This window comes from Pseudomonas sp. GW821-FHT05D12 (genome assembly GCF_059419825.1).
In genome coordinates, this window is sequence record NZ_JBWKSN010000004.1 from 458,267 (window position 1) to 511,739 (window position 53,473).

At 63.0% G+C, this 53,473-nt stretch carries 42 protein-coding genes and 1 pseudogene (1 of these 43 only partly in view); 25 read left to right on the top strand and 18 right to left on the bottom strand.

Annotation, left to right across the window (positions count from 1 at the left end; translation table 11 throughout):
- From AC07SI_RS10090 to AC07SI_RS10100, 3 genes and pseudogenes are all read left to right on the top strand, one after another.
- A pseudogene (locus AC07SI_RS10090) lies at nucleotides 1–532 on the top strand (AraC family transcriptional regulator); it begins 253 nt to the left of the window's first position.
- A 70-nt stretch (nucleotides 533–602) separates the two neighbouring features.
- Nucleotides 603–776, top strand: a complete 174-nt coding sequence (locus tag AC07SI_RS10095; RefSeq protein ID WP_074851542.1) for a DUF1427 family protein — start codon at nucleotides 603–605, stop codon at nucleotides 774–776.
- Between the two features lie 27 nt (nucleotides 777–803).
- Nucleotides 804–1,763 carry a quinone oxidoreductase family protein gene (locus AC07SI_RS10100; RefSeq protein WP_495005653.1) on the top strand — a complete coding sequence of 320 codons (960 nt, stop codon included), beginning with the start codon at nucleotides 804–806 and terminating at the stop codon, nucleotides 1,761–1,763.
- A gap of 161 nt (nucleotides 1,764–1,924) precedes the next feature.
- On the opposite strand, the gene AC07SI_RS10105 is transcribed toward AC07SI_RS10100, so the two are convergent.
- From AC07SI_RS10105 to AC07SI_RS10115, 3 genes are all read right to left on the bottom strand, one after another.
- Complete coding sequence (locus AC07SI_RS10105) at nucleotides 1,925–2,953, bottom strand: purine-nucleoside phosphorylase (RefSeq protein ID WP_065906005.1); 1,029 nt, start codon at nucleotides 2,951–2,953, stop codon at nucleotides 1,925–1,927.
- 14 nt (nucleotides 2,954–2,967) lie between these two features.
- Nucleotides 2,968–3,915 (bottom strand): nucleoside-specific channel-forming protein Tsx, encoded by a 948-nt coding sequence (locus tag AC07SI_RS10110; RefSeq protein WP_065906007.1) that lies wholly within the window; start codon nucleotides 3,913–3,915, stop codon nucleotides 2,968–2,970.
- Nucleotides 3,916–4,070: 155 nt separating this feature from the next.
- Nucleotides 4,071–5,009 carry an AraC family transcriptional regulator gene (locus AC07SI_RS10115; protein WP_495005654.1) on the bottom strand — a complete coding sequence of 313 codons (939 nt, stop codon included), beginning with the start codon at nucleotides 5,007–5,009 and terminating at the stop codon, nucleotides 4,071–4,073.
- 210 nt (nucleotides 5,010–5,219) lie between these two features.
- Here AC07SI_RS10115 and AC07SI_RS10120 point away from each other — a divergent pair, with 210 nt between their 5' ends.
- Nucleotides 5,220–6,530, top strand: coding sequence for an ABC transporter substrate-binding protein (locus AC07SI_RS10120; protein WP_495005655.1), 1,311 nt, complete (start codon nucleotides 5,220–5,222; stop codon nucleotides 6,528–6,530).
- 18 nt (nucleotides 6,531–6,548) lie between these two features.
- On the top strand, nucleotides 6,549–7,322 hold the full coding sequence (locus AC07SI_RS10125; RefSeq protein ID WP_065906013.1) for an L-iditol 2-dehydrogenase: 774 nt from the start codon (nucleotides 6,549–6,551) through the stop codon (nucleotides 7,320–7,322).
- Nucleotides 7,323–7,364: 42 nt separating this feature from the next.
- Here the strand turns inward: AC07SI_RS10125 and AC07SI_RS10130 are convergent, their stop codons facing one another.
- On the bottom strand, nucleotides 7,365–8,057 hold the full coding sequence (locus AC07SI_RS10130) for an NUDIX hydrolase (protein ID WP_495005656.1): 693 nt from the start codon (nucleotides 8,055–8,057) through the stop codon (nucleotides 7,365–7,367).
- Between the two features lie 146 nt (nucleotides 8,058–8,203).
- Here AC07SI_RS10130 and AC07SI_RS10135 point away from each other — a divergent pair, with 146 nt between their 5' ends.
- The 3 genes from AC07SI_RS10135 to nadE all read left to right on the top strand — a co-directional run bounded on the left by AC07SI_RS10135 (nucleotide 8,204) and on the right by nadE (nucleotide 10,992).
- Nucleotides 8,204–8,851 carry a nicotinamidase gene (locus tag AC07SI_RS10135; protein ID WP_495005657.1) on the top strand — a complete coding sequence of 216 codons (648 nt, stop codon included), beginning with the start codon at nucleotides 8,204–8,206 and terminating at the stop codon, nucleotides 8,849–8,851.
- Nucleotides 8,852–8,862: 11 nt separating this feature from the next.
- Nucleotides 8,863–10,101 carry a nicotinate phosphoribosyltransferase gene (gene pncB / locus AC07SI_RS10140; protein ID WP_495005658.1) on the top strand — a complete coding sequence of 413 codons (1,239 nt, stop codon included), beginning with the start codon at nucleotides 8,863–8,865 and terminating at the stop codon, nucleotides 10,099–10,101.
- 75 nt (nucleotides 10,102–10,176) lie between these two features.
- Nucleotides 10,177–10,992, top strand: coding sequence for an NAD(+) synthase (nadE, locus tag AC07SI_RS10145; RefSeq protein ID WP_495005659.1), 816 nt, complete (start codon nucleotides 10,177–10,179; stop codon nucleotides 10,990–10,992).
- 85 nt (nucleotides 10,993–11,077) lie between these two features.
- On the opposite strand, the gene AC07SI_RS10150 is transcribed toward nadE, so the two are convergent.
- On the bottom strand, nucleotides 11,078–11,554 hold the full coding sequence (locus AC07SI_RS10150; RefSeq protein WP_495005660.1) for an Hcp family type VI secretion system effector: 477 nt from the start codon (nucleotides 11,552–11,554) through the stop codon (nucleotides 11,078–11,080).
- A gap of 197 nt (nucleotides 11,555–11,751) precedes the next feature.
- On the opposite strand from AC07SI_RS10150, the gene ssp4 reads away from it, so the two are divergent.
- A complete protein-coding gene (gene ssp4 / locus AC07SI_RS10155; protein ID WP_495005661.1) occupies nucleotides 11,752–12,675 on the top strand; it encodes an Ssp4 family T6SS effector in 924 nt (307 codons plus the stop codon).
- Nucleotides 12,672–13,145, top strand: coding sequence for a hypothetical protein (locus AC07SI_RS10160; RefSeq protein WP_495005662.1), 474 nt, complete (start codon nucleotides 12,672–12,674; stop codon nucleotides 13,143–13,145). The genes ssp4 and AC07SI_RS10160 overlap by 4 nt, the downstream gene beginning before the upstream one ends.
- Nucleotides 13,146–13,190: 45 nt before the next feature.
- Here AC07SI_RS10160 and AC07SI_RS10165 read toward each other — a convergent pair whose 3' ends face one another.
- Genes AC07SI_RS10165 through AC07SI_RS10195 form a run of 7 tightly spaced genes read right to left on the bottom strand, consistent with a single transcriptional unit; the run spans nucleotide 13,191 to nucleotide 19,630 of the window.
- On the bottom strand, nucleotides 13,191–14,222 hold the full coding sequence (locus AC07SI_RS10165; RefSeq protein ID WP_495005663.1) for an ABC transporter substrate-binding protein: 1,032 nt from the start codon (nucleotides 14,220–14,222) through the stop codon (nucleotides 13,191–13,193).
- Between the two features lie 14 nt (nucleotides 14,223–14,236).
- A complete protein-coding gene (locus AC07SI_RS10170) occupies nucleotides 14,237–15,334 on the bottom strand; it encodes an NAD(P)/FAD-dependent oxidoreductase (protein ID WP_495005664.1) in 1,098 nt (365 codons plus the stop codon).
- Entirely contained in the window at nucleotides 15,331–16,674 is a 1,344-nt protein-coding gene (locus tag AC07SI_RS10175) for an FAD/NAD(P)-dependent oxidoreductase (protein ID WP_495005665.1), read from the bottom strand. Before AC07SI_RS10175 ends, AC07SI_RS10170 begins: the two co-directional genes overlap by 4 nt.
- Nucleotides 16,671–16,961: a (2Fe-2S)-binding protein gene (locus AC07SI_RS10180; RefSeq protein WP_120448253.1), complete on the bottom strand. Its 291-nt coding sequence runs from the start codon at nucleotides 16,959–16,961 to the stop codon at nucleotides 16,671–16,673. The genes AC07SI_RS10175 and AC07SI_RS10180 overlap by 4 nt, the downstream gene beginning before the upstream one ends.
- A complete protein-coding gene (locus tag AC07SI_RS10185; RefSeq protein WP_065906030.1) occupies nucleotides 16,961–17,755 on the bottom strand; it encodes an ABC transporter permease in 795 nt (264 codons plus the stop codon). Before AC07SI_RS10185 ends, AC07SI_RS10180 begins: the two co-directional genes overlap by 1 nt.
- Nucleotides 17,756–17,759: 4 nt before the next feature.
- On the bottom strand, nucleotides 17,760–18,605 hold the full coding sequence (locus AC07SI_RS10190) for an ABC transporter permease (RefSeq protein WP_065906033.1): 846 nt from the start codon (nucleotides 18,603–18,605) through the stop codon (nucleotides 17,760–17,762).
- Nucleotides 18,602–19,630: an ABC transporter ATP-binding protein gene (locus AC07SI_RS10195; protein WP_065906035.1), complete on the bottom strand. Its 1,029-nt coding sequence runs from the start codon at nucleotides 19,628–19,630 to the stop codon at nucleotides 18,602–18,604. Before AC07SI_RS10195 ends, AC07SI_RS10190 begins: the two co-directional genes overlap by 4 nt.
- A 243-nt stretch (nucleotides 19,631–19,873) precedes the next feature.
- On the opposite strand from AC07SI_RS10195, the gene AC07SI_RS10200 reads away from it, so the two are divergent.
- Entirely contained in the window at nucleotides 19,874–20,704 is an 831-nt protein-coding gene (locus AC07SI_RS10200; RefSeq protein WP_106804313.1) for an IclR family transcriptional regulator, read from the top strand.
- Nucleotides 20,705–20,823: 119 nt separating this feature from the next.
- Here the strand turns inward: AC07SI_RS10200 and AC07SI_RS10205 are convergent, their stop codons facing one another.
- Nucleotides 20,824–21,489, bottom strand: coding sequence for a response regulator (locus AC07SI_RS10205; protein WP_495005666.1), 666 nt, complete (start codon nucleotides 21,487–21,489; stop codon nucleotides 20,824–20,826).
- Nucleotides 21,464–24,847: an ATP-binding protein gene (locus AC07SI_RS10210; protein ID WP_213550877.1), complete on the bottom strand. Its 3,384-nt coding sequence runs from the start codon at nucleotides 24,845–24,847 to the stop codon at nucleotides 21,464–21,466. Before AC07SI_RS10210 ends, AC07SI_RS10205 begins: the two co-directional genes overlap by 26 nt.
- Before the next feature lie 300 nt (nucleotides 24,848–25,147).
- Here AC07SI_RS10210 and urtA point away from each other — a divergent pair, with 300 nt between their 5' ends.
- The 6 genes from urtA to AC07SI_RS10240 all read left to right on the top strand — a co-directional run bounded on the left by urtA (nucleotide 25,148) and on the right by AC07SI_RS10240 (nucleotide 31,497).
- Nucleotides 25,148–26,356 carry an urea ABC transporter substrate-binding protein gene (urtA, locus tag AC07SI_RS10215; RefSeq protein WP_065906042.1) on the top strand — a complete coding sequence of 403 codons (1,209 nt, stop codon included), beginning with the start codon at nucleotides 25,148–25,150 and terminating at the stop codon, nucleotides 26,354–26,356.
- A 170-nt stretch (nucleotides 26,357–26,526) separates the two neighbouring features.
- Entirely contained in the window at nucleotides 26,527–27,444 is a 918-nt protein-coding gene (gene urtB / locus AC07SI_RS10220) for an urea ABC transporter permease subunit UrtB (RefSeq protein WP_495005667.1), read from the top strand.
- A gap of 10 nt (nucleotides 27,445–27,454) precedes the next feature.
- The gene (gene urtC, locus AC07SI_RS10225) at nucleotides 27,455–28,618 is read left to right on the top strand and encodes an urea ABC transporter permease subunit UrtC (protein ID WP_065906047.1); all 1,164 of its coding nucleotides are present in this window, start codon (nucleotides 27,455–27,457) and stop codon (nucleotides 28,616–28,618) included.
- Nucleotides 28,615–29,373: an urea ABC transporter ATP-binding protein UrtD gene (gene urtD / locus AC07SI_RS10230; RefSeq protein ID WP_025855702.1), complete on the top strand. Its 759-nt coding sequence runs from the start codon at nucleotides 28,615–28,617 to the stop codon at nucleotides 29,371–29,373. Before urtC ends, urtD begins: the two co-directional genes overlap by 4 nt.
- Before the next feature lie 10 nt (nucleotides 29,374–29,383).
- Nucleotides 29,384–30,073 carry an urea ABC transporter ATP-binding subunit UrtE gene (gene urtE, locus AC07SI_RS10235; protein ID WP_046383753.1) on the top strand — a complete coding sequence of 230 codons (690 nt, stop codon included), beginning with the start codon at nucleotides 29,384–29,386 and terminating at the stop codon, nucleotides 30,071–30,073.
- 341 nt (nucleotides 30,074–30,414) lie between these two features.
- Nucleotides 30,415–31,497: a hypothetical protein gene (locus tag AC07SI_RS10240; protein ID WP_495005668.1), complete on the top strand. Its 1,083-nt coding sequence runs from the start codon at nucleotides 30,415–30,417 to the stop codon at nucleotides 31,495–31,497.
- Nucleotides 31,498–31,559: 62 nt separating this feature from the next.
- Here the strand turns inward: AC07SI_RS10240 and AC07SI_RS10245 are convergent, their stop codons facing one another.
- The 3 genes from AC07SI_RS10245 to AC07SI_RS10255 all read right to left on the bottom strand — a co-directional run bounded on the left by AC07SI_RS10245 (nucleotide 31,560) and on the right by AC07SI_RS10255 (nucleotide 35,709).
- Complete coding sequence (locus AC07SI_RS10245) at nucleotides 31,560–32,951, bottom strand: class II fumarate hydratase (RefSeq protein WP_495005669.1); 1,392 nt, start codon at nucleotides 32,949–32,951, stop codon at nucleotides 31,560–31,562.
- A 12-nt stretch (nucleotides 32,952–32,963) separates the two neighbouring features.
- Nucleotides 32,964–34,268, bottom strand: a complete 1,305-nt coding sequence (locus tag AC07SI_RS10250) for a cation:dicarboxylate symporter family transporter (protein ID WP_495005670.1) — start codon at nucleotides 34,266–34,268, stop codon at nucleotides 32,964–32,966.
- Between the two features lie 85 nt (nucleotides 34,269–34,353).
- Entirely contained in the window at nucleotides 34,354–35,709 is a 1,356-nt protein-coding gene (locus tag AC07SI_RS10255; protein WP_065906055.1) for a class-II fumarase/aspartase family protein, read from the bottom strand.
- Between the two features lie 113 nt (nucleotides 35,710–35,822).
- Here AC07SI_RS10255 and AC07SI_RS10260 point away from each other — a divergent pair, with 113 nt between their 5' ends.
- The 6 genes from AC07SI_RS10260 (at nucleotide 35,823) to AC07SI_RS10285 (ending at nucleotide 41,664) form a co-directional block, all read left to right on the top strand.
- Nucleotides 35,823–36,554, top strand: a complete 732-nt coding sequence (locus AC07SI_RS10260) for a GntR family transcriptional regulator (protein ID WP_177343952.1) — start codon at nucleotides 35,823–35,825, stop codon at nucleotides 36,552–36,554.
- 87 nt (nucleotides 36,555–36,641) lie between these two features.
- Nucleotides 36,642–37,871 carry a formamidase gene (gene fmdA / locus AC07SI_RS10265; protein ID WP_106804309.1) on the top strand — a complete coding sequence of 410 codons (1,230 nt, stop codon included), beginning with the start codon at nucleotides 36,642–36,644 and terminating at the stop codon, nucleotides 37,869–37,871.
- Nucleotides 37,872–37,873: 2 nt separating this feature from the next.
- Nucleotides 37,874–38,221, top strand: a complete 348-nt coding sequence (locus AC07SI_RS10270) for an FmdB family zinc ribbon protein (RefSeq protein ID WP_065906060.1) — start codon at nucleotides 37,874–37,876, stop codon at nucleotides 38,219–38,221.
- Between the two features lie 10 nt (nucleotides 38,222–38,231).
- Complete coding sequence (locus tag AC07SI_RS10275) at nucleotides 38,232–39,275, top strand: aliphatic amidase (RefSeq protein WP_120448258.1); 1,044 nt, start codon at nucleotides 38,232–38,234, stop codon at nucleotides 39,273–39,275.
- 3 nt (nucleotides 39,276–39,278) lie between these two features.
- Entirely contained in the window at nucleotides 39,279–40,238 is a 960-nt protein-coding gene (locus AC07SI_RS10280) for an AAA family ATPase (RefSeq protein ID WP_495005671.1), read from the top strand.
- A gap of 70 nt (nucleotides 40,239–40,308) precedes the next feature.
- Nucleotides 40,309–41,664: an MATE family efflux transporter gene (locus AC07SI_RS10285; protein ID WP_106804306.1), complete on the top strand. Its 1,356-nt coding sequence runs from the start codon at nucleotides 40,309–40,311 to the stop codon at nucleotides 41,662–41,664.
- 6 nt (nucleotides 41,665–41,670) lie between these two features.
- Here the strand turns inward: AC07SI_RS10285 and AC07SI_RS10290 are convergent, their stop codons facing one another.
- Nucleotides 41,671–42,246: a TetR/AcrR family transcriptional regulator gene (locus tag AC07SI_RS10290; RefSeq protein WP_282397526.1), complete on the bottom strand. Its 576-nt coding sequence runs from the start codon at nucleotides 42,244–42,246 to the stop codon at nucleotides 41,671–41,673.
- Between the two features lie 142 nt (nucleotides 42,247–42,388).
- Here AC07SI_RS10290 and AC07SI_RS10295 point away from each other — a divergent pair, with 142 nt between their 5' ends.
- Entirely contained in the window at nucleotides 42,389–43,561 is a 1,173-nt protein-coding gene (locus AC07SI_RS10295; protein WP_495005672.1) for an MFS transporter, read from the top strand.
- 247 nt (nucleotides 43,562–43,808) lie between these two features.
- A partial coding sequence (locus tag AC07SI_RS10300) for an amino acid adenylation domain-containing protein (RefSeq protein WP_495005673.1) occupies nucleotides 43,809–53,473 on the top strand: 9,665 nt, incomplete at its 3' end.

Sequence of the window (53,473 nt, forward strand, 5' to 3'; positions counted from 1 at the left end):
TCTACCTGCGCCCATCATTGGCGGCGACGCTGGACAGCCAGGTGCAGGTGATTGAGGTCGGCGGGCTGCTGCGTGAGCTGATCGTCGCGCTGGTGGAGCAGGGCGACAGCGCTGACGCGGCGTATTACGACGCGGTGGTCGGCCTGGCCCTGCTGGAACTGCAACGGGCGCGTCGCTCGCAGATCCGCATCGCCATGCCGGTCGAGGCCGACCGGCGCCTGATCAACGCGTGCCAATCGGTGATGGCCGAGCCGTCCCTGGAAATCCCCTTCGAGCAGCATGCGGACACGGCCGGTGCCAGCGTGCGCACCTTGGCGCGGCTGTTCCAGCACAACCTGGGCATGGGCTTTGCCGAATGGCGCCGCCAGGTGCAACTGGCCACGGCGGTGGCGGAGTTGATCCAGGGCCAGTCTGTCAGTGCGATCGCACGTTCGCTTGGGTACTCGCCGAGCAGTTTCAGCGACATGTTTCGCCGCGAACTCGGTGTGGCGCCTTCGCAATACGTCGGCTGAGGGGTTGGCCGAAATCCTGAAGCACTTGGCCGATGCTTCAGAAATGGGCTCTCTACACTGAGCCCATCAACCCCCTGAGGCGCAGCCCCCATGAACTACCTGATCTCCCTCGCCATCGGCCTGTTTGTCGGCGTGATTTACGGCGCGCTGGATTTCCGCTCGCCCGCGCCGCCGGCCATCGCCCTGGTGGGCCTGATGGGCATGCTGCTCGGCGAGCAGTTGTGGCCCATGGGGCGGCAGCTGGTCAGCGGTTGGTTGTCCTGATTTTCTTTCTCTCCTAAGGATTGCGTCATGAAAGCACTGCAGTTTTCCGCTACCGGCGACCTTAACGCCCTGGGTTTCGTCGATGTCGCTACCCCGGTGCCGGCGGCCGGTGAAGTTCTGGTCCAGATCAAGGCCGCGGGCCTGAACCCCAGCGATGTAAAAAACGTGCTCGGCCGCTTCCCCTACACCACCTTGCCGCGCATTCCGGGCCGCGATTTTGCCGGTGTGGTGGTGCAGGGGCCGCCGGCGCTGGTCGGTCAGGCCGTGTGGGGCACCGGACGCGACCTGGGCTTTTTCGCCGATGGTTCCCACGCCGAGTACCTCACCGTGTCCGCCAAGGGCGTGGCGCATAAACCCAGCCACTTGAGTTTCGCCCAGGCCGCAAGCCTTGGCGTGCCGTACACCACCGCCTGGGATGCCCTGGAACGCAGCGGTGTCGGCAAAGGCACGCGGCTGCTGGTGATCGGCGCCAATGGTGCGGTCGGCAGCGCGGCGCTGGCCTTGGCGAAAATTCGCGGGGCCCAGGTGCTGGCGGCGGTGCGCAAGGTCGAGCAGGTCGAGGTGTTGCAGGCGCAGGGTGTCGACGCGATTGCCCTGGGCACGCCGGACGAGCTGGGCGCGCAGGTGAACGCGGTGTTCAAGGGCGGTGCCGATGTGATCTTCGACACCACCGGTTTCTGGTTGCCGGCGGCCGTGGCCGGCCTGGCGCCATTCGGTCGCATCGCGATCATCGCCGCGCCGGTGGACGGCCACGTGCAATTGCCGGCCCTGGCCCTGTATCGCAAGGGTGGCTCGGTAGTGGGGATCAATTCGTTGCTCTACAACTGCGAGCAATGCGCGGTGATGCTCGAGCAGTTCGGACGCTTCTTCGATGAAGGCCTGCTGCCGCTGCCCACCGGCCTGCGCGAAGTGGTATTGGCCGACGGTGTGCAGTGCTATCAAGACGTAAACCAGGGCTGCGCCGACAAGATCATCCTCCTGCCCTGACACGCTCAAAAAAGGGGGGAGCGAGTGCAGGCTTGAGTCCCGTGTCTGGCGCAGTTCCACTGTGGGAGCGGGCTTGCCCGCGAAGGCGGAGTATCAGTAGCGGCTAAGCTGGCTGACCCACCGCCATCGCAGGCAAGCCAGCCCCCCCAAGTCAACGCTCGTCAGGCTTCGGGGACGCCTTTTTCCCACGCCGACCAGTTCTTCAGGATCGCTTGCACCAGCGGGTTGCCCGTGCGGTACAGGTTCTCCAGCGCCGGTACAAAACCGCCTTGATCGGCGTACTTCAGCAGGTTGTCCACTTCGCTGTAGCCCGGATAAGGGCGGTCGAAATCGGAACCGGCACGCACCACCGCCAGGCGCTGGATATCCACCAACCCTTCGCGACTGGCGCGCAGCAGGGCCTCGTAGGTGGAGTTGTCCTCCTGCTGGGTGGTGCAGTACTCGCCTTTATTGTCCGTGAGCAGCTGGGTCCAGACTTCGGCGCGCTCGCTCAGGCGTGTGCCGGAGAACCAGGTGTTGCCCGCCAGGGTGTCGCAGCGGGTGACCTGCGGCGGCTGGTTGGCTGGCGCGGCGGGGTAGTGTTTGCGCCAGGCGCTGGATTCCTTGCTTTCCGTGAGCTCGACTTTTTGCGACAGCGCAAACGCCTTGGCTTGCAGCTTCGGGTTCAGCTCAAACACTTCGGTCTTGTAGTCCAACGGTGGTTTCTCGTTGGGCCCCTTGGTGTTGATGCCGATATAGCCGGTTGGCCACTCCTTGGGCGCATCCCGCGAGTCCAGCTCCCACTGGGTGCCGAATTCCACCAGGTAATGCGCCCACGCCGCGGTGCCGAGGGTGCCGTGCTTGGGGCTGATGCCGGCAATCCCGGCGATCAGGAAATAGCTCTGGCGCAGGTCGAACTTGGGCGACAGGGCCAGTGCCAGGGTGGACGCGGCGGCGTTGGTCTGGCCCATGCCGGTGACCAGCAGGCAGACGTCCTCGGTGTTGCAGCGGATCACCGGGTATTCGGCCGACAGGCCCGGCACGCGCACTTCCTGCTTGAGTGCCAGGCGGTCGATCCAGGTTTGCGCCTCGGGGGCGAACATGGTGATCAGCATCACCTTGGGCTTGATCGGCGCCGGTGTATCAGCCAGCACCACGTGGGGCAGCAGCGCCAGGCCGATGGCCAGTGACAGACGGGTAAACGCTTTCATCGAATGCTCCTTGATCAGAATTGATAGCCCACGCCGGCGTAGTAACCCCAGCCGTCGGAGCGGGCGCGGAAGTTGCCCTCGCCAAAGTTCAGCTCGCTGCCATCCTCCCAGTTGCCGCCGTTATGAAAGTAACGACCGACCAGGGTGAAGCGCAGGTGTGTGAACGAGTACAGCAGCACGTTGGTTGCCACCAGGGAGTTGGCGGTGCGCGCCGGGTTGTCCTTGTGCAGGTCCGAGCCGAAATCGTAGTTGGTGAAGCCGATGTAGGTCAGCGAGGCACCGTTGTCGAAACTGCTGATGGGCACGATGTACTTCATCTGCGCGCGGTAGCCATCCCAGGAATATTCATTGCTGGCGCCGTAGTTTTCCCACTGGTAACGCCCGTAGAAGTTCGCCGACAGGTTGACCCGCGAGTGGGTGTCGATATCGGTGCCGAGGCCGCTGTACAGGGTGTTGGCGCGGTTGTCCTTGTTGCTGCCGTGGTCGTAGATCCAGTCGAACGCCACGTACCATTCCTTGAACGGGCCGATGGCCAGGCTGCGCCCCGCCAGGTAGTCGATGGAAATACGCGGCTCATGCTCCATGAACACCGGCGAGCCATGGTCCCACACGCCTTTGTCATTACTGTTACCGATGGTGAGGATCTTCGGCACGTCGATGTAGCCGTACAGCTCGAAAGGCCCCTTGCGGCCGAAGTACTCGTATTCCAGGTACACGTCGTCCTGCGGCTTGGGGCCGAAGCTGATGTCTTTGCTGCCGATCAAGGTCAGGTCCTGGTTGAACCAGTCCGACCAATACACGCCTTTTTTAGCCGGGCTGGCTTCGGGGCTGAGGGTTTCGCCCTGTGCCGAGTCATCCACGGGTTTTTGCTGCGCCAAAATGGGTGCACTGAGTACTCCCGTAACGGCAGCCAGTAGCAAGGAAACACCGAAGCAAGCACGAGGCCTTGAGGTGGGGTGCATTGAAAATCCCTATTCGTACGCGGTTGGAACCCGATTCTGCGGGTAGTGGTGAACTTGGCTGGCAAGTTCGTTCCGCAAACGTTTGCACGTGGCGTACCAACTTTGTTCAAGGGATTGAGCTGGATGGAAAAAAGCGCGATTAATCGACCTTTTGGTCAAAATTGGCTGGGTGTCATTTTCTCGATGCGATTGAACAGGTGCATCGCGGTTTCGCGCCGATACTCACTCGGTGTCTGGTTCATCTCGATGCGAAAATGCCGGTTGAAGTTGGACAGGTTGGCGTAGCCCACTTCAAAGCAGATATCTGCCACCGACATCTCACTCTGCAGCAGCAACCGACAGGCGCGTTGCACGCGGAATTTACGCATCAGGTCGATAAAGCCATGGCCGGTGTTGCGTTTGAAGAAGCGCGAGAAGCCCGGTTCGCTCATCTCCAGTTGTTGCGCGATGACCGACAGGCGCACGTCGCCGGTCAGCTCCGTCATCAAGTAGTCGAAGGCCTTGTTGATGCGTTCGGCGCTGCGTGCGTCCAGGGTCGGCGCGTAGCAGGGGCTGGCCAGCGCCTTTACCTGTGGGGGCGGGGCGTTTTTCAGAGTGTCGAGCAGTTGCAGGAACAGGATCAACCGCTGCAGGCCGTGGGCACTGCCGATGGCTTCCATCAGGCGGGCCGCCTGCAGCGCCGTGGCACCGGTGAACTCCAGGCCGCGCCGGGCTTGCTCGAACAGCGGCTGCAAGTCGCCGAGTTCGGGGAGGGTCTTGCGCAAGGCGAGGAGGGCGGCGCCGTCAAATTGCAGCACCACGTCGCGGCCGCTCAGGAATTCGCCGGGAGCCAGCTCGCCGATCCAGTCGTGCGGCAGGTCCGGGCCGATCAGCGCGACATGCCCGGCACCGAACGCGCCGATATAGTCGCCCGCCACCAGCTTGCCGCTGCCCTGGCGGATCAGGTGGATTTCAAATTCGGGGTGGTGATTCCAACGCGCCAGGTCATAGGGGTAGTCATGTTCGAACCAGCGAAAGCAGTGGTCCGGCTCAGGCAGGATCACTTCAAGCTCGGCAGGGCGGTGTTCGAACAGTTGGGCGCGGCTGATGGGCATGGTGATGCCTCTTTTACTTGTCGGATCGCCTCAAAATACGCGGGTTGGCAAGCCGTGCGCTACCCCTGGTTTCGCCCGGCACTGGTATTTTTTTGATCCTGGAATGGCGGTTAAAAAAGTATCAGTCGGGCATTCGCCCTGCGTTTGTGGGGGACTGGCCAAGCTGCTGTAATCGGCGCTCAACAACAAAAACAACAGGTGGAAACCGCCATGTTCAAGCTCCCGCACGCGTTGTTCCTGCTTTCCGGCCTGGCAGTGGCAATGCCCAGTCAGGCCGCCGACACCGTCACCATCGCCACCGTCAACAACAGCGACATGATCCGCATGCAGCGCCTGTCCAAGGTGTTCGAGCAGCAGCATCCGGACATCCAGCTGAACTGGGTAGTACTGGAAGAAAACGTGCTGCGCCAGCGCCTTACCACCGATATCGCCACCCAGGGCGGGCAGTTTGACGTGCTCACCATTGGCACCTATGAGACCCCGCTGTGGGGCGCCAAGCACTGGCTGGAGCCGCTGACCCAGTTGCCGGCCGATTACGATGCCGACGACATCTTCCCGTCGGTGCGCCAGGGCCTGTCGGTCAACGACACCCTGTATGCGTTGCCGTTCTACGGCGAAAGCACCGTGACCTACTACCGCACCGACCTGTTCAAGCAGGCTGGCCTGAGCATGCCCGTGCACCCGACCTGGACACAGCTCGGCGAGTTCGCCGCCAAGCTCACAGCCAAGGACAAAGGCCAATACGGCATGTGCCTGCGCGGCAAGGCCGGCTGGGGTGAAAACATCGCACTGCTGAGCACCATGGCCAATGCCTTTGGCGCGCGCTGGTTCGATGAGCAGTGGAAGCCACAGCTGACCAGCCCCGAGTGGAGCGCCGCCGCCAACTTCTACGTCAACACCCTCAAGCAATACGGCCCACCGGGCGTGTCCAGCAACGGCTTCAACGAAACCCTGGCGCTTTTCAACAGCGGCAAATGCGCGATCTGGGTCGATGCCAGCGTCGCCGGCTCCTTCACCACCGACAAGAGCCAGAGCAAGGTCGCCGACAGCGTCGGCTTCGCGGCTGCCCCCACCGAAGTCACCGACAAAGGCTCCTCGTGGCTCTACGCCTGGTCGCTGGCGATCCCGGCCACCTCCCAGCACAAGGACGCCGCCAAGGCGTTTATCGCCTGGGCGACGTCGAAGGCGTACATCCAGCTGGTCGCGGATAAAGAAGGCATCACCAACGTACCGCCGGGCACCCGTCAATCCACCTACAACGCGGCGTACCTCAAGGCTGCACCGTTCGCCCAGGTGACCCTGGAGATGATGAAGCACGCCGACCCCGCGCACCCCTCGGCCAAACCCGTGCCGTACGTGGGCATCCAGTACGTGACCATCCCCGAGTTCCAGGCCATCGGCACCTCCGTCGGCAAGCTGTTCTCGGCGGCGCTCACCGGCGGCATGTCGGTTGACCAGGCGTTGCAGCAGGCGCAGTCCACCACCGAGCGCGAGATGAAACGCGCCGGCTACCCGAAATAGTTTTGACAGGACACCTCAATGAAACGACTCGAAGGTAAGAGCGCGCTGATCACCGGATCGGCGCGCGGGATCGGCCGCGCGTTTGCCCAGGCCTACATTGCCGAAGGCGCCACCGTTGCCATCGCCGATATCGACCTGCAACGCGCCCAGGCTACTGCAGCCGAACTGGGCCCCCAGGCCTACGCGGTGGCGATGGACGTCACCGACCAGGCCTCCATCGACAGCGCGATTGCCGCCGTGGTCGCCCAGGCCGGCAAGCTCGATATCCTGATCAACAACGCTGCGCTGTTCGACTTGGCGCCCATCGTCGACATCACCCGCGACAGCTACGCGCGGTTGTTCTCGATCAATGTCGCCGGCACGCTGTTCACCCTGCAGGCTGCCGCGCGACAGATGATCAGCCAGGGCCACGGCGGCAAGATCATTAACATGGCCAGCCAGGCCGGGCGGCGCGGTGAGCCGCTGGTGGCGGTCTACTGCGCAACCAAGGCGGCGGTGATCAGCCTTACGCAATCGGCGGGGTTGAACCTGATCAAGCAGGGCATCAACGTCAACGCCATCGCCCCCGGTGTGGTGGATGGCGAGCACTGGGATGGGGTGGATGCGCTGTTCGCCAGGCATGAAGGTTTGCCGCCTGGCGAGAAGAAGAGGCGGGTAGGGGGTGAGGTGCCGTTCGGGCGGATGGGTACGGCAGAGGATCTTACCGGGATGGCAATCTTCCTGGCGTCCAAAGAGGCCGACTATGTGGTGGCCCAGACCTACAACGTCGACGGCGGCAACTGGATGAACTGATCCTGGTAGGCGCCCGGCAAGCCGGGCGCCTGCAGGGGTGGTTTACTCGGCGAAACTGCGATCAAAAAAATACACCACCCCGGGCTTCAGGTTCTCCACCGTCGCCTGGGGCCGGCCGCCTTCACCGTGCTTCTTGCGCCCCGTCTCACGCAGATACCCCGCCTCTGTCAGCTTCAATAGCCGCTGGCGAATACTGGTCTTCAATACCGGCCGCTCCAGCACCAGGGAAAAGATCGTGGTCGCTTCCGGTGCGCTGAATTCATTGCCCAGGAACATCAGCGGCAAGCTGCTGTACAGCGACTTGGAGAGCAACCGTTCCTGCACCGCCGCGACGATACTGTTGTGATCGAACGGCAGCTTGATGCTGCCATCGGCCACTGCCTTCAGCGCAAACCAGCCCTGGTGCTCACCCAGGCTGACTTCATCCGCGACGATCGCCAGGTAAAAGGTCGACGACGACCAGCAACGCGGATCGCGAAACGCGTCACCCACCGTGCCCACTTGTTCACTCCAGGCCAACGCCAAGCCGACCTTGTCGCTGGTGCGCAAACGCTCCACGGCAGCCTGGAGGCTCAGATCTTGCACGTCGCCATTCACCACCACGCCGGGCAGTGCCCAGTGCCCGGCAAACGGCTCGGCCTCGCGCTTGTTCAGCAGCAGTTTCAGTTCGCCGGCCGTGCGGCAATAGCACAACACGCACTGGTCGACGGTATGGAGGTAGGGGCTAAGGGGCATGTGACGTCCTTCTGAACAACGATGAGGCACAGTCTAGCGGATCGAACAGATATGTCATGTACTGGGCCCGAGATAGATATCTAAATGTTTCTTGCAATGAAAGTACATGACGTGTACTTTTGATTCCAGGCCACAGGAGAACCACCATGACCCTCGCGAAAACCGCCATTGCTTCATTTGACGTCGATGCCCAGAAGAGCTTCACGCCGCTGTGCCCCAACGAATTGCCCGTGGTCGGTGGTGATCAGATCGGTGCCGAACTCAACTTCATGGCCAGCCTCGCCGGCCACCGCGTCGGCAGCAAGGACGCGCACACCCCGCATGCCCCCTGGGTGGTCGCGCAGCACAGTGAGATGCTGCAGCCCACCGGCCTGGTCCACGCCGATGTCACCTGGGTCAGCCACTGCGTGCCGGGTACCGAGGGCTTTACCTTGCTCGACGAACTGCCCGCGCCTTATGACTACGACTACTTCATCTGGAAAGGCGTCGAACCCGACCTGCACCCCTACGGCGCCTGCTACCACGACCTGCACGACAAGCTCTCCACCGGCGTGATCGAGTACCTCAAGGCCCAAGGTGTCAGCCGCGTGATCGTCGGCGGCCTGGCCCTCGACTACTGCGTCAAGACCACCGCCCTGCAACTGCTCAAGGCCGGGTTTGAGGTGGTCCTGCACGTGCCGGCGTGCCGCAGTATCAGCGAGGAGGGCGGTGTGCAGGCCGTCAACGAGTTGCTCAAGGCCGGTGCCTGCATCAGCAGCACCCGCGAAGAACTGGCCGCGATGGCCACGCGTTAAGGAGAACCACCATGGAAAGTGCCTACGACTACGAATCCCCGGTGATCCAGGGCTTGCTCGACACCGACTACTACACCTTCACCATGATGCAGGCGGTGTTGCACCAGCACCCGAATGTCGATGTGGAATACAACTTCATCGTCCGCTCCAGGGAAAAGCTCGGCCACCTGATCCCCGCGTTGCGCGCCGAGCTGGAGAACATGGCCGGCCTGCAGATGCGTGAAGGCGAGCTGCGCTTTCTGTTCAACCCGCGTTTTCGCGAATACCTGACCCCGGACTACGAGCGCTTCCTCGGCCTGTTTCGCTTCAATCTGCGTTATATCCACGTCAGTGAGATCGACGGCCAGTTGAACATCCGCGTGGTCGGCCCGATGCTGCACTGCATCATGTTCGAGCAGCCGGTCCTGGCGCTGGTCAGCGAGTTGCGCAACCGCGACAAATACCCCGACGTGAGCCTGGAAGACGTCACCCGCAAGCTCTACCAGAAGTTCGACTGGCTGGAGAAAAACCTCAGCCGCGAGGAGCTGGCCGACTTGCGTGTGTCGGACTTCTCGACCCGCCGGCGCCTGTCGTTCAAGGCCCAGCGCGAAGTGATAGACATCATGCGCCGCGACTTCCCCGGCCAGTTCGTCGGCACCAGCAATGCGCACCTGGCCTATGAGTTCGACCTGCCGCTGATCGGCACCATGGCCCACCAATGGCTGATGGTGCACCAGCAACTGGGCCGCCTGCGTGAAAGCCAGAACGCGGCGCTGGAAAACTGGGTGCGCGAGTACCGGGGCCGCCTCGGCATCGCCCTGACCGACTGCATCAGCACCGACTTTTTCCTCAAGGATTTCGACCTGTACTTCGCCAAGCTCTACGACGGCCTGCGCCAGGACTCCGGCGACCCTATCGCCTGGGCCGACAAGGTGCTGGCCCGCTACAAACAGTTGGGCATCGACCCGATGACCAAGGACCTGATGTTTTCCGACGGCTTGAACTTCGAAAAATGCCTGCCGATCCTGCGGCACATCCGTGGCAAGGCCAAGTTCGGTTTCGGCATGGGCACCAGCCTGGCCTGTGATGTGGAGGGCGTCGAGCCGCTGAGCATCGTGATGAAGCTGGTGCGGGTGCACGGCGAGCCGGTGGTGAAATTCTCCGATGATCCGATCAAGAACGTCTGCGAAGACCCGTCGTTCTTGCAGTACGCGGCCCAGGTATTTTCTGTAGGAGAGGGCGTGCTCCCGAAAGCGGTGGATCAGCGCTGACGGGGTCGACTGACACGTCGTCTTCGCGAGCAAGCCCGCTCCCACAGGTCAATCCAGGCAATACAGAGGTGTGATATGCAAACCCAAGAACGTATCGCGCAGGAACTGAATATCGATCGGCAACTGGGCAAGGGCGATGAAGCCAAAGAGGTCCAGCGGCGCATCGACTTCATCAAGACCACCTTGCGCCAGTCGGGCTGCAAGGCCCTGGTACTGGGCATCAGTGGCGGTGTCGACTCGCTGACCGCCGGCCGCCTGTGCCAGTTGGCGGTCGAGCAACTGCGAAATGAGGACTACCCCGCGCGCTTTATCGCCATGCGCCTGCCCTATAGAATCCAGGCCGATGAAAGCGATGCCCAGGCCTCGCTGGATTTCATCGCCCCGGACCACATCGAGACCCTGAACATTGGCGCCAGCGTCGACGGCCTGATGGCCAGCCTCGACGCCAACCAAGCCAGCGCCAGCCACGTGGATTTCATCAAAGGCAACGTCAAGGCCCGCACTCGCATGATCGCCCAGTACGCGGTGGCCAACCTGCACAACGGCCTGGTGGTCGGCACCGACCATGGCGCCGAAGCGCTGATGGGTTTCTTCACCAAATTCGGCGACGGCGCCTGCGACCTGGCGCCGCTCTCGGGGCTGACCAAGACCCAGGTCCGCCTGCTGGCCAGCGCCCTCGGTGCCCCGGCGACGCTGGTGCACAAACTGCCGACCGCCGACCTGGAAGAGCTGGTGCCGGGCAAACCGGACGAACACGCCTACGGCTGTACTTATGCAGAGATCGACGCCTACCTGATGGGCGAGCCGGTGAGCGAACGAGTGAGGAGCCTTATCGAGCAGGCCTACCTCAAGACCGCCCACAAACGCGCACTGCCCATCACCCCCTCGTAGGCGCGGGCTCGCCAGCGAAAAACCCATCGGCACCGCGTACTTCCAGTATGCCCGCGTTATCGTTGTGGTTTTTCGCTGGCCGCGCCTACAGTTTGCCGTTCTCGCGAATGTTCCAGCCGAACCGGATCGGCCCGCCATCCTTGCCGCCATCGGCTTTCTGCGGCTGGTAACTGACTTCCACCTTGGCGAAGTTAAGGCTGATTTCTTCCGTAAGCACATCGTTTGATGTTGCTGCGCGTGTCTCGTAAGAGGCAACCATAACCTCCTTCAAAATGATCAGCAGATACTCCACACTGCTGTCGCCTCCAGCCTTGCGCACCACAATGCGGGCTTCCGGATAATGCTTGCCGGTAGCACAGGCCATCATCAGGTTTGGCGTGGATTTATCCAGGCTCTTTTCAATCGCGATATTCGCCATATTGACCTTACCGGCGCCGCCGCCCGTGCCGCTGTGCATGGAGCCAGACTGAGACAGGCTCCAGCCCCAGCGGGTGATATCGATTTCATCCCGATGCGCCTGATCCCTGGACTCGCCCTTGATATCTCCCAGCTTCAAAAACATATCGATCGCCGTCTTCGGTCCTTGTTTGATCGTTCGCCGGTAGTGGCGCGGGGCGTACTTTTCCCATTCCCAGGATTGACTACAAGGCTCTGAGGCGAGATCGAGAAGTGCCTGTCTTGAAAAAGGAAACCTTCCTACATTCCTGGTGGATATTGATTCTTTACGCTCTGCGCTCTTGAGAATTCTGGAGTAAAGGAATGGCTACCAGCGTATTGAAGGACGGATTCCCCAAGGCCCACCTCACCACCCGTGAGCGGGTAGAAAGCAGCATTGACCTGCGCCGATTGTTTGCTGTGATCGACGCTGATCCGGCGATTGCCGGGGCAGGGGTGGTGTACCTCGATTCACAGTTGTGGCCGGTGACGTTGCGCGAGTTTCAACCGATCTGCAGTGTGCTGCCCAAACGCGTGATTTTGCGCGAGATGCCGAGGTCGATGGCGCGGTTGGATTTTGTCCGGCGGTTGGAGCAGGAGCCGCAGGAGTCGCAACTTGTATTCGAGGCGATCAATGCCTCGTTATCTTGCGGGGCTGCAGTGGTGGGTTGGCTTGTGGTGCTGAGTGGCTCTGTGGCGATGCCCTTTACCATGGGCGTGAGCAGTTTTGTTGTTGCGGCGGGCGTCTCTGCCGCCCTTGCCAGCTCGGCGCAATGCGCGATTGGAGCGGTTCGGACCTACAACGAAAGGTACAGACCGGTCGACAATGATCATATGGATGATTCGGACTGGTACAACACAGTTTCGCCGATATTGGATGGCGTTTCCCTGATAGGGATTGGAACCAGTGCGCTGACCACTGTACGGCTATTAAAAGTTAACAAAAAGACCTTGGGCAAAAGCTGGTATGAGCTTTTGCGAGGACTCTCACGGCAAGAACGTAAACAGCTCACAACTGAACTGTTGACGCTGAGAGATCCTGGCTTGTCGACGAAGCTGCTCAAATTGCGCCAACGAACCGGGGCATTGCCCAAGCGCTACAGCGCCCACCAAATCCGCCATGCCACGTTCACTCAGCTAAAGGACATCTTGGGCGGCGTATTGGGGCTGAGTGGCAGCTATCAAAATGGTCATATAGGGAGCGCCGCGACCCTTGCTATTGGCCTGTACGAGGAAATTGCGCAATGACGGAGTCAGTTGCGAGTTTTCTAAGGCGCTATTTTCCAGTGTTCATGGGCACGATTTTCATGGCTATCCTCTCAACCGCCATGGTGACAGTGCTGGTTGACGAAAACTATTTGCGCAGGCTCGACCAGCCACTGAGAACCGAGTTGTCTGGTTGGGGGCTGCTGTCGTTGACGGCTTTTTTCGGGCTTTCCAATTTCATGATTGTGCGTGGTCGTAGATGGGCAACTGGACTGTTGGTGGGTTATTTCGCTTTTTGCCTGATGCTGGTATTACCCACGATTCAATATCGACCGCATACAGTAGCGTTTTCGCTGGGGGTTGCGTTTCCGCTCCTTGGGTTACTGCTGCTCAACACTGAACGTCATCGAGAAATGCGGCGGAAATTGATTGAAATCCGAATTCATCGGAATACGGCGAAAGCGAACTATAAAAAATACCGCAATAAAACCGGCGTGCGCAGGGCAAGGTAAGCGTAACTCCCACGTCCACCACGTGGGAGCGTCCGCTATGTCGGCCTATCGCTCGATCGACCGACTCCACCGCGCATTCCACTCCGGCCGCGCCTGGTTCACCTGGTCCCAGTCAATCGAAATCGCCGTCTGCAGGTAACCCTGCATCGCCTCCACCCGTGCGTGGGTCTTGTCGGTGGTCGGTGTGGTCGGGTTCGACGGGATCTGGTCGCCTTCTTCCAGCGCCGGTGCCTGGGCCTCGGCGGTCAGCAAAAATGCTGCGAGTTTCTGCGCCAGTTCCGGCTGGTCATTGCGTGCAATCACGCATTCAGCCACGTTCAGCACCACCGCGCCTTCCTTCGGTTGCGCATATTCCATCGGCACGCCGAGCAACTTCTGGGTGGTGACCTGGGTCGGGGTGAGGGGGAAGATCGCCGCTTCGTCGGTCTGCACCATCTCGGAGATTTTCGCCGAGCTGGCGATGTATTCCAGTACGTTGGGGCCAACGGTTGTCGGCCAGGCCTTGAAGCCCGGGTCGACGTTGGTTTCATCGCCGCCCTGGATGCGGTTGAACATCAAGAAGCCGTGCAGGCCGAAGGTCGACGAGGCCAGGGACTGGAACACCACTTTGTCCTTGAAGCGCGGGTCGGCCAGGTCCATCCACGAGGTGGGCGCGGCCCAGCCTTTTTCCTTGAACATCTTGGCGTTGTAGCCCAGGCCGGTGACGCCCAGGGTCACGGCCACGGCCTGCTGCTTGATTTTCGCCTTGGCCGGGATCTGCTCCAGGGTCGGGCTCGGCGCCAACGTGTCGCACAGGCCCATGGAGATGGCGCGGTACATGATGCCGTCGTCGAGGAACATCACGTGCATCTGCGGGTTGTCTTTGTTGGCCTGGACCTTGGCGAGGATGTCCGATGAGGTGCCAGGCACGATCACCACCTTGACGTTGTTGGCCTTCTCGAACGCGGGCAGCACCTTGTCGGCGTACACCCGTTCCATGGTGCCGCCGTTCATGCCCAGGTACAGCGTCGGCGCGGCGTTTGCGGTGGTGGTGAGCAAGGCGAGGGACAAGCAGGACAGCGCAATGCGGAGGTTCATGGAGGTTTTTCCTCTCAGGCTTGGAAACGACGGATGGAAAACGCTTCGATGGGTTGGCGGCTGGCCCCGTCGCAGACAATCTCTGCCAGGGCTTCACCGACCGCGGGGCCGAGCTGGAACCCGGCGCCGGCAAAGCCGAAACCGTGGAGCAAGCCCGGTTGGGTACTGCTGGGACCGATCACCGGTTCGTGATCGGGTAGGTAACCTTCGGTGCCGCTCCAGGTGCGAATCGCCTGGGCACCCTTGAGAAACGGGTACAACTCGCCGGCATTGCGCAGAATCTCCAGCACTGCGGCCTGGCCAGGGCGCGCCGTCAGCGGGCCGAGGGCAAAACCGCGCCCGCCACCGAGGATGCAATTGCCCCGGGCGACCTGCCGCGCATAAATCCCGCCGCCCTCGACGCCGGTGCTCACGTTCATCACCATCGGCAATGGCTCGGTGACCAGCATCGCCGGATGCGCCGAGGTAATCGGCACCGGCTCGCCAAAGTGCGCGGCGACGGTGCCGGCCCAGGCGCCGGCGCAATTGAGTAACCACGGCGCCTGCAAGTGCAGGCCGTTGGCGCAGCTCACCTGAAAGCGCTGGCCGTCATGTTCGACCTGAAGCACTTCGGCCTGCTCATGGACCGCCGCGCCAAAGCGTTGCGCGGCACGGGCGAAAGCCGGAGACACCAGTCGCGGGTTGGCATGCCCGTCTTCCGGACACAACGAAGCGCCCACGGCGATATCGCCGACCCAGGGAAAGCGTGCGCGCAACTCGGCGTAGTCCAGCAATTGCAAGCCCAGGCCAAAGCCTCGGGTGTGCTCGGCATAGGCTTGCAGCGCAGCAAAATCCGCCGCGCTGCGCGCGAGTTTCAGATGCCCGGAACGCACGTACTCGCCGTCGATGCCGATCAACCCCGGCAAGTCGGACCACAGCGCATGGGCGCGTTGCGACAGCGGTAACTGATGCAGCGGCCGGCCTTGTCGGCGCACGCCGCCGTAATTCACACCACTGGAATGCGAGCCGCAAAAGTCCCGTTCCACCAGGGCCACGCGCTGGCCCTTCTGCGCCAGCATCAAGGCTGCCGAAGCGCCGACAATGCCGCCGCCGAGTACGATGACGTCGATCATGGCTGCACCTCCACGCCGAACGGCAACGGCTTGATCGGAGCCTGGCCACGCAGGCGACCGACGTTTTCAACTGCGCGACCGCTGCGCTCGGCGACGATTTCCGCCGCCGCCAGCCCGCACATGCGGCCCTGGCAGCGACCCATGCCGACGCGGCAATGCGCCTTGACCCGATTGATTTCCCAATGCCCTTCATCGACCACGGCGCGCACATCACCGACGCTGACTTCCTCGCAACGGCACAGGATCAACGCATCCGGCGCCTGCGCGGCCCAATCTTCAGGAAACGGGAATGCGGTTTCCAGACCATGGCGAAAGCGCTGGATAGCCGCCAGTCGCTGCTCCAGCTCAGCCGGGCGGCGATGATCGATGGCAATGCCTGAATCTTCCAACACCGCCAAGGCTGCGCGTTCGCCGGCCATTGCTGCCGCGTCTGCCCCCATGATTCCGGCGCCATCGCCGGCCAGATACACGTCGCGTACACTGCTGCGTCCGGCGCCGTCGCGTTGCGGCAACCAGGCGCGATTCAACGCGCTCCAGGCAAACTCACAGCCGAGCAAGTCCGCCAGCTGTGTCTCGCTGCGCAAGGCATGGGCGAAGCCCACAGCGTCACATTCCAGCACCTGCTGGTCCCAGCGGATGCCACGCACGCGTTGCTCGCCGTCGATCTGTTGAAGCGTCGCGCCCTGATGCACGGGCACGCCGTGAGCGGTCAGCCAGGCGCGGTAATACAAGCCCTTGGCCAAGGTCAGCGGTTGCCCGAGCAGGGCCGGCACTGCACGGCATTGCGCGCTGAACGGCGCACTGTCGAGCACTGCCACCACCTGGGCGCCGGCCTTGGCGTACTGGTACGCGACCAAATACAGCAACGGTCCGCTGCCACAAAACGCCACCCGTTCACCAATCGCGCAGCCCTGATACTTCAAGGCGATTTGCGCCGCGCCCAAGCTGTACACCCCCGGCAAGGTCCAGCCCGGGACTGGCAGGATGCGGTCGGTGGCGCCGGTGGCGACGATGATCCGCGCATACTCGACGCTCTCGGCACGCCCGTTATTGAGCATGTCCAGACGCCCATCCTCGGCGTTCCACACCAGCGTTTGCGGGCGGTAGTCGATCAGCGGCGCGAGTTCATCCAGCGTACGGTGCACGGCCTCGGCCTTGCGCGCCTCGAACCCGTAGATCTGCTTGGCCGTACGCTGGAAGTTTGCCGGCTGGCGCCGATAGATCTGCCCGCCGCCGCGCAGGCTTTCGTCCACCAGGCAGGCTTTGATGCCATGGTCGAGCAGGGTGCGCGCAGCGCTGATTCCTGCCGGGCCGGCACCGACAATCACCACCGGCTTCATAGCTGGCGCCCCGGCTCGCGGCTGATCGCCTGGCCTTCTTCCAGCAGCGTCGAGCAGGCCCGCACGCGGCGCCCATCCTCAAGTCGCACCCAGCAATCCTGGCAGGCGCCCATCAGGCAAAACCCGGCGCGGCGTTCGGCGCTGAAATCACTGCCGCGCAGGTGCTCGGCGCAGGTCAGTACGGCGGTCAGCAACGTGTCGCCGAGCAAGCCGGTGGCGGGTTGTCCGTCCAGGGTAAAGGACAGGGCAGGGCGCGTGGTTTCGGCCAATCGTTTGAACAAGGCCATCAATGTTTCCCCACCAGCACGCGGTCCAGGCCGTAGACCCGGTCGAGCAGAATCATGGTCGCCGCCGTCAGCGCAATCACCAACGCCGACACCGCCGCCATCATCGGGTCGATGGACTCGGTGGCGTACACGTACATGCGCACCGGCAGGGTCTGCGTGGCCGGCGAACTGACGAAGATCGACAGCGTCACCTCATCGAAACTGTTGATGAAGGCCAGCAGCCAACCACCGGCGACGCCGGGCAAAATCATCGGCAGGGTGATCTGCCGAAACAGCGTGAAGCGCCCGGCGCCCAGGGACTCCGCCGCCTGTTCGGCACTGCGGTCAATACCGATCGCCGCTGCCAGCACCAGGCGCAGCACATACGGGGTGATGATCACCACGTGCGCGAGCATCAGCCAGGTGAAGCTGCCGTTCACGCCCATCAGCGCGAACAGGCGCAGCATCGCCACGCCCAGGACCAGGTGCGGAATGATGATCGGCGACAGGAACAACGCGCTGAAAAAGTTGCGCCCCGGGAACGAGTATCGGCTGATCGCCAAGGCCGCCGGCACGGCAATCAAGGTGGCCAGGGTCGCGGCGGTAAACGCCAGGATCAGGCTGTTGTAGAACGCCTGGATAAAGTCGGCACGCTCGAATACTGCGCGAAACCAGCGCAGGGAGAAGCCCGAGGTGGGCAGGCTCAAGGTGTTTTCCGGGGTGAAGGCCACCAGGCAGACCACCACCAGCGGCGCCATCATGAACAGCACCACCAGGCCGTGAAAGCCGAGGGCCAAAGGACCGTTTCTGGACATGCGCTTAAACCCCCAGGGACTTTTTATAGCGGCCTTCGACCATGCGGTTCCAGCTCAGCATGATCAGCAGATTGACCAACAGCAGCACCACCGCGATGGTGGCGCCCATGGGCCAGTTGAGTTCCGAGAGGTACTGGTCGTACACCACGGTGGCGACCATTTTCAGGCGTCGTCCGCCAAGCAGGCCGGGAATCGCAAACGAACTGGCGGCCAGGCCGAACACGATCAGGGTGCCGGACAGCACGCCGGGCATCACCTGGGGCAACACGATCCTGCGCATCACCGTGGCCTGGCTTGCACCCAGCGACAGTGCGGCCTGTTCAGCCGACGGGTCGAGCTTTTGCAGCGAGGTCCACACCGGAATGATCATGAACGGCAGCATCACGTGCACCAGCGCGATGATCACTGCGAACGGCGTGTACAGCAGCTTCACCGGGCGCCCGCCGAGGGCCTGGATCACCTGGTTGACCAACCCGTCGGCACCCAGCAGCAGGCTCCAGCCGAAGGCGCGCACCACCACCGAAATCAGCAGCGGCGTGAGGATCAGGATCAGGAAGATCGAGCGCCATGGCGTGCCCATGCGACTGAGGATGTAAGCCTCGGGGACGCCGATCACCACGCACAGCAGGGTCACCAGCGCGCTGATCCAGAAGGTGCGCCAGAAGATCTCGTAGAAGTACGAGTCACTGAACAGCGCCAGGTAGTGGGCCAGGGTCCATTCATCGCCCTTGACGCCGACCTGGTAGTCGAACACGTTGAACGACAGCACCAGTGTCAGCCCGAGCGGCAGGATCAGCAGCCCGGTAAACAGCAGCAGGGCCGGCAGCGAAAGCAAGTAGCCGCGACTCATGCGTGCACCTCATCCGCCGCCAGTACCCGCAGCAGTTCGGCCTGCCACTCCAGGCCGACCGCCGCGCCGCAGCCCAGCGGTGCGCTGCCGTCATTGCTGCGCACCACGGTGATTTCGCCGAGAGGGGTGTGGATGCGGTACAGCCATTGGCTGCCGAAGAAGTAGCGGTCGAGCACCTTGCCCTGCAGGCGCCCGGCACCGGCTTGCACCAGGCTGATCTTTTCCGGGCGCAGGCTCAGGACCAGTTCGCCGTCGCCGCTTTCGTGGCGCACTTGCGGGATACCCAGTTGATCGTAATCACCGGCGAGCAAGTTGGCCTTGCCGACGAAGTCCGAGATAAAGCGCGTGCGTGGGTGTTCATAGAGCTTGTACGGCGCATCGATCTGGGTCACGCGGCCGGCCTGCATCACCACCACGCGGTCGCTGATCGACAGGGCTTCGGCCTGGTCGTGGGTCACCATCAACGTGGTGATACCGACGGCGCACTGGATGCGACGGATCTCGAACTGCATCTCTTCACGCAGGTTGGCGTCGAGGTTGGACAGCGGTTCATCGAGCAGCAATACCGGTGGTTCGATCACCAGGGCGCGGGCCAGGGCCACGCGTTGGCGCTGGCCGCCGGACAGCTCCCGTGGGTAACGCTCGGCGTGGGGTGCCAGGCGCACCAGTTCGAGCACGGTCTTGACCTTGCTGGCGATCTCGGCGGACGGCACTTTGCGCATCTTCAGGCCGAAGGCGACGTTGTCGCGCACGGTCATGTGCGGGAACAGCGCATAGCTCTGGAATACCACGCCCAGGCCACGGCTGGCGGGCTTGGCGTGGGTGATGTCGCGCCCGTCGAGCAGGATCTGCCCGGCGCTGACATCGACGAAACCGGCGATCATTTGCAGGGTGGTGGTCTTGCCGCAGCCGGAAGGGCCGAGCAGCGAAACGAACTCGCCTTTTTCCACCGCCAGGTCAGTGGCGACCACCGCGTCGACGGCGCCGTAGCGTTTGCTCAAGGCGTTGAGTTGGAGAAATGCCATGTCTGCGTTCCACCTTTTTTTGAGTCGCGTCGAAACGCGCTTTTTTGTTTTGGGCAGATGCGAATGAGGTGTTGCCGGTGCGTTGGCGCTCGATCTTGAGTCGGCTGCCGTTAGTTGTTCATTTCGCCCCTGTGGACGCAGATTAGGACGAAGACTAGGATGGGCGGAAGATGGAATTTCACTCAATGAACTACTTTTTTCGTTTTTATTCACTCACCAGAATTTTCTAAGAGAACACGTGATATGGATTCCACTGAGCGGAATGAAAATGCCCGGGAAGTCGGCGCCGGCGGAGTCTCCCGACTGTTTGCGCTGCTGCGCACCCTGGGCGAGGTGCCGGAAGGTGGCGAACGCGTGACCCAACTTGCGCAACAGGTTGGCCTGTCCCAGCCCACCACTCACCGCCTGCTGCGCAGCCTGATGGATGAGGGCATGGTCGAGCAGGATGCGCGCAGCAAGCGCTATCGCTTGAGCCTGGAGTTCTTTGCGCTGGCGGCGAACGCGGGCAAGACCGGCAACCTGCGCGACCTGGTGCGGCCGAGCATGCTGCGCCTGAGTGCGTCATTGGGTGATTCGCTGTTCCTGCTGGCGCGCAGTGGCTTCGATGCGATCTGCCTCGACCGCAGCGAAGGGCCGTACCCGATCCGTACCTTCACCGGCGATATCGGCGGGCGCGTGGCGCTGGGTGTGGGGCAGGGCAGCCTGGCGATCCTGGCGTTCCTGCCGGAAGAAGAGCGCGAGACGGTGATCCGCTACAACCTGCCACGGCTCAAGGACTTCCACCTGTACGACGAGGTGCTGCTGCGCTCGGAGGTCGAGAACGTGCGCAACCTGGGTTATGCGGCGCGCAATACCGGGGTGCTGGAAGGCATGGCAGGCCTGGCGGTGCCTATCCTCAATCGCGACGGCCACGCGGTAGCGGCGCTGAGTGTGGCGACCATCAGTGATCGGTTGGGGCCGAGCCGCTTGCCAATGGTGGTTGAGTTGCTCAAGCGCGAAGCCGCGGCGATCGGTCCACGCATCAACCCGTTTGATCCGACCCTGCGCAGGCCGTCGCAGACCTTCGGTGGGTAACCCACTCCGCCACGATGAAGAACCAGTGTGGGAGCGGGCTTGCTCGCGAATGCGACAGGTCAGTCATGGATATGTCCACTGACACACCGCGTTCGCGAGCAAGCCCGCTCCCCCATTGTTCAGATCGCGGCCAGGGCCACGGATGTCGCCGCCGTTCGGGTCTCCACCCCCAACTTCACATACACATGCTCCAGATGCTTGTTCACTGTCCTGGGGCTCAACCCCAGGATGTCGCCGATATCCCGATTGGTCTTGCCGCACGCGACCCAGCGCAAGACCTCCACCTCACGCTCGGTCAACTGGAACCTGGCCGACAGCAGCCGCTGTGCCGGCTCATCCTCGAGCGTCAGCACATTCGGCTGCGTCGCCTCTCGCGCCGACAGCAAGATGCGTGACGTGCGCAGGTGCGCCGCCACCCGTGCCAGTACCTCATCGATCTGGATCGGTTTGGTCACGTAGTCACTGCCACCCACCTCGAAGCCTTGCACCACGTGCTTGCTGTCGGTCAGCCCGGTCATGAACACCACCGGCACATCCGCGCTGGCCGGCATTGCCTTGAGCCGGCGACAGGTTTCGAAACCGTCCAGGCCGGGCATCATCGCGTCCAGCAGGATCAGGTCCGGACGCCGGCGTTGCACGCGGTTCAACGCGCTGAGGCCGTCCAGGGCCACCAGCACCATGTAGCCGGCGTCGTCGAGCGCGTCACAGAGCAATGCCAGGTTGTCCGGGGTGTCGTCGACGATCAGCACCACGCCGGGTTCAGTGCTGTGGGTGAGTGCATTCATCTGCGGCCTCCTTGAGGGTTCGGTTGAGTTCATCCAGGCGAAAGCCCTTGAGCAGCCCGCGCAGCTTGGTGATGAACGGTTCGGCATCGGGGCGGTGTGCAAGGATCGTGTCGAGTTTGGCGTGCAGGCCGCGCACATAGCCGATGGCGCTGAGTTCCGCCAGGGCGGCAAGGTCTTCAGGGCTGGGCAATACGCTGGGCGGCGGCGGTGCGGTGAAGGTCTTGGTGCGCCGCAGCCACTGCAGGTCCAGGTGCTGTTGCAGGCGCCCGAGCAGTTCCGGGGTGCGCACCGGCTTGGCCAGGTAGTCGTTGCAGGCCGCGGCGATGCTGCGCTCGCGGTCGTCGGTAAAGGCGTTGGCGGAAATCACGATGATCGGCGCGGTGCACAGCGCATTGCGCCGGATCAGGCGGCTGGTTTCGTAGCCGTCCAGGGTCGGCATCGACAGGTCCATCAGGATCAGGTCCGGGGCCAGCAGCGCCACCTGGCGAATCGCATCCTGGCCGTTGCTGGCCTGCACCACCTCAAAGCCCAACGGCGTGAGCATGCCGCTGAGCACCTTGCGATGGTCCACATGGTCGTCCACCACCAGGATGCGTCGACGCGCGCCCTGGTAGCCGATGATGTCGTGCTCCACATGCACCACCGCCTGCGGCGCGCGCACCTGGGACAGAAACAGCCGCACCTGGAAGCAGGTGCCTTTGTCCAGTTCGCTGGTCACGCGCAGCTCGCCGCCCATCAAGGAGGTGAGCATGCGCGTGATGGTCAGCCCGAGGCCGACGCCCTTGTCCTGGCGCATCAGGTCGCCGCGTTCGAACGGCTGGAAAATCCGCTCGATCTGCCCCGGATCAATGCCGATGCCGGTGTCGATGATTTCAAAATTGGCAGTCTCGCGCCTGTAGCTGACCCGCAGGCACACCTCGCCGCTGTCGGTGAAATTCACCGCATTGCCGAGCAGGTTGATGAGGATCTGGCGCACGCGCTTTTCGTCACCGCGCACCACCGCCGGGATCTTGCCCACGCAGTCCAGGCGAAAGCGCAGGCCCTTGTCCTGGGCTTGCGGCGTGAACATCTGCTCCAGGTCATGGATCAGTTCGGGGAAGGGGATTTCGGTGAGTTCCAGGCGCAGCTTGCCGGCCTCGATCTTGGCCACATCCAGCAGGCCGTCGATCAGCGACAACAGGTGCGAGCCGCTGCGCAGGATGGTCGCGAGTGCGTCCTGGTGCTGCTCGGGCATGGCGCCGTCACGCTGCAGGATTTGGGTAAAGCCGAGAATGCTGTTCAGCGGCGTGCGCAGCTCATGGGACAGCCCGGTGACATAGCGGCTCTTGGCGGCGTTGGCAGCTTCGGAGGCTTCCTTGGCGTGTTGCAGGGCCTGGTCGGTGAGGCTGTGAGCGTCGATTTCGTGCATCAGCAGCAAGGTCTGGCGGTCGGACTCTTCCTGGGCCACGCGCCGGCTTTCGCGGGTCAGCACCACCCACCAGGCGAGCACGGCAGCCAGTACCGAGAGGGTCAGGAAGGCCTTGAAGAACGCTTGGTACAAAGTCTCGGAGTGCGGCAGACCCTGGGCCGCCTGCACGTAAATCAACGCCAGGGCGCTGGCGAGCAACAGCTCCAGTACCAGCAGCAACCCGAGGTAATGGGCCAGCCGTGTGTGCAGGCGCGGCATCAGGGTAGTCGGCAGCAGCCAGCGCAACACGCCTTCGAACTGGGTGACCAGGCGCGCGTGGGGTTTGCAGCGATCGCCGCAACGTGCGTCCAGTGAACAACACAGCGAGCAGATGGGCGTGCTGTAGGCCGGGCAGAACGCCATGTCGGCGGTTTCGAACGGGTTGCTGCACAGCCCGCACACCGCGTGGGTGGCGGGCGCCACCGGGTGGATCAGTTGCAGGTCGCTGGTGCGCGCGATGTAGTACTTGCCTTTCGTCAGCCAGGCCAACAGCGGCGCCATGATCAAGGCCGTGCCCAGCGCCACGAACGGCGGCGCGGCCTGGGCCAGGCTGCCGAACAGCCCGAAGTGCGCGAGGATCGACAGCAACGAGGCGACCAGCATCGAGCCGACACCCACCGGGTTGATGTCGTAGAGGTGCGCGCGCTTGAACTCGATGTGCCTGGGCGACAGCCCCAGCGGTTTGTTGATCACCAGGTCAGCGACCAGCGTGCCGATCCAGGCAATTGCAATATTGGCGTAGAGCCCCAGCACCTGGTCGATCACATCGAACACGCCCAGCTCCATCAGCATCAGCGCGATGGCCACGTTGAACACCAGCCACACCACGCGGCCCGGGTGACTGTGGGTCACGCGGGCAAAGAAGTTCGACCAGGCCAGTGAGCCGGCGTAGGCATTGGTCAGGTTGATCTTCATCTGCGAGATGAACACGAAGAGCACCATCGCGCCCAGCGCCCATTCCGGCGAGCTGAACACGTATCGGAACGCGACCAGGTACATCTGCGTCGGCTCGGCAGCGCGTTCCATGGGGATTTCATGTTGCAAGGCGAGGAACGCGAGAAACGCGCCGGCGAACATTTTCAACGCGCCGGGGATGATCCAGCCAGGGCCGGCGCAGAGCAGGGCGGCCCACCAGCGCTTACGGTTGGCGGCGGTTTTTTCCGGCAGGAAGCGCAGGTAGTCCACTTGCTCGCCGATCTGCGTCACCAGTGACAGCGCCACCGTGCAGGCGGCGCAGAACGCCAGCAGGTTGAAGCCGCCGCCTTCGCCGCTGCGTCCGACGAAGCTGGTCCAGTCGCTGAAGGCGTCGGGGTTTTTCCACCACACAAAGCCATAGGGCAGCACCAGCAACAGCAGCCACACCGGTTGCGTCCACAGCTGCAGGCGGCTGATCAACGTCACGCCGTAGGCCACCAGCGGGATCACCAGCAGCGAGCAGATCACGTAGGCGATCGCCAGCGGGATATGAAAATACAGCTCCAGCGCCAGGGCCATGATCGCCGCTTCCAGGGCGAAGAACAGGAAGGTGAAGCTGGCGTAGATCAGCGAGGTGATGGTCGAGCCGATATAGCCGAAGCCGGCGCCACGGGTCAGCAGGTCCATGTCCACGCCATAGCGCGCCGCGTAGTAACTGATGGGCAGGCCGGTGAGGAAGATCACCAGGCTGATGGCGAGAATCGCCCAGAACGTATTGGTGAAGCCGTAACTCAGGGCCAGCACGCCGCCGATGGCTTCCAGAGCCAGGAAGGACACCGCGCCCAGGGCCGTGTTGGCGATGCGCAGCTCCGACCATTTGCGAAAGGACTTGGGCGTGTAGCGCAGGGCGTAGTCTTCCATGGTCTCGTCGGCGACCCAGGTGTTGTAGTCGCGGCGGATCTTGACGATGCGCTGGGTGCCGGGGAGGGGATGCACGGTGGGATGGCTCCGGGGAGTGGGCAAGGTGGATGAGCAAGTTCCGTGCCCCGATTCAAAATGTGCGGGCTGGCCTGCCTGCGATAGCGGTGGGTCAGGCATGGGAAGTCGATGGATACACCGCCATCGCAGGCCAGCCAGCTCCTACATTGATCGGTGCTTTCAGGGCGGGCGGGATCCTGCTCGAAAATGGTGCGCAGTGGCATACGTCAAATGACGTATGCCGTTACGTCAGGCTGCGTATACCCGTGCTGGCCGGCCGCCGCCATGCTGGACCCCTCATTGCAGAGGAGTCGCCCCATGGCACCACGATTGATCCGCTCCAAACCCCTGTTGGCCTTGTCCTTGCTGGCGGCCGCACTGTTCAGCCAGGGCGTGCTGGCCGATAACGAAGGCCTGGCCGTGACCCCGACTGAAGTCACCGTCGGCCAGTTGCACTCGGCCACCGGCACCATGGCGATTTCCGAGACCGGTTCGATCCAGGCCGAACGCCTGGCCATCGAGCAGATCAACGCTTCGGGCGGGATCCTGGGACGGCAGATCAAGGTGATCCAGGAAGACGGCGCCTCCGACTGGCCGACCTTCGCCGAAAAGGCCAAGAAGCTGCTGGTCAACGACAAGGTCGCCGCCGTGTTCGGCTGCTGGACCTCGGCCTCGCGCAAGGCTGTGCTGCCGATCTTCGAGAAAGAAAACGGCCTGCTCTACTACCCGACCTTCTATGAGGGCCTGGAACAGTCGAAAAACGTGATCTACACCGGGCAGGAAGCCACCCAGCAGATCCTCGCCAGCCTCGACTGGATCGCCAAGACCAAGGGCGCCAAGACGTTCTACCTGGTCGGCTCCGACTACATCTGGCCGCGCACCTCGATGAAGATCGCACGCAAGCACATTGAAAACGTGCTGCACGGCACCGTGGTCGGCGAAGACTACTACCCGCTGGGCAACACTCAGTTCGGTTCGCTGATCAACAAGGTCAAGCTGAAGAAACCGGACGTGGTCTTCGCGGCGGTGGTCGGCGGCTCCAACGTGGCGTTCTACAAACAGCTCAACGCGGCAGGTGTGAATTCGTCCAAGCAAACCTTGCTGACCCTGTCGGTGACCGAAGACGAACTGCTCGGCATCGGCGGCGAAAACATGGCCGGTTTCTATGCCTCGATGAAGTACTTCCAGAGCCTGGACAACCCTAACAACAAAGCCTTCGTCGAAGCCTTCAAGGCCAAGTACGGCAAGGACGCGGTGATCGGCGACGTGACCCAGGCGGCCTACCTCGGCCCATGGCTGTGGAAAGCAGCGGTGGAGAAGGCCGGCAGTTTCGACGTGGATAAAGTCGTCGCCGCCTCGCCGGGCATCGAGCTGAAAACCGCGCCGGAAGGCTACGTGAAGATCCACGAAAACCATCACTTGTGGAGCAAGTCGCGCATCGGTGAAGTGCAGCCCAACGGCCAGTTCAAAGTGATCTACGAGTCGGATCTGATCGAGCCGAACCCGTTTCCGAAGGGCTATCAATAAGCCTGGATCTGGCGCTGATCTAAAGGTGGGAGCGGGCTTGCTCGCGAAAGCGCAGTGTCATTCACAGATGGTTTGACTGATACACCGCATTCGCGAGCAAGCCCGCTCCCACATAAATCAAAAGCAGACCTTGGTTTTCATCATTACCTCCCGCTCAGGAGACCATCATCATGGAATGGCTATCGGAATTTGGAGCCATCACGGCGATGCAGGGGTTCAACGGCTTGTCCGTGTTCTGCGTGCTGTTGCTGATGGCATTGGGGCTGGCGATCATCTTCGGGCAGATGGGCGTGATCAACATGGCCCACGGCGAGTTCCTGACCATCGGCGCCTACACCACCTACGTGTGCTCCAGCCTCACCGCGCACTTTGCGCCAAGCTTCCAACCCTATTACTTCTTCTTCGCCATCGGCCTGTCATTCCTGGTGGCCGGGGCCATCGGCTGGCTGGTGGAATGGGCGATGATCAGCCGCTTGTACAAGCGCCCGCTGGACACCTTGCTCGCCACCTGGGGCCTGTCGCTGGTGATGCAGCAAACCTTTCGCTCGGTGTTCGGCGCCCGTGAGGTCAGCGCCGAACCACCGGCCTGGCTGATGGGCTCGGTGAATTTCACCGATGCCATCGAGATCCCGCGCAACGGCCTGTTCATGATGGGCCTGACCCTGCTGCTGACCGGTGCGATCTTCATCATGCTCTACCGCTCGCGCTGGGGCCTGCAGGTGCGCGCCACGGTGCAGAACCGCCTGATGAGCCGCGCGGTGGGCATCAACACGCGCAAGGTCGACCGCATGACCTTCGCCCTCGGTTGTGGCGTCGCCGGTGTGGCGGGCGCGGCGTTCACCACCATCGGCTCAACCGGGCCCACGGCGGGATCGCAGTACATCGTCGACACCTTCCTGGTGGTGGTTTTCGGCGGCGCGCAAAGCCTGTTCGGCACCATCGCCTCGGCGTTCGTGATCGCCCAGACCCAATCGCTGTCGGAGTTTTTCCTCAGTGGCTCGATGGCCAAGGTACTCACCCTGTCCTCGGTGATTCTGATCCTGATGCTGCGCCCGCAAGGGTTGTTCTCCATCAAAGTGCGCAAGTAGAGGCGAGCAGATGAAGGCTTTAGACAAGCTGCTGGGCGGCCAGCAAAACCTGATCGGCATCGTGTTGCTGGCGCTGTTGATCCTTGTGGTATTCCCGCTGACCCTCGACGCGTTCCGGCTGAACATGGTCGGCAAATACCTGACCTACGCGTTCGTCGCCGTGGGCCTGGTGCTGTGCTGGGGCTATGGCGGCATTCTCAGCCTGGGGCAGGGCGTGTTCTTCGGCGTCGGCGGCTACTGCATGGCGATGTTCCTCAAGCTGGAAGCCTCGGACCCCGAGAGCACCAAGATCCAGTCAACCCCGGGCATCCCGGACTTCATGGACTGGAACCAGATCACCGAACTGCCCTGGCTGTGGCAGCCGTTCCACAGTTTCAGCTTTACCCTGGTGGCGGTGATCGCGGTGCCGGTGCTGCTCGCGTTCATCATCGGGATGGCGCTGTTCAAGCGGCGCGTGGGCGATGTGTACTTCTCCATCGTGACCCAGGCGATTGCGCTGATCCTCACCGTGTTGATCGTCGGCCAGCAAGGCCTGACCGGCGGCGTCAACGGCATCACCGACCTCAAGACCCTGCTCGGCTGGGACCTGCGCACCGACAGCGCGAAGCTGATCCTGTACTTCATCAACGCCGGCTTGCTGTTCGGCTGCATCTTCATTGGCCGTTTCATCCTCGCGTCCAAGCTCGGCCGGCTGCTGATGGCGATGCGCGACAAGGAAGAACGCGTGCGGTTTTCCGGGTACGACGTGGCCAGCTTCAAGATCTTCGTATTCTGCGTAGCCGCCGCGTTCTCGGCGATCGGCGGGGCGATGTTTGCCTTGCAGGTGGGCTTCATGTCGCCGTCGTTCGTGGGCATCGTGCCGTCGATCGAGATGGTGATTTTCGCCGCGGTGGGCGGGCGCATGTCGCTGCTCGGCGCGGTGTATGGCGCGCTGCTGGTGAACTACGGCAAGACCTACTTTTCCGAGTCTTTCCCCGAGTTGTGGCTGTACCTGATGGGCGGGCTGTTTATCGCCGTGGTCATGTACTTCCCCAACGGCCTGGCCGGCCTGTGGGACAGCCATGGGCGCCAGGCACTGGCCAAAGTGCTGCGGCGCAAACCCGTAGCGGCGACTCCGGCGAGCCCGTCGGTTAAATCCAAGGCTAAAAGCAAGATCCTGGAGACCCAGCCATGACCGCCGTCGGCTTTGAAATGAAAAAACCGGTGCTGGCCATCGAAGGCCTCACCGTGTCGTTCGACGGCTTCAAGGCGGTCGACAACCTCAACCTGTACATCGACCGCAACGAAGTGCGCGTGGTGATCGGCCCCAACGGCGCCGGCAAGACCACGGTGCTCGATCTGATCTGCGGCAAGACCCGCGCCACCAGCGGCAGCATCCAGTTCGACGGCCAGGAACTGACCAAGATGCGCGAGTACAACATCGTGCGCGCCGGCGTCGGGCGCAAGTTCCAGAACCCGTCGATCTACGAGAACCTCACGGTGTTCGAGAACCTCGAGATGTCCTACCCGGCCGGGCGCAAGGTGTGGGGCGCGTTGTTCTTCAAACGCAACGCCCAGGTGATCGCGCGGGTGGAAGAAGTCGCGCGGGAAATCTTCCTCGGTGACCTGCTGCAGCAACAGGCCGACCTGCTGTCCCACGGACAGAAGCAGTGGCTGGAAATCGGCATGCTGCTGATGCAGGACCCCGAGTTGCTGATGCTCGATGAGCCGGTGGCCGGGATGAGTGTCAACGAACGCGCGCAGACCGCCGAGCTGCTCAATCGCATCAGCCAGGGCCGATCGGTGCTGGTGATCGAGCACGACATGGAATTCGTCAAGAGCATCGCCCACAAGGTCACCGTGCTACACCAGGGCAAGGTGCTGGCCGAGGGCAGCATGGAGTCGGTGCAAAGCAACCCTAAAGTCATCGAAGTGTATTTGGGCCATTGAGGAAGCGGGCATGTTCAAGATCGACCAGTTGTCCTGCGGCTACGGGCAGAGCCAGATCCTCCACGACCTGGACCTGAACGTGGCCAAGCGTGAGATCGTCGCGGTGATGGGCCGCAATGGCATGGGCAAGACCACCTTGTTCAAGAGCCTGATGGGCATCCTGCCGCAGTGGAAAGGCCAGGTCAGTGTGGACGGGCACGATGTGTCGGCGCTGGAAACCCATGAGCGGGTGGAACGCGGCATCGCTTATGTGCCGCAGGGGCGCATGATTTTCCCGAGCATGACGGTGCTGGAGAACATCCAGACCGGCCTGCCAGCGTCGGCACGCGGCAAGGTGCCGGAGGATCTGTATGCGCTGTTCCCGGTGCTCTACGACATGCAGTCGCGCAAGGGCGGCAACCTGTCCGGTGGCCAGCAACAGCAGCTGGCAATTGCCCGCGCGCTGGCGACCAATCCCAAGGTGCTGCTGCTGGATGAACCGACCGAGGGCATCCAGCCGTCGATCATCAAGGACATCGCGCGCACGCTGAAGGAGATTCGCAACCTGCGCGACCTGACCATAGTGGTGTCGGAGCAAGTGCTGTCGTTTACCCTGGAGATCGCCGACCGTTTCCTGGTGATCGAGAAGGGCCGGTTTGTGATTGAGGAGACGCGGGATAGGGTGGATGAAGCGACCATCAGCCGGTATTTGTCGGTGTGAACTGCGGCTGCAAAAGTGATCGTTGGGTTGCGAGGAAGCGTGTTTGTTCCAGGCGTTTTCCTACAGCCATGCCAGGTTTTATCGGCGTGCTGCTCGGGCCGTATGCTGAGCCTGTCCAAGTCCTTTTCCGGTGCTGAGTTGTCTGTTTGCCTCGGGTCTTTGGAACTGGCGTGTTGTCAGTGGCCACAGAGTGGGACGTTAATCCGTCGAGCAGCTTTATTGGATTGGCATCTATCGACTCCATGACCTGAGGTGTAACTATGGACCTGTGTTATCCCCAACAACCCCACAGTCGGGCATTTTCCGGCATGGGCTTAATGTCATTCCCCCCTGATGTTGGAATGCGTAATTCTTATAATCCTTATGCGAATGCTCCGTGGTCCGGCATCGCGCGGGAGTTTGCAAATAACTTTGATTATTTCCGGATGCCCAAAACGGATTTTGTCTCGCTTGATTCAATCAGGGGCATGGCCGATCGGCCCCAGATGAGAAACCCGCGGGACAATGATATGACCCAGTTGGCCCAAGTGGTTCTCGGCTTTCCGGAAATAGGCAAGTTGTTCGACTCAGTTAATAACGGCGGCCAGGAAGATGGGTATATCAGTCACGGCGACGTATCTGCTGCTATTGATCTTCTTGAGGAGCGGGAGGCACTTTCGATGCCGCCGATGCGCGCGGGCCAATTTAACGGCGCCATGCAACAGCACAGGGTCAACCAGCAATTTTTCCCGCAATATTCCGGACCCGCGCCGCGGTATGAAGATCCAGACTTCGCGCTGCAGCGGCCTATCTACCAGCGCGCGCCAGCTTACCGAATGCCGGATGCCGAGAATAATGCGTACAGTCACCTCAGCAATGAAGACTTCAGCAACCGCGTACTCACCCGTTTCAGCTCCCTGGAAGACCCGAACAAACCCGGTGAAATCACCGACAGGTCGCTGAATGCAGTGGCTGCGGGTCGCCGACTGGACGGTATGCCGGCAACTAAGGATGAGATGAATGTCGCCCGGGAACTGCTGGATCGAGGGGATTTGTTCAGGAAATATGATGAAGGTAAAACCGGTGAACTGGATGGCGGGTTCACTCGGCAAGACCTGGCGAATACCTCCAATCGATTCGAAAACATGAGTAACTCAGAGCTGCTGGAAACGATTAAAAAGCACTTTGTCGAGTACGGTGATGGTGATGACTATGTCAACTTCAAGGAACTGAAACAAGCCGCTGGGTTAGTGCCTTCGGATAAAACCTACACCCCGCAAGCGCGCCAGGCAGCGACTGAGCTTCTCCAGCGCAAAGAGCTTCTGGAAGACACCGATATCGGCGTGGATGACAAAGGTAATCCTGGGTACAAGGACCAGCGATTCGATTTGGCGAACCTGAAGCACATGATCAAGAAAGAGCGGGACGACGAGCGCCCCCGTTGACCTGCGCAGGGTGCCGCCGATCACGTCGGTGGCACCTCGCGTCCTTCAGGCGTCGCCGCCCGCTAGGGTGTCGGGCGGATCATGGCCTCCGGCCGTACGTGCTGGGCGTATGCCTCGGCACTGATCAACCCCAACCGGACCGCCGCTTCCTTCGGTGTCAGCCTCTCGTCCGCAGCCTTGCGGGTGATCTGCGCTACACGGTCATAGCCCAGCACCGGGTTGAGTGCCGTGGCCAACAACAGCGAATGCTCGACGTTGTGCGTCAGTTGCGCGCGATTGACCTCCAGGCCACTGAGCAACCTGTGGCTGAATAGGCTGACGGCATCCGTCAGCACCTCGATCGATTGCAGCAGATTGTGGATCAGCACCGGCTTGGCCACATTCAACTCGAACGTGCTCGACGCGCCCGCCAGGGTGATGGTGGTGTGATTGCCCATGACCTGCATGGCCGCTTGCACCAGTACTTCAGCGATGGTCGGGTTGCGTTTGCCGGGCATGATCGAGGAGGTCAGGCCATCGTCCGGCACGATCAATTCCCCCAGGCCGCAACGCGGACCCGAGCCGAGCAGGCGAATATCGTTGGCGATCTTGGTCAGTGACACGGCCAGCACGTTCAGCGCGCCGGAGGCTTCCACCAACGCATCGTGAGTGCCCATGCCTTCGAATTTGCACGGGTTGGTTGCAAAGCCGACGCCGGTGAGCTGACTGATTTCTTCGCAGAACGCCACATCGAATCCCACCGGCGTATTCAAGCCGGTGCCCACCGCCGTGCCGCCCTGGGGCAACAGGCACAGGCGCGGCATGCAACCTTCGAGGCGTGCAATGCCGTGCTGGATCTGCTGGGCAAACGCCCCAAATGCCTGGCCTTGGCTCATCGGCACGGCATCCATGAGGTGCGTGCGGCCAATTTTCAGCACGTCCTGCCAGGCGTCGGCCTTGGCCTTCAGTTCGTTGTGCAGCTGGCCCAGCGCGGGCAGCAGGCGCCCGCGCAGTTCCAGCACGGTGGTCAGGTGCATCACCGTCGGAAAGCTGTCGTTGGACGACTGCGAGCGGTTCACGTGGTCGTTGGGGTGCACCGGTGACTTGCTGCCCAGTTCACCTCCCAGCATCAGGTTGGCACGGTTGGCGATCACCTCGTTGGCGTTCATGTTGGTCTGGGTGCCGGAGCCGGTCTGCCAGATCGACAGCGGGAAGTGCTGGTCGAAAGCGCCGTCGGCCAAGGCCTCGGCCGCCTGTTCGATGGCGTCCGCCAGGGCCGGGGCCAATGTGCCGAGCCGCGCATTGGCGCGGGCACAGGCACGCTTTTGCTGGCCGAAGGCGCGGATCAGGCTGGCGGGAAACGGCTGCTTGCTGCCGAAGACCTGCAGGGCCCGCTGGGTTTGTGCGCCCCACAGGCGGTCGGCCGGGATTTCGACGGGGCCGAACGCATCGTGTTCGATTCGTGTACTGGACATCCCTATGCTCCGTTAAAGCGCCGCGCCGGCGGGGCGGCCGAGGACACGTTGATATTCATCCTGGGCGGTCTGGTGGGAAAACTCGCCGGACCATTTCGACACCACCACCGTGGCCACGCTGTTGCCGATGGTGTTGCAGGTGGCGATGGCCATGGACATGAAACGGTACACCCCGAACAACAGCGCCAGGCCTTCGGCCGGCAGCACGCCGATGGCCGTGACGGTGGCGGCGAACACCACGAAGCTGCCACCCGACACCGCCGCTGCGCCCTTGGAGGTCACCAGCATGATCGCGATGATGCCCAGCTGTTGTTCCCAGCTCAGCGGCACGCCGTAGGCGTTGGCGATAAACAGCACGCACAGCGACATGTAGATCGAGGTGCCGTCGAGGTTGAACGCATAGCCGGTGGGCAGCACCAGGCCGACGCTCTGTTTGGAACAGCCGAACTTCTCGAGCTTCTGCAGCAGGCGTGGCAGCGCGCTTTCCGACGATGCGGTACCGAGCACGATGAAGATTTCATCCTTGATATACGTGAGGAAGCGCCACAGGCTGAAGCCGCTCAGGCGGCACACCGCGCCGAGTACCACAAAGATGAAGAACGCGATGCCGACGTAGAACATCAACACCAGGTTGGCCAGGGACATCAGCACCGCCGTGCCGTTGCTGCCGACCGCATAGGCCACCGAACCGAAGGCGCCGAGCGGCGCGAACTTCATGATCAGGTTGATGAACTCGAAGAAGCACTCGGAGATGCGGTTCAGGCCATCTTCGATGACTTCGCGGCGCTCGGGCTTGAGGGCCAACAGGGCGAAGCCGAACAACACCGAGATCACCAGCACCTGCAACAGCTGGCCGCCGGCGAAGGCGCCGACGAAATTGTCGGGGAAAATGCCGTAGATAAAGTCCATGGTCGAGGCCGGTGCGTGCCCCTTGGCCACCGCGGCGGTGGTGGCGGCTGCGGCAGCGGCGCTCGGGTGGGCGTCATGCATGCCGGAGCCGATCTGCAGCAGGTTGCCCCACAGCAGGCCGATGGCCAGGGCGATGGTCGACACCACTTCGAAGTAGATCAATGCACGCAGGCCAACTTTGCCGACGCGCTTGATATCGCCGGCCGAGGCAATGCCGTGGACCACGGTGAAAAACACCAGCGGCGCGACGGCGGTCTTGATCAGCTTGAGGAAGATATCGCCAAGGATCTTGAAACTGGCAGCCAGTTCCGGGGCGAGAAAGCCGAAGGCGATCCCCAGGAACATCGCGGCGACGACCTGGAAGGTCAGGTCCTTGTAGAGCGGTTTTTTTGCGGGGGTGGATGACATGTCTGTGATCTCATTGTTGTTATGGTTCGGCGACGTAAAGCGCAGGCAACCCCCTGCAGGAGCCGGCAAGCCGGCCCCTGCAAGGTCAGCGTTTTACCGCACCCTGGCGCGCGAGCGCGATATCGACCATCTGCGGCGCCAGCCCCAGGTAATTGGCCGGGTCGGTCAGGCGTTGCAGTTCGGCGAGGTCCAGTTGCGCGGTGGCTTCACCCTGGGCGAGCAGGGCGTCGAGCAGGCTGGTGCCCTGGTCGTTGGCCATGCGGCAGGCGGCGTACACCACGTCATGGGCCACCTGGCGGCCGAGCGCCGGGGCGAGTCCCATCATCACGGCTTCGGCGACGATCAGGCCCTGGGTCATGTCGAGGTTCTTGCGCATGCGCTCGGGGCGCACTTCCAGGCCGGCGAGCATGAAGGTTGCCTGCCCCAGGGACGCGGCGCTGAGGGCAAAGGCTTCCGGAATGGCGATCCATTCGGCCTGCCACGGGCCGGTGGAGCGTTCGAAATCCTGGATCATCGCATCGAGCATCAGCCCGGCGTGTTGGCGCACACCCTTGGCGGCGGCGTACATCAGTTCGCAGGAAATCGGGTTGCGCTTCTGCGGCATGGTGCTGCTGGCGCCACGGCCCTTGACGAAGGGTTCGTACACTTCGCCCAGTTCGCTGGTCATCATCATCATGATGTCGAGGGCGATCTTGCCCAGGGAGCCGGTGACCAGGCCAAGGAAGTTCAGGGTTTCTGCCAGCCCATCGCGCGCCACGTGCCAGGTGGCTTGCGGCACGCCCAGGCCGAGTTCGGCCATCAGCGCTGCCTGCACATCCAGGCCTTTGTCGCCGAGAGAGGCGAGGGTGCCGGCGGCCCCGGCGAACTGGCCGATTTCGACGCGTGGGCGCAGTTCCACCAGGCGCTCGGCGTGGCGGTCGAACATGCTCAGCCAGACCGCGCATTTGTAGCCGAAGGTGATCGGCAGCGCGTGCTGCAAGTGGGTACGGCCGGCCATCGGCGTGTCGCGGTAGCGCTGCGCGAGGCCGGCGAGCAGGCCGCGTACCGCCTGGATGTCACGCTCGACGATGGCCAGCGCAGCGCGCACCTGCAGGACCACGGCGGTGTCCATGATGTCCTGGGTGGTGGCGCCCCAATGCACATAGCGGCCGGCTTCGCCGCAGATCTTCGAGAGTTGCTCCACCAGCGGCAGGATCGGGTACCCGACGATCTCGGTCTCGTGCTGCATCAGCGCCAGGTCCAGCGCCTGGTACTGCGACAGCGCAGCGATCTGCTCGGCCGCCTCGGCAGGGATCACCCCGCAACGCGCCTCGGCGCGGGCCAGGGCCACTTCCACTTCGATGTAACGCTCGATCAGCGCTTTATCGGAAAACACACCGCGCATTTCGGCGGTGCCGAACATGTCACGGAACAGGGCGGAATCAAAAACGGTACTCGACATGGGAAAACCCTATTTGTTATTTTTAAACCATACATATTTAATATGTCCGTACATTATGATTGCGCCTGGACTGATACACTGTCAACTCGACAGCGAGGGTAAGAATGGAAAGCGTGAGCCAGAGGCGTTATGCGGCAGTTGCCAAGGACTTGATCGAGCAGATCGGCAGCGGTCATTACCCGGTAGGGTCGTTGTTGCCGACTGAATTCGAGCTGTGCTCGCTGTACGCGGTCAGCCGCCACACGGTGCGCGCGGCCATCGACCAGTTGCAGGGGCAGGGCATGGTCTCGCGCCGCAAGCGTGTGGGCACGCGGGTCGAAGCCGCCTCGCCGCAGGGCGGCTATTCCCAGGCAATGGCCTCGGTGGCCGACCTGGTGCAGGTGGCCGAGACGCATATCCGCGATATCCAGGGCGTGCGGGAGTTTGTCGCCGATATCGCCCTGGCCCGGCGCCTGGGGCTGGAACCGGGCGGGCATTATTTCTGCGTGTCGAGCATCAAGGTCGATGCCAGCGCCGGCAATGCGCCGTTGTGCTGGACCGATGTGTACGCCGAACAGGCGTTTGCCGAGGTGATCCCCGACGCGCGCAAGCATCCCGACGAACTCATTGCCGCGCTGATCGGCAAGGCCTTCTCGCGGCCTATCGAGGTGGTTGACCAACAGGTGCGCCCGGTGCAGTTGCCCGCCGAGCTGGCTGCCAGCCTCAAGGCGCAGGGCGGCGCGCTGGGGTTGAACATCATCCGCCAATACCGCGATGAAGCCGGGGCGCTGATTGCGGTGTCGGAAACGGTCTATCCCGCCGACCGTTTCACCCTGACCATGCAGATGAAACGCGACAAGCTCTGAGCCCATACGTCATCCAACGTATTTCCCGATTGGGCTGGCCCGATGAGACTGGATTGAACGCAATGTCATCCGTCCAGGAGCCAGCCCATGACCGAAACGCTGATCAAAGTCGACCTCAACCAACCCGTCACCGAGAACGAGCAGATCCACAACCGCTGGCACCCGGATATCCCGATGGCGTGCTGGGTGAAGCCGGGCGACGACTTCATCCTGGAAACCTACGACTGGACCGCCGGCGCCATCAAGAACAACGACGATGCCAGCGATGTGCGCGACGTCGACCTGTCCACCGTGCATTACCTCTCCGGCCCGGTGGGCGTGCATGGTGCCGAGCCGGGTGACCTGCTGGTGGTGGACCTGCTCGATATCGGCGCCAAGGCCGATTCCCAGTGGGGCTTCAATGGCTTTTTCTCGCGCCAGAACGGCGGCGGTTTCCTCACCGATCACTTCCCCAGCGCACAAAAAGCTATCTGGGATTTCAAGGGCATGTTCACCAGCTCGCGGCACATTCCGGGGGTGAATTTCGCCGGCCTGATCCACCCCGGCCTGATCGGCTGCCTGCCTGACCCGGTGATGCTCGCCGACTGGAACCGCCGCGAGCAGGAACTGATCGACACCAACCCGACCCGCGTGCCACCGCTGGCCAACGCACCGCTGGCCGCCACCGCCCATATGGGCAAGCTCAAGGGCCAGGCCCGTGACGATGCCGCCGCCACCGGTGCTCGCACGGTGCCGCCGCGCGAGCATGGCGGTAACTGCGATATCAAGGATCTGTCACGCGGCTCGAAGATCTTCTTCCCGGTCTACGTCAACGGCGCCGGGCTGTCGGTGGGGGACTTGCACTTCAGCCAGGGCGACGGCGAAATCACCTTCTGCGGCGCCATCGAAATGGCCGGCTGGGTGCACATGAAAGTCGAGCTGATCAAGGGCGGCATGGCCAAGTACGGCATCAAGAACCCGGTCTTCAAGCCGAGCCCGATCACGCCGAACTACAAGAACTACCTGATCTTCGAAGGCATCTCGGTCGACGAGCAGGGCCAGCAGCACTACCTGGATGTCAACGTCGCCTACCGCCAGGCGTGCCTGAATGCGATCAACTACCTGACCAAGTTCGGCTACTCGCCGGCCCAGGGCTATGCGCTGCTCGGTTCGGCGCCGGTGCAGGGACACATCAGCGGCGTGGTCGACATCCCGAATGCCTGCGCGACCCTGTGGTTGCCCACGGAGATCTTCGAGTTCGATATCAACCCCAACGCCAACGGCCCCACGCGCTTCCTCGACGGCAGCATCGACCTGCCCATTGCCCCGGACCTGTAGCCATGCCGACCTACGAATACGCCTGCGACACGTGCGGCACCTTCACCCAGCTGCGGCCGATTGCCCAGCGCCACGCGCCCAGCCAGTGCCCGTACTGTGCCGGGCCCGGCGGGCAGCTGCTGGTGTCGGCGCCGGCCCTGCAAACGCTGTCGGCCAACCAACGCAAGGCCATCGCCGGCAACGAGCGCAGCGCCCACGCGCCGCAGACTGTCGGCGAATATCAGGAAAGTCGCCGGCACCCGGCGGGTTGCAGTTGCTGCGGCACCAGTAAGGCGGTACTGCCGAGCAAGGCCAACCCGCTGGGCCTCAAGACCAAGACCGGCCCCCGGCCGTGGATGATCAGTCACTAGGAGAGTTGCAATGCGCCATGGCGACATTTCCAGCAGCCCGGACACCGTCGGTGTAGCGGTGGTGAACTACAAGATGCCGCGCCTGCACAGCAAGGCCGACGTCATCGACAACGCCAGGAAGATCGCCGACATCATTGTCGGCATGAAACAGGGCCTGCCGGGCATGGACCTGGTGGTGTTCCCGGAATACAGCACCATGGGCATCATGTACGACCACGACGAGATGATGGCCACCGCCGCAAGCATCCCCGGTGAGGAGACTGCGATTTTCTCGGCGGCGTGCCGCCAGGCCAACACCTGGGGCGTGTTCTCCCTGACCGGCGAGCGCCACGAGGAGCATCCGCACAAGGCGCCCTACAACACCCTGGTGCTGATCAATAATCTCGGCGAGATCGTGCAGCGCTATCGCAAGTGCATTCCCTGGTGCCCCATCGAGGGCTGGTATCCGGGCGATCGCACTTATGTGTGCGAAGGCCCCAAGGGCATGAAGATCAGCCTGATCATCTGCGACGACGGCAACTACCCGGAGATCTGGCGCGATTGTGCAATGAAGGGCGCGGAGTTGATCGTGCGTTGCCAGGGCTATATGTACCCGGCCAAGGAGCAACAGGTGCAGATGTCCAAGAGCATGGCCTGGGCCAACAACTGCTATGTGGCGGTGGCGAATGCGGCAGGGTTCGACGGGGTGTATTCGTACTTCGGCCACTCGGCGATCATCGGTTTCGACGGGCGCACCCTGGGCGAGTGCGGCGAGGAGGAGATGGGCATCCAGTACGCCCAGCTGTCGGTTTCGCAGATCCGCGATGCGCGGGCCAATGACCAGTCGCAGAACCACCTGTTCAAGCTGTTGCACCGCGGCTACACCGGCATGCACGCCTCGGGCGATGGCGACAAGGGCGTGGCCGACTGCCCGTTCGAGTTCTACCGCACCTGGGTGCTGGATGCGCAAAAGGCCCAGGAGAACGTGGAGAAAATCACCCGCAGCACGGTGGGTGTCGCCGAATGCCCGGTGGGGCAATTGCCCCATGGCGGTAAAGAGCAGACGCAGGGGTAGGGCATGCGTTTTACCTTCGAGCCGGGCCAGGTCATGGCGTTGCTGCGCAGTCGGATCGTCGGCCAGCAGGCGGCGCTGGCCCAGGTGGAAAGCTTGCTCAAGGTGGTCAAGGCCGACATCGGCGAGCGTGACCGGCCGCTCAGCGTCAACCTGTTCATGGGGCCGACCGGGGTCGGCAAGACCGAAATCGTGCGCCTGCTGGCCCAGGCGCTGCACGGACGCGCCGACGGTTTTTGCCGCATCGACATGCACACCCTGGCCCAGGAGCATTACGCCGCCGCGCTGACTGGCGCACCGCCGGGCTATGTGGGCAGCAAGGAAGGCATCAGCCTGTTCAACAGTGAATTGATCCAGGGCACCTACAGTCGACCCGGCATCGTGCTGTTCGACGAATTGGAAAAGGCCAGCCAGGAGGTCGTGCGCAGCCTGCTCGGCATTCTCGAAAACGGCCAGCTGACCCTGGCCGGTGGCACGCGCACCCTGGACTTTCGCAACAGCCTGATCTTCATGACCAGCAACATCGGCGCGCAACAGGCGCGCCGGCATCGCCAGCGCTTTGCCCAGGGCTGGCGGCGGGTGCTGCGGGTGTTTGCGCGTGGCGAGGCGGCGGTGCTCGAAGAGGCACTGCACGGGCATTTCGAGCCGGAGTTTCTCAATCGCATCGACCGCATCCTGGTGTTCGAGCCCATCGACGCCCAGTGGTTGGAGGCTTTGCTGGACGTGGAGTTGAACAAACTCAATCAACGCCTCGCGGCGCAGCAGCGCTCATTGAGCGTGGATGCACAGGCGCGGGCGTGGTTGTGTCGCGAGCATGATGTGCGTTTTGGCGCGCGGGCATTGGCGCGCAGGCTGCGTGTCGAATTGGAGCCGGCGATTGCCGAGTGTGTATTGCGCGGCGAAGCCCGGCACCTGCATGCGACGCTTCACCAGGGTTGCCTGGTGGTTGCGTGCAGCGGCGGATAAACCACGGGAAGCTGGGATCCAATTACGGTATAACCCTCGGACGCTTTCGCTCTTCGAGGCCCCGTTTTTCATGCAAAGCCCCATGCAACGCCCGTTGTGGCAGGTCTACCTGATCTTTCTGGCACCGATGGTGCTGTCCAACTTCCTGCAGAGTTTTTCCGGCACGCTCAATGGTATCTATGTCGGGCAAATGCTCGGTACCCAGGCGCTGGCGGCGGTGTCGGGGATGTTCCCCATCGTGTTCTTCTTCATTGCCCTGGTGATCGGCCTGGGGGCGGGCGCCTCCGTATTGATCGGCCAGGCCTGGGGCGCCCAGGAAACCGGCATGGTCAAGGCGATCACCGGTGCCACCCTGACGCTGGGCGCGTTGGTGGGGCTGGTCGCGGCGGTGCTGGGCAGCCTGTTCGCCCGCCCGGCGCTGCAAGCCTTGGGCACCCCGGTGGATGTGCTCGACGACGCGGTGGGCTACGCCCAGATGATGATGCTGATCATGCCGCTGTTGCTGGTGTTCATCCTGTACACCCAGTTGTTGCGCGGGGTCAGCGACACGATCTCGCCGTTGTTGGCGCTGATGGTCTCTACCCTGGTCGGCCTGCTGCTGACCCCGGCGCTGATCCGCGGCTGGATCGGCCTGCCGCCCCTCGGCATCCAGAGTGCGGTGTACGCCGGCCTGGTGGGCAACGCCGCGGCGATGCTGTTCCTGATCCTGCGCCTGCGGCATAAAAACCACGTGATGGCGCCGGACCGTGAACTGCTGGCGGCCTTGCGCCTGGACCGCGCGATTCTGGCCAAGGTCCTGCGCATCGGCCTGCCTACCGGCCTGCAGATGGTGGTGTTGTCGCTGTCGGAGTTGGTCATTCTTGCCCTGGTCAACAGCCATGGTTCGCAGGCGACGGCGGCCTATGGCGCGGTGACGCAAATCGTCAACTACGTGCAGTTCCCGGCGCTGTCGATTGCCATCACTGCCTCGATCCTCGGTGCCCAGGCGATTGGCGCCGGTCGCCTGGAGCGTATCGGGCCGATCTTGCGCACCGGGCTGCTGATCAACACCTGCCTCACCGGTGGTCTGATTGTGCTGGGGTATGTCCTGTCCCACTGGTTGCTCGGCTTGTTCATCACCGACGACGCGGCGCGGGCAAATGCCGAGCACCTGTTGCACATCATGTTGTGGAGCATCCTGGTATTCGGTTTCCAGGCGGTGATCGGCGGGATCATGCGCGCCAGCGGCGTGGTGCTGATGCCGGTGGTCATTTCGATTTTCTGCGTGCTGTGCGTCGAGTTGCCGATGGCCTACCTGCTCAACGCCCATTTCGGGCTGGAAGGCGTGTGGATGGCGTTTCCGGTGACCTACCTGGCGATGTTGGGCTTGCAGACCGCGTATTACCGGTTGGTGTGGCGGCACAAGCAGATCAAGCGGCTGGTCTAGCGCGGTTTATTGCTTCAAGCCGCGCAACAGCAGTTCCAGGCTCTGCAAGCCTTCTTCAAGGCGCTCGCCCGGGTGTGCATCCCGGGCGATCCACAGCGCGGTGTTGACCAGGCTGCCATTGATCAACTGCGCCAGCGCGGCGCTCGGTGCCTGCGGGATCACACCGCTGTGCATCAAGGCGTCGAGCCGTTGACGCAGGGATTCCACACAGTGCTGCTGGGAGCCGGTGTCACCCAATACGGCCGGCGCATCCTGCAGTACGATGCGCTGGATCTCCGCGTCCTGGGCCATGCGCAAATACGCGCGGCAGCGTTCGCAAAAGCCCGACCAGGGGTCCGAAGCTTCGTCACTGAGGCGCTGCAAGTGGGCGTCCATCTCGCTGTCGAGCTGGGCAACGACCGCCGCCAACAGGCCCTTTTTATCGCCAAAGTGGTGATACAACGCCCCGCGCGTCAGGCCCGCGCGGGCGGTAAAGTCGTCCATCGAGGTATTCGCGTAGCCTTGGGTGGCGAAGGCCAGGCGCGCGCTGGCGATCAGCCGGGCGCGGGTGTCTTCGATTATTTCAGCACGGGCTCGGCTCATGGATAGGGCTCGCAATCGGCAAGTGAAGGATTGACATACGCTGCGTATGTTACGCATGCTTGGTCACATACGCACCGTATGTATTTTGCCTTGATCATTGCAGATAGCAAGTTGCAGGGCATTCAGGAAGAGGTAGAGCAGGATGGCAAACCCCTACGCCGAGTTGTTCCAGGTCCCCGGCGCCCGGGCTTTTGTACTCGCGGGCATGTTGGCGCGCATGCCGGTGTCAATGGCGGGCATCGGCCTGATCACCATGCTCTCGCAGGTGCACGGCGGCTACGGCCTGGCCGGCTCGGTGGCGGCGGTATTTGCCCTGGCGACGGCGTTTTGCGCGCCGCAGGTGTCGCGCCTGGTCGACCGCTACAGCCAGGGGCGGGTGCTGCCGGTCGCCGCGTTGATCGGTGGCGGGGCGTTGCTGTTGTTGTTGCTGTGCACCCGCTTGCAGGCGCCGAACTGGACGCTGTTCCTGTTCGCGGCCCTGGCCGGCTGCATGCCGAATATGTCGGCGATGGTGCGGGCACGCTGGACCGAGTTGTACCGCGGCCAGCCCCAGTTGCAAACCGCGTTTGCCCTGGAGTCGGTGCTTGACGAGGTGTGCTTTATCATCGGCCCGCCGATTTCGGTCGGCCTTAGTGTGGTGCTGTTCCCGGAAGCCGGGCCGTTGGTCGCGGCGCTCTTGCTGGCCGTAGGCGTCACCACGTTCGTGCTGCAGCGCGAGACTGAACCGCCGGTACACGAACACCACGATCATCACGGCCGCTGGCTGATCGCGTCGCCTTCGGTATTGATCCTGATGATCCTGCTGCTGGCCATGGGCGTGATTGTCGGCGTGGTCGATGTGGTCAGCGTGGCCTTCGCCCAACAGCAGGGCCAGCCGGCGGCGGCGAGTATCGTGCTGTCGGTGTATGCCATCGGCTCGTGCCTGGCCGGGCTGGCGTTCGGTACCCTCAAGCTCAAGGCGCCGTTGCCCCGCCAGTTCCTGTACTGCGGCGTAGCCACGGCGCTGACCACCTTGCCGTTGCTGCTGGTGACCAACATCCCCGGCCTTGCCGTGGCAATCTTCATCTCCGGTCTGTTCTTCGCCCCGACGCTGATTGTGTCCATGGCGCTGGTAGAACAAATCGTCCCCCCCAGCCGCCTCACCGAAGGCATGACCTGGCTCATCACCGGCCTGAGCATCGGCGTGGCCATCGGCGCCGCCAGTTCCGGCTGGATGATCGACCACTCCGGCGCGGCCAGTGGGTTCTGGGTGGCACTGGCGGCAGGGGCGGTGGTGCTGGGCTCAGCGGTGTTGGGGTTTCGACGGTTGGGCTGAGTATCCGCCGCTGAGTAAGTCCCCTGCCGCCTCGCGAGAGGCGGCTTCCCATTCATGTTCGGTTTGCCCTTCATCGCTGACCCATGCGTCGACCGCGCCGGTAAGGCGCTTGTAGCGCCGATCACGCCAGCCCGCATTCCCCGCGGATATCCGCCTCCCATCCCCTCGCTAATTTTTCCCTCTGCGGTTCGTTTTATAGGGACGACGTGCCTTTGTGCTTCCTGCCTATTGCTCCGGACTCCAAGAAATGAATGCTGAAGACTCCTTGAAACTTGCTCGCCGGTTTATCGGGTTGCCCCTGGAAAAACGCCAGCTATTCCTGCAGGCACTGCAGAAAGAAGGAGTGGATTTTTCGCGGTTTCCGATTCCGGCCGGGGTCGAGGTAGAGGATCGCGATGCGCTGTCCTACGCGCAGCAACGCATGTGGTTCCTGTGGCAGTTGGACCCGGCCAGCGGCGCCTACAACCTGCCGGGCGCGGTGCGGCTCAAGGGCGCGTTGAACCTGGACGCGATGCAGCAGGCGTTTGCCAGCCTGGTCGCGCGCCATGAAACCCTGCGCACGGTGTTCCAGCGCCAGGCCGATGAGCGCCTGTTGCAGGTGGCGGTGCAGCCGTCACTGGCCATCGAACAACTGGACCTGAGCACGCTGGCCGTCGCCGAACGCGAGCAGGCCGTCAATGAAGCGGCGACCCGCCAGTCGCTGCTGCCGTTCGACCTGGAGCGCGGCCCGCTGCTGCGTGTGCAACTGCTCAAGCTTGATGCGCAGGAACACGTGCTGCTGCTGACCCTGCACCACATCGTCTCCGACGGCTGGTCGATGAACGTGCTGATCGACGAGTTCATCCGCTGCTACGACGCCCATGAGCGCAACGAGGTGCCGCAGTTGCCGGCACTGCCGATCCAGTACAGCGACTATGCCCTGTGGCAACGCCGCTGGCTGGAAGCCGGGGAGCAGGCCCGCCAGCTGGAGTACTGGCAGGCGCGCCTGGGCGATGAGCACCCGGTGCTGGAACTGCCGATCGACCACGCCCGCCCGGCCATGCCCAGCTACCAGGGCACGCGGCATAACTTCACGATTGACCCGGCGCTCGCCGCGCAACTGCGCAGTTGTGCGCAAAAACACAACGTCACCTTGTTCATGCTGTTGCTCGGCGCGTTCAACGTGCTCCTGCATCGCTACACCGGTCAGGGGGATATCCGCGTCGGCGTGCCGATTGCCAACCGTAACCGCACCGAAGTCGAAGGGCTGATCGGCTTCTTCGTCAACACCCAGGTCCTGCGCACCGAACTCACCGGGCAAACCCGCGTCACCGAGCTGCTGCAAGGCATCAAGGAGCATGCCCTGGGCGCCCAGGCGCATCAGGAGTTGCCTTTCGAACGCCTGGTGGAAGCCCTCAAGATCGAGCGCAGCCTGAGCCATACCCCCTTGTTCCAGGTGATGTACAACCACCAGCCGGTGGTGGCCGACATCGCCTCGGTCAGCACCGCCTCCGGCCTGGAACTGGCCTTGGTGGAGTGGCAGGGGCGCACCACCCAGTTCGACCTGACCCTCGACACCTATGAAAAGTCCGGCACCCTGCACGCCGCCTTGACCTACGCCAACGACCTGTTCGACGCGCCGTCCATCGAGCGCATGGCCCGTCACTGGACCCGCCTGTTGCAGGCGATGGTCACCGATGGCGAGCAGCGCATCGGCGAATTGCCGATGCTGGCTGCCGATGAGCAACAGGTCCTGGTGCACGCCTGGAATAACACCGCAGAAACCTACCCGACCGAGCGCGGCATCCATCAACTGATCGAAGACCAGGTGCAGGCCACCCCCGACGCGCCGGCGCTGGTGTTCGGTACGACCACCCTGACCTACGCCGAACTCGACGCCCGCGCCAACCGACTCGCGCATGCCTTGCGCGAGCAGGGCGTCGGCCCCGATGCGTTGGTGGGGATCTGCGTCGAGCGTTCGATCGAGATGGCGGTCGGCCTGCTGGCGATTCTCAAAGCCGGCGGCGCCTACGTGCCGCTCGACCCCGAATACCCGCAGGAACGCCTGGCCTACATGATCGAAGACAGCGGCATTCAGTTGCTGCTCAGCCAGCAGCGCCTGCTGGCATCGCTGCCCGCCGCCGGTATCCGCGTGATTGCCCTGGACCAACCTGCGCTGTGGCTCGACGGCTACAGCAGCGAATCGCCCGGCGTGGCCATCCACGCCTTGAACCTGGCCTACGTGATCTATACCTCCGGTTCCACCGGCAAGCCCAAGGGGGCCGGCAACAGCCATCGAGCGTTGGTCAACCGCCTGTGCTGGATGCAGCAGGCCTACGGGCTGGAGGCCACTGATGCGGTGTTGCAGAAAACCCCGTTCAGCTTTGACGTGTCGGTCTGGGAGTTCTTCTGGCCGCTGATGACCGGTGCGCGCCTGGTGGTGGCGGCCCCAGGTGAGCACCGCGAGCCCGCACGTTTGATCGAGACCATCGGCCGGCACGCGATCACCACCTTGCACTTCGTGCCGTCGATGCTCCAGGCATTCATCCATGAACCGGGCGTGCAGGCCTGCACCGGCCTCAAGCGCATCGTCTGCAGCGGTGAAGCCTTACCGCTGGACGCACAGGTCCAGGTGTTCGCCAAGCTGCCGCATGCCGGGCTGTTCAACCTGTATGGCCCCACCGAAGCGGCCATCGACGTGACCCACTGGACCTGCGTCGACGAAGGCGCCGACAGCGTGCCCATCGGCCGCCCGATTGCCAACCTCGGCACCTACGTACTCGACGCCCAGCTCAACCCGGTCCCTGCCGGTGTGTGCGGCGAGTTGTACCTGGGCGGCACCGGGCTGGCGCGCAGTTATCACCGGCGTCCGGCGTTGACCGCCGAGCGTTTTGTGCCGAGTCCATTTGGCGATGGCGCACGCCTGTACCGCACCGGCGACCGTGTGCGCCAACGGGCTGATGGCGTGATCGAATACCTTGGTCGCCTCGACCTTCAGGTCAAGCTGCGCGGCCTGCGCATCGAGCTGGGTGAAATCGAGACACGCCTGCTGCAACACCCTGGCGTGCGTGAGGCCGTCGTGCTGGTGCAGGGCGGCAAGCAACTGGTGGCTTACCTGGTGCTGGAAGGCGAGGCGCCCAGCGACCTCAAGGCCTGGCTGCTCGGCAGTCTGCCGGAGTACATGGTGCCGACGCATATGGTCTACCTGGCCCAGTTGCCGGTGACCGCCAACGGCAAGCTGGACCGCAAGGCGCTGCCGGTGCCGGATGCTGCCGCGCAGCAGGCTTATGCCGCCCCGGAAAACCCTGTACAGCAAGCCCTGGCTGCCGTCTGGAGCGATGTGCTCGGGGTCGAGCACGTCGGTCTGGATGACAACTTTTTCGAGCTGGGCGGCGATTCGATCATCTCCATCCAAGTGGTCAGCCGAGCACGCCAGGCCGGGATTCGTCTCAGCCCGCGCGACCTGTTCCAGTACCAGAGCGTGCGCAGCCTGGCGCTGGTGGCGAGCGTCGAGCATGCGGCGGTCATCGACCAGGGGCCCGTCAGTGGCGAGGTAATCCTCACGCCCGTGCAGCACAGCTTTTTCGAGCAGGCGATCCCGGCGCGCCAGCATTGGAACCAGTCGCTGCTGCTGACCCCGCGCGAAACCCTGGAGCCGGCGCGCGTTGAGGCGGCGTTGACCCAGGTGATCAACCATCACGATGCGCTGCGCCTGCGCTTTGTGCAGCAGGCCGATGGCTGGCAGCAAGCCCATGCCACGCCGATCACCGACCCGGCGCTGTGGCAATCCCGTGCTGGCGATGAAACCGAACTGGCCGCCCTCTGCGACGAGGCCCAACGCAGCCTCGACCTTGAACACGGCCCGCTGCTGCGCGCCGTGCTGGTCAGCATGGGCGACGGCACCCAGCGCCTGCTGCTGGTGATCCATCACCTGGTGGTGGACGGCGTGTCCTGGCGCATCCTGCTGGAAGACCTGCAGCACGCCTATGGCGCCGCGCCGCTGCCGGCCAAGACCAGCGCCTACCAAGTGTGGGCGCAGCAGTTGCAGGCCCATGCACAGACCCTCGATCACCAGCTGTCTTACTGGCAGGCACAGACCGCGGACGCCGACTTGCCCTGCGACAACCCGCAGGGCGACCTGCAAAACCGCGTGGGCAGCAAACTCGAAATCCGCCTCAGTGCCGAACAGACGCGCCAACTCCTGCAGGACGCCCCGGCGGCCTATCGCACCCAGGTCAACGACCTGCTGCTGACAGCATTGGCGCGGGTGATCAGCCGTTGGAGCAAGCAGCCCGCTGCGCTGATCCAGCTCGAAGGGCATGGCCGTGAAGACCTCTTCGACAGCGTCGACCTGAGCCGCACCGTCGGCTGGTTCACCAGCCTGTTCCCGGTGCGCCTGCAGGCGGGTGGTGAGTTGTCGAGTGCAATCAAATCGGTCAAGGAGCAACTGCGTGCGGTGCCGGATAAAGGCATTGGCTACGGCCTGTTGCGCTACCTGGGCACGCCTGCTGCGCGCGACGCCTTGTCGGCATTCGCCGTGCCGCGCATCACCTTCAACTACCTCGGCCAGTTCGACCGCCAGTTCAATGAGTCGGCGCTGTTGGTGCCGGCGCCCGAGGGCAGCGGCCAGGCCCAGGACCCTGAAGCACCGTTGGCCAACTGGCTGACCGTGGAAGGGCAGGTGTATGGCGGGGAGCTGTCGCTGCAATGGGGTTTCAGCCGCGAGATGTTCGAAGTGGCGACTGTTCAGCGCCTGGCGGAGGATTTCCAGCAGGAACTGCTGGCGCTGATCGCGCATTGCGTCGATCCGAAACAGGGCGGCCTGACACCGGCCGATGTGGGCCTGGCGCAGCTGACCCAGGCGCAACTCGACGCGTTGGCACTGCCTGCGCGTGCGGTACAGGACTTGTATCCGTTGTCGCCGATGCAACAGGGCATGCTGTTTCACAGCCTCTATCAACAGGGCGAAGAGGATGTCTACGTCAGCCAATTGCGCGCCGACGTGCAGGGGCTCGATGTGGCGCAATTCCAGCGCGCCTGGGCACAGGTGCTGGCACGACACGACATGCTGCGCACCGGGTTTGTCTGGCAACAGGACCAGACCCTGCCGTTGCAAGCGGTGTATCGCGTAGCGGGCCTGCCGTTCGCCGAATACGACTGGCAGGCCTTGCCGGATCAGCACGCCGCGCTGGACGCGTTGAGCGAGTCGACGCGGGCACAAGGTTTTGTGCTGGAGCAGGCGCCGCTGCTGAGCCTGAAACTGGTACGCACCGGTGTCGACCGCTTCCATCTGATCTTCACCAATCATCACATTCTCCTGGATGGCTGGAGCCGTGCGCAGTTGTTCGGCGAGGTCCTGGAATGTTACGCCGGCCGGCCGTTACCGGCGCTGCAAGGGCATTACCGTGACTATATCGGTTGGTTGCAAGCTCAGGAATCGGCTGCCAGCGAAGCCTTCTGGAAGGACCAATTGGGCACGATGCAGGAGCCAACGCGCCTGGCACGCGGCGCCGGTTCCAATCCTTCGGCCGCCAAAGGCAGCTATGCGCTGGCCCTGAGCATCGCACAGACTGACCAACTCAAGGGGTTTGCCCAGACCCACAAAATCACCCTGAACACCCTTGTACAAGCCGCCTGGCTGTTGTTGCTGCAACGCCAGACCGGCCAGGACACCGTGGTGTTTGGCGCCACGGTTTCCGGTCGACCCGCAGGGTTGCCGGGTGTGGAGCAGCAGGTCGGTCTGTTTATCAACACCTTGCCGGTTATCGCCACCCCCAGTCCGATGTTGTGGGTGGGGGAATGGTTGCAGCAGGTGCAGGCACTGAACCTCAGCCTGCGTGAACACGAACATACGCCGTTGTTCGATATCCAGCGCTGGGCGGGTACGAGCGGCGCAGCGTTGTTCGACACGCTGCTGGTGTTTGAAAACTACCCGGTGTCCACAGCGCTGGCCGAAGGCGCCCCGGCTGGGCTGACCTTCAGTAATGTGCAGAACTTTGAGCAGACCCACTATTCGTTGACGGTACTGCTTGGCGCCGGGGCGGCTCTGGAGTTCGACTTCAGCTTTGACATGCAGTCGTTCGGCGACGACGAGATTCGGCAGTTGGCCGAGTCTTTCCAGCACCTGCTTCGCGGCTTGACCAGTGTCACGCCGCGGCGTTTGGGCGAGTTGCCGTCGCTGACGGACGCGGTGCGCCGGCAAGTGGTGGAGGGGTGGAACGCCACCAAGCGCGACTATCCGCAAGGGCGGTGGGTACACCAGCTGTTCGAGGCCCAGGCGCTGGCACAGCCGGAAGCGCCGGCGTTGCGCTTCAACGAGGCAACCCTGAGCTATACCGAGCTCAATAGCCGCGCCAACCGTCTTGCTCATCGCCTGATCGAAGCCGGGGTAGGCCCGGATGTGCTGGTGGGCCTGGCGGTGGAACGCTCCGTCGAAATGGTCGTGGGCCTGCTCGCTGTGCTCAAGGCCGGTGGTGCCTATGTGCCGCTGGACCCGGAATACCCGCGTGAGCGCCTGGCCTACATGCTGGAAGACAGTGGCGTGAAACTGCTGTTGACCCAGGCGCATTTGCGCGAGCAACTGCCGATTCCCCAAGGTCTAGAGACTCTGGTGCTGGGTGACTCGGCCTTTGAGGCCTACAGCGACGTCAACCCAGGGATCGCGCTGGACGGCGAAAATCTTGCCTACGTGATCTACACCTCCGGCTCTACCGGCCAGCCCAAAGGCGCGGGCAACCGTCATTCGGCATTGCTGAACCGCCTGCAGTGGATGCAGGAAGCCTATGGCCTGGACGTCAGCGACACGGTCCTGCAAAAGACCCCGTTCAGCTTCGATGTGTCGGTGTGGGAATTCTTCTGGCCGCTGATGACCGGCTCGCGCCTGGTGGTTGCCGCGCCCGGAGATCACCGTGACCCCGCCAAGCTGGTTCGCCTGATCAATGCCGAACACGTCACAACGCTGCACTTCGTGCCGTCGATGTTGCAGGCGTTCCTGCAGGACCCGGCGGTTGCTACCTGTAACACCCTGCAGCGCATCGTGTGCAGCGGCGAAGCCTTGCCGGTGGACGCCCAGCAGCAAGTCTTCGCCAAACTGCCGCAAGCCGAACTCTACAACCTGTATGGCCCGACTGAAGCCGCCATCGACGTGAGCCACTGGACCTGTGTGGACGAAGGCCGCGACGCGGTACCGATCGGCCGTCCGATTGCCAATCTCGGCTGCTACATCCTTGACAGCAACTTCGAACCGGTGCCGGTGGGTGTATTGGGCGAGCTGTACCTGGGCGGCGTTGGCCTGGCCCGTGGTTATCACCGCCGTCCTTCCCTGACGGCCGAGCGTTTTATCGCGCATCCGTTTATCAAGGGCGAGCGCCTGTACCGCACCGGCGACCTCGCGCGTTATCGCGAAAACGGCGTGATCGAGTACGCCGGGCGTATCGACCATCAGGTCAAGCTGCGTGGCCTGCGTATCGAGCTGGGTGAAATCGAAGCGCGCCTGCTGGAGCACGACTGGGTCCGTGAGGCCGCCGTGCTGGCCGTCGATAGCAAATACCTGGTGGGCTACCTGGTGCTGCACAACGCCGGCGACGACTGGCGCGATGTGCTGATTGCCCATCTGGCCCAGCATCTGCCGGACTACATGGTCCCGACGCAATGGATGCTGCTGGAACAGATGCCCCTGGGTCCCAACGGCAAACTGGACCGCAAGGCTCTGCCCAAACCCGAGGCAGCGGGTGGTGAGTACATCACGCCACTGACTGAACGGGAGCAACAGATCGCTGCGATCTGGGCCGAAGTACTCGGTGTCGAACGCGTCGGCCTCAATGATCACTTCTTCGAACGCGGCGGGCATTCGCTGATAGCTACCCAGGCCGTCTCGCGCATCCGTCATGGCCTAGGCCTCGATGTGGACTTGAAAGCCCTGTTCGATCAGCCGGTGCTGGGCCTTTTTGTCCGTAGCCTGACCCAGGCACACGTTGAAAGCACCCGTATGGAGCGCGTCGAACGTGAGCAGCCGCTCGGGCTGTCCTATGCGCAGGAGCGCCAATGGTTCCTGTGGCAACTGGACCCCCGCAGCGCGGCCTACCATGTACCCCGCGCGTTGCGCCTGAAAGGGCAACTCGACTGCGACGCCCTGCAGCGTGCCTTCGATACACTGGTCGCGCGCCATGAAAGCTTGCGTACCCACTTGCAGCAAGATGCCGGCCGCACCGTGCAAGTGATCAGCTCGCCAGCAAGGATTGAGATCGCCTGGGCGGACGCCGATGAAGCGAGTCTGAAAGTCCAGGTAGAAGCGAGCATCACCCAGCCATTCGACCTCCGCCAGGGCCCGCTTATGCGTGTCAGACTGTTGCGCCTGGCGCAAGACGAACATGTGCTGGTGCTGGTGCAGCACCACATTATTTCCGATGGTTGGTCGATGCAGGTGATGGTCGATGAACTGGTCCAGCTTTATGCCGCCTACAGCCGGGGCGAAGGGCTGCAACTGCCGGCGCTGCCGATCCAGTACGTCGATTACGCGCTGTGGCAGCGCAGCTGGATGGAAGCAGGCGAGAAAACTCGCCAACTCGATTACTGGCGTGAAGTGTTGGGTGGCGAGCAACCGGTGCTGGAACTGCCATTCGATCATCAGCGCCCGGCAGTGCCGACCCATCGCGGTGCGCGCTTGAGCATCCCGTTGCCAATACCGTTGCTCGACAGTCTCAAGGCCCTGGCCCAGCGCGAGGGTGTGACGCTGTTCATGCTGTTGCTGGCGTCCTATCAAGTGTTGCTGCATCGCTACAGCGGCCAGTCGGATATTCGCGTCGGCGTGCCGATTGCCAACCGCAACCGGGTCGAGACCGAGCGCCTGATCGGCTTTTTCGTCAACACCCAGGTGCTCAAGGCCGAAATCGATGGGCACACCACCGTCAGCCAGTTGCTGGCCCAGGTCAAGCGGCGTGCGCTCGAAGCCCAGGCCCATCAGGACTTGCCCTTCGAACAACTGGTTGAGGCGCTGCAGCCGGAGCGCAGTCTCAGCCTGAACCCGCTGTTCCAAGTGGCGTTCAATCACCATATCAGCCTAGCCGGCCAGCATTTGCAACGCCTGGGCCAGCTTGAAATCAGTCCTATGAGCTGGGACGAGGCGGTCGCGCAATTCGACCTGACCCTGGACATCGAAGAGTCCCGGGAGCAGTTAAGTGCCTCGCTGAGTTATGCCACCGACCTGTTCGAGGCTTCTACCATCGAGCGCATGGCACGGCATTGGCAGAACCTGTTGCAGGCAATGGTTGCCGATCAGCAGCAGAACATTGGGCAGTTGCAGTTGTTGGACGGCGAAGAGCAGCAACATATCATCCAGCTGTGGGACCAGACCGACGCCGGCTTCTCGGCCCAGCGCCTGGTGCACGAATTGGTAGCGGAGCGTGCGCGGGAAAATCCTGCGGCGGTGGCGGTGAAGTTCGACGCGCAAACCCTGACCTACGGCGAGCTGGATCGCCAGGCCAACCGCCTCGCTCATGCGCTGATCGCCCGTGGTGTCGGTCCGGAAGTGCGCGTGGCCATCGCCATGCCGCGCAGTGCCGAGATCATGGTGGCGTTCCTCGCGGTAATGAAAGCGGGCGGCGTGTATGTGCCGCTGGATATCGAATACCCACGTGACCGCCTGCTGTACATGATGCAGGACAGCCGCGCGCAACTGCTGCTCACCGACAGCCGCGCGTTGCAGCAACTGCCGATCCCGGCAGGATTGACCAGCCTGGCGATTGATCGCACTGAAGAGTGGGCGGGGTTCAGCGACACGGCACCCGATGTGAAGCTGGACGGCGACAACCTGGCCTACGTGATCTACACCTCCGGCTCCACCGGCATGCCCAAGGGTGTGGCGGTGTCCCACGGCCCGTTGGTGGCGCATATCATCGCCACCGGCGAGCGCTATGAAACCAGCCCGGCCGATTG

What these genes read in the sequence shown, in the direction of transcription:
- AC07SI_RS10095 (WP_074851542.1), top strand. Translation starts at nt 603, where the DNA reads ATGAACTACCTGATCTCCCTCGCCATCGGCCTGTTTGTCGGCGTGATT.
- AC07SI_RS10100 (WP_495005653.1), top strand. Translation starts at nt 804, where the DNA reads ATGAAAGCACTGCAGTTTTCCGCTACCGGCGACCTTAACGCCCTGGGT.
- AC07SI_RS10105 (WP_065906005.1), bottom strand. Translation starts at nt 2,953, where the DNA reads ATGAAAGCGTTTACCCGTCTGTCACTGGCCATCGGCCTGGCGCTGCTG.
- AC07SI_RS10110 (WP_065906007.1), bottom strand. Translation starts at nt 3,915, where the DNA reads ATGCACCCCACCTCAAGGCCTCGTGCTTGCTTCGGTGTTTCCTTGCTA.
- AC07SI_RS10115 (WP_495005654.1), bottom strand. Translation starts at nt 5,009, where the DNA reads ATGCCCATCAGCCGCGCCCAACTGTTCGAACACCGCCCTGCCGAGCTT.
- AC07SI_RS10120 (WP_495005655.1), top strand. Translation starts at nt 5,220, where the DNA reads ATGTTCAAGCTCCCGCACGCGTTGTTCCTGCTTTCCGGCCTGGCAGTG.
- AC07SI_RS10125 (WP_065906013.1), top strand. Translation starts at nt 6,549, where the DNA reads ATGAAACGACTCGAAGGTAAGAGCGCGCTGATCACCGGATCGGCGCGC.
- AC07SI_RS10130 (WP_495005656.1), bottom strand. Translation starts at nt 8,057, where the DNA reads ATGCCCCTTAGCCCCTACCTCCATACCGTCGACCAGTGCGTGTTGTGC.
- AC07SI_RS10135 (WP_495005657.1), top strand. Translation starts at nt 8,204, where the DNA reads ATGACCCTCGCGAAAACCGCCATTGCTTCATTTGACGTCGATGCCCAG.
- pncB (WP_495005658.1), top strand. Translation starts at nt 8,863, where the DNA reads ATGGAAAGTGCCTACGACTACGAATCCCCGGTGATCCAGGGCTTGCTC.
- nadE (WP_495005659.1), top strand. Translation starts at nt 10,177, where the DNA reads ATGCAAACCCAAGAACGTATCGCGCAGGAACTGAATATCGATCGGCAA.
- AC07SI_RS10150 (WP_495005660.1), bottom strand. Translation starts at nt 11,554, where the DNA reads ATGTTTTTGAAGCTGGGAGATATCAAGGGCGAGTCCAGGGATCAGGCG.
- ssp4 (WP_495005661.1), top strand. Translation starts at nt 11,752, where the DNA reads ATGGCTACCAGCGTATTGAAGGACGGATTCCCCAAGGCCCACCTCACC.
- AC07SI_RS10160 (WP_495005662.1), top strand. Translation starts at nt 12,672, where the DNA reads ATGACGGAGTCAGTTGCGAGTTTTCTAAGGCGCTATTTTCCAGTGTTC.
- AC07SI_RS10165 (WP_495005663.1), bottom strand. Translation starts at nt 14,222, where the DNA reads ATGAACCTCCGCATTGCGCTGTCCTGCTTGTCCCTCGCCTTGCTCACC.
- AC07SI_RS10170 (WP_495005664.1), bottom strand. Translation starts at nt 15,334, where the DNA reads ATGATCGACGTCATCGTACTCGGCGGCGGCATTGTCGGCGCTTCGGCA.
- AC07SI_RS10175 (WP_495005665.1), bottom strand. Translation starts at nt 16,674, where the DNA reads ATGAAGCCGGTGGTGATTGTCGGTGCCGGCCCGGCAGGAATCAGCGCT.
- AC07SI_RS10180 (WP_120448253.1), bottom strand. Translation starts at nt 16,961, where the DNA reads ATGGCCTTGTTCAAACGATTGGCCGAAACCACGCGCCCTGCCCTGTCC.
- AC07SI_RS10185 (WP_065906030.1), bottom strand. Translation starts at nt 17,755, where the DNA reads ATGTCCAGAAACGGTCCTTTGGCCCTCGGCTTTCACGGCCTGGTGGTG.
- AC07SI_RS10190 (WP_065906033.1), bottom strand. Translation starts at nt 18,605, where the DNA reads ATGAGTCGCGGCTACTTGCTTTCGCTGCCGGCCCTGCTGCTGTTTACC.
- AC07SI_RS10195 (WP_065906035.1), bottom strand. Translation starts at nt 19,630, where the DNA reads ATGGCATTTCTCCAACTCAACGCCTTGAGCAAACGCTACGGCGCCGTC.
- AC07SI_RS10200 (WP_106804313.1), top strand. Translation starts at nt 19,874, where the DNA reads ATGGATTCCACTGAGCGGAATGAAAATGCCCGGGAAGTCGGCGCCGGC.
- AC07SI_RS10205 (WP_495005666.1), bottom strand. Translation starts at nt 21,489, where the DNA reads ATGAATGCACTCACCCACAGCACTGAACCCGGCGTGGTGCTGATCGTC.
- urtA (WP_065906042.1), top strand. Translation starts at nt 25,148, where the DNA reads ATGGCACCACGATTGATCCGCTCCAAACCCCTGTTGGCCTTGTCCTTG.
- urtB (WP_495005667.1), top strand. Translation starts at nt 26,527, where the DNA reads ATGGAATGGCTATCGGAATTTGGAGCCATCACGGCGATGCAGGGGTTC.
- urtC (WP_065906047.1), top strand. Translation starts at nt 27,455, where the DNA reads ATGAAGGCTTTAGACAAGCTGCTGGGCGGCCAGCAAAACCTGATCGGC.
- urtD (WP_025855702.1), top strand. Translation starts at nt 28,615, where the DNA reads ATGACCGCCGTCGGCTTTGAAATGAAAAAACCGGTGCTGGCCATCGAA.
- urtE (WP_046383753.1), top strand. Translation starts at nt 29,384, where the DNA reads ATGTTCAAGATCGACCAGTTGTCCTGCGGCTACGGGCAGAGCCAGATC.
- AC07SI_RS10240 (WP_495005668.1), top strand. Translation starts at nt 30,415, where the DNA reads ATGCGTAATTCTTATAATCCTTATGCGAATGCTCCGTGGTCCGGCATC.
- AC07SI_RS10245 (WP_495005669.1), bottom strand. Translation starts at nt 32,951, where the DNA reads ATGTCCAGTACACGAATCGAACACGATGCGTTCGGCCCCGTCGAAATC.
- AC07SI_RS10250 (WP_495005670.1), bottom strand. Translation starts at nt 34,268, where the DNA reads ATGTCATCCACCCCCGCAAAAAAACCGCTCTACAAGGACCTGACCTTC.
- AC07SI_RS10255 (WP_065906055.1), bottom strand. Translation starts at nt 35,709, where the DNA reads ATGTCGAGTACCGTTTTTGATTCCGCCCTGTTCCGTGACATGTTCGGC.
- fmdA (WP_106804309.1), top strand. Translation starts at nt 36,642, where the DNA reads ATGACCGAAACGCTGATCAAAGTCGACCTCAACCAACCCGTCACCGAG.
- AC07SI_RS10270 (WP_065906060.1), top strand. Translation starts at nt 37,874, where the DNA reads ATGCCGACCTACGAATACGCCTGCGACACGTGCGGCACCTTCACCCAG.
- AC07SI_RS10275 (WP_120448258.1), top strand. Translation starts at nt 38,232, where the DNA reads ATGCGCCATGGCGACATTTCCAGCAGCCCGGACACCGTCGGTGTAGCG.
- AC07SI_RS10280 (WP_495005671.1), top strand. Translation starts at nt 39,279, where the DNA reads ATGCGTTTTACCTTCGAGCCGGGCCAGGTCATGGCGTTGCTGCGCAGT.
- AC07SI_RS10285 (WP_106804306.1), top strand. Translation starts at nt 40,309, where the DNA reads ATGCAAAGCCCCATGCAACGCCCGTTGTGGCAGGTCTACCTGATCTTT.
- AC07SI_RS10290 (WP_282397526.1), bottom strand. Translation starts at nt 42,246, where the DNA reads ATGAGCCGAGCCCGTGCTGAAATAATCGAAGACACCCGCGCCCGGCTG.
- AC07SI_RS10295 (WP_495005672.1), top strand. Translation starts at nt 42,389, where the DNA reads ATGGCAAACCCCTACGCCGAGTTGTTCCAGGTCCCCGGCGCCCGGGCT.